43 protein-coding genes (1 of these 43 running past the window's edge) are annotated in these 57,671 nt (G+C 57.5%); 25 read left to right on the plus strand and 18 right to left on the minus strand.

Going from position 1 to position 57,671, the window contains the following annotated elements:
- Positions 1–140: 140 nt before the first annotated feature.
- The 3 genes from AD669_RS13360 to AD669_RS13370 all read left to right on the plus strand — a co-directional run bounded on the left by AD669_RS13360 (position 141) and on the right by AD669_RS13370 (position 4,416).
- Positions 141–1,532, plus strand: a complete 1,392-nt coding sequence (locus AD669_RS13360; RefSeq protein WP_053120493.1) for a GntP family permease — start codon at positions 141–143, stop codon at positions 1,530–1,532.
- A gap of 7 nt (positions 1,533–1,539) precedes the next feature.
- On the plus strand, positions 1,540–2,313 hold the full coding sequence (hbdH, locus tag AD669_RS13365) for a 3-hydroxybutyrate dehydrogenase (protein ID WP_053120495.1): 774 nt from the start codon (positions 1,540–1,542) through the stop codon (positions 2,311–2,313).
- Positions 2,314–2,460: 147 nt separating this feature from the next.
- Positions 2,461–4,416 (plus strand): acetoacetate--CoA ligase, encoded by a 1,956-nt coding sequence (locus tag AD669_RS13370; RefSeq protein ID WP_053120497.1) that lies wholly within the window; start codon positions 2,461–2,463, stop codon positions 4,414–4,416.
- Positions 4,417–4,436: 20 nt separating this feature from the next.
- On the opposite strand, the gene AD669_RS13375 is transcribed toward AD669_RS13370, so the two are convergent.
- Entirely contained in the window at positions 4,437–8,153 is a 3,717-nt protein-coding gene (locus AD669_RS13375; protein ID WP_156316158.1) for a hypothetical protein, read from the minus strand.
- A gap of 123 nt (positions 8,154–8,276) precedes the next feature.
- Entirely contained in the window at positions 8,277–9,383 is a 1,107-nt protein-coding gene (locus AD669_RS13380) for a PilT/PilU family type 4a pilus ATPase (protein WP_053120501.1), read from the minus strand.
- A gap of 128 nt (positions 9,384–9,511) precedes the next feature.
- Between AD669_RS13380 and AD669_RS13385 the strand changes: the two genes are divergently transcribed.
- Together AD669_RS13385 and AD669_RS13390 are read left to right on the plus strand one after the other, a co-directional pair.
- On the plus strand, positions 9,512–12,049 hold the full coding sequence (locus AD669_RS13385) for a PAS domain S-box protein (protein ID WP_053120503.1): 2,538 nt from the start codon (positions 9,512–9,514) through the stop codon (positions 12,047–12,049).
- A 51-nt stretch (positions 12,050–12,100) separates the two neighbouring features.
- Positions 12,101–12,376, plus strand: a complete 276-nt coding sequence (locus AD669_RS13390; protein WP_007912322.1) for a peptidylprolyl isomerase — start codon at positions 12,101–12,103, stop codon at positions 12,374–12,376.
- A gap of 102 nt (positions 12,377–12,478) precedes the next feature.
- On the opposite strand, the gene AD669_RS13395 is transcribed toward AD669_RS13390, so the two are convergent.
- From AD669_RS13395 to AD669_RS13440, 10 genes are all read right to left on the minus strand, one after another.
- Positions 12,479–13,414 (minus strand): sugar kinase, encoded by a 936-nt coding sequence (locus tag AD669_RS13395; RefSeq protein WP_053120505.1) that lies wholly within the window; start codon positions 13,412–13,414, stop codon positions 12,479–12,481.
- A gap of 134 nt (positions 13,415–13,548) precedes the next feature.
- On the minus strand, positions 13,549–14,763 hold the full coding sequence (locus AD669_RS13400; RefSeq protein ID WP_053120507.1) for an amino acid deaminase: 1,215 nt from the start codon (positions 14,761–14,763) through the stop codon (positions 13,549–13,551).
- A gap of 39 nt (positions 14,764–14,802) precedes the next feature.
- Positions 14,803–15,567 (minus strand): IclR family transcriptional regulator, encoded by a 765-nt coding sequence (locus tag AD669_RS13405; protein ID WP_053120509.1) that lies wholly within the window; start codon positions 15,565–15,567, stop codon positions 14,803–14,805.
- A 167-nt stretch (positions 15,568–15,734) separates the two neighbouring features.
- Entirely contained in the window at positions 15,735–16,124 is a 390-nt protein-coding gene (locus tag AD669_RS13410; RefSeq protein ID WP_007912330.1) for a RidA family protein, read from the minus strand.
- 31 nt (positions 16,125–16,155) lie between these two features.
- Positions 16,156–16,953: an amino acid ABC transporter ATP-binding protein gene (locus AD669_RS13415; protein ID WP_053120511.1), complete on the minus strand. Its 798-nt coding sequence runs from the start codon at positions 16,951–16,953 to the stop codon at positions 16,156–16,158.
- Positions 16,950–17,612 (minus strand): amino acid ABC transporter permease, encoded by a 663-nt coding sequence (locus tag AD669_RS13420; protein WP_053120512.1) that lies wholly within the window; start codon positions 17,610–17,612, stop codon positions 16,950–16,952. Before AD669_RS13420 ends, AD669_RS13415 begins: the two co-directional genes overlap by 4 nt.
- Before the next feature lie 9 nt (positions 17,613–17,621).
- Complete coding sequence (locus AD669_RS13425; RefSeq protein WP_003225455.1) at positions 17,622–18,284, minus strand: amino acid ABC transporter permease; 663 nt, start codon at positions 18,282–18,284, stop codon at positions 17,622–17,624.
- Between the two features lie 175 nt (positions 18,285–18,459).
- A complete protein-coding gene (locus tag AD669_RS13430; RefSeq protein ID WP_053120514.1) occupies positions 18,460–19,308 on the minus strand; it encodes a transporter substrate-binding domain-containing protein in 849 nt (282 codons plus the stop codon).
- Positions 19,309–19,584: 276 nt separating this feature from the next.
- Positions 19,585–19,866, minus strand: a complete 282-nt coding sequence (locus AD669_RS13435) for a type II toxin-antitoxin system RelE/ParE family toxin (protein ID WP_053120516.1) — start codon at positions 19,864–19,866, stop codon at positions 19,585–19,587.
- Complete coding sequence (locus tag AD669_RS13440; RefSeq protein WP_053120518.1) at positions 19,856–20,104, minus strand: type II toxin-antitoxin system Phd/YefM family antitoxin; 249 nt, start codon at positions 20,102–20,104, stop codon at positions 19,856–19,858. The genes AD669_RS13435 and AD669_RS13440 overlap by 11 nt, the downstream gene beginning before the upstream one ends.
- A 471-nt stretch (positions 20,105–20,575) precedes the next feature.
- On the opposite strand from AD669_RS13440, the gene wecB reads away from it, so the two are divergent.
- From wecB to AD669_RS13465, 5 genes are read left to right on the plus strand one after another with little or no spacing between them, the layout of a single operon-like run.
- Positions 20,576–21,730 (plus strand): non-hydrolyzing UDP-N-acetylglucosamine 2-epimerase, encoded by a 1,155-nt coding sequence (gene wecB / locus AD669_RS13445; RefSeq protein ID WP_053120520.1) that lies wholly within the window; start codon positions 20,576–20,578, stop codon positions 21,728–21,730.
- Complete coding sequence (gene nrfB / locus AD669_RS13450; RefSeq protein ID WP_053120522.1) at positions 21,727–23,898, plus strand: cyclic di-3',5'-guanylate-activated glycosyltransferase NrfB; 2,172 nt, start codon at positions 21,727–21,729, stop codon at positions 23,896–23,898. Before wecB ends, nrfB begins: the two co-directional genes overlap by 4 nt.
- Positions 23,895–27,056: a hypothetical protein gene (locus AD669_RS13455; protein WP_053120524.1), complete on the plus strand. Its 3,162-nt coding sequence runs from the start codon at positions 23,895–23,897 to the stop codon at positions 27,054–27,056. Before nrfB ends, AD669_RS13455 begins: the two co-directional genes overlap by 4 nt.
- Positions 27,056–27,934 carry a DUF4434 family protein gene (locus AD669_RS13460; protein ID WP_053120526.1) on the plus strand — a complete coding sequence of 293 codons (879 nt, stop codon included), beginning with the start codon at positions 27,056–27,058 and terminating at the stop codon, positions 27,932–27,934. The genes AD669_RS13455 and AD669_RS13460 overlap by 1 nt, the downstream gene beginning before the upstream one ends.
- Positions 27,918–28,994, plus strand: coding sequence for a GGDEF domain-containing protein (locus AD669_RS13465; RefSeq protein WP_053120527.1), 1,077 nt, complete (start codon positions 27,918–27,920; stop codon positions 28,992–28,994). Before AD669_RS13460 ends, AD669_RS13465 begins: the two co-directional genes overlap by 17 nt.
- Before the next feature lie 106 nt (positions 28,995–29,100).
- Here the strand turns inward: AD669_RS13465 and AD669_RS13470 are convergent, their stop codons facing one another.
- Together AD669_RS13470 and AD669_RS13475 are read right to left on the minus strand one after the other, a co-directional pair.
- A complete protein-coding gene (locus AD669_RS13470) occupies positions 29,101–30,657 on the minus strand; it encodes a TerC family protein (protein WP_053120530.1) in 1,557 nt (518 codons plus the stop codon).
- Positions 30,658–30,985: 328 nt separating this feature from the next.
- The gene (locus AD669_RS13475; protein ID WP_053120531.1) at positions 30,986–32,026 is read right to left on the minus strand and encodes an Ldh family oxidoreductase; all 1,041 of its coding nucleotides are present in this window, start codon (positions 32,024–32,026) and stop codon (positions 30,986–30,988) included.
- Positions 32,027–32,257: 231 nt separating this feature from the next.
- On the opposite strand from AD669_RS13475, the gene AD669_RS13480 reads away from it, so the two are divergent.
- A complete protein-coding gene (locus tag AD669_RS13480; RefSeq protein WP_053120532.1) occupies positions 32,258–37,012 on the plus strand; it encodes a dermonecrotic toxin domain-containing protein in 4,755 nt (1,584 codons plus the stop codon).
- Between the two features lie 58 nt (positions 37,013–37,070).
- On the opposite strand, the gene AD669_RS13485 is transcribed toward AD669_RS13480, so the two are convergent.
- Positions 37,071–37,340 carry a PepSY domain-containing protein gene (locus AD669_RS13485; RefSeq protein ID WP_053120534.1) on the minus strand — a complete coding sequence of 90 codons (270 nt, stop codon included), beginning with the start codon at positions 37,338–37,340 and terminating at the stop codon, positions 37,071–37,073.
- 153 nt (positions 37,341–37,493) lie between these two features.
- Between AD669_RS13485 and AD669_RS13490 the strand changes: the two genes are divergently transcribed.
- Positions 37,494–38,498: a FecR family protein gene (locus tag AD669_RS13490; protein ID WP_053120536.1), complete on the plus strand. Its 1,005-nt coding sequence runs from the start codon at positions 37,494–37,496 to the stop codon at positions 38,496–38,498.
- 57 nt (positions 38,499–38,555) lie between these two features.
- Here AD669_RS13490 and AD669_RS13495 read toward each other — a convergent pair whose 3' ends face one another.
- Positions 38,556–40,901, minus strand: coding sequence for an acylase (locus AD669_RS13495; RefSeq protein WP_053120538.1), 2,346 nt, complete (start codon positions 40,899–40,901; stop codon positions 38,556–38,558).
- 295 nt (positions 40,902–41,196) lie between these two features.
- Between AD669_RS13495 and AD669_RS13500 the strand changes: the two genes are divergently transcribed.
- Positions 41,197–41,571, plus strand: coding sequence for a fe2+ zn2+ uptake regulation protein (locus tag AD669_RS13500; protein ID WP_053120540.1), 375 nt, complete (start codon positions 41,197–41,199; stop codon positions 41,569–41,571).
- A gap of 18 nt (positions 41,572–41,589) precedes the next feature.
- On the opposite strand, the gene AD669_RS13505 is transcribed toward AD669_RS13500, so the two are convergent.
- Positions 41,590–41,778: a hypothetical protein gene (locus tag AD669_RS13505; protein ID WP_053120542.1), complete on the minus strand. Its 189-nt coding sequence runs from the start codon at positions 41,776–41,778 to the stop codon at positions 41,590–41,592.
- Positions 41,779–41,935: 157 nt separating this feature from the next.
- Between AD669_RS13505 and AD669_RS28595 the strand changes: the two genes are divergently transcribed.
- The 6 genes from AD669_RS28595 to AD669_RS13530 all read left to right on the plus strand — a co-directional run bounded on the left by AD669_RS28595 (position 41,936) and on the right by AD669_RS13530 (position 49,351).
- Positions 41,936–42,076 carry a hypothetical protein gene (locus AD669_RS28595; protein WP_007918111.1) on the plus strand — a complete coding sequence of 47 codons (141 nt, stop codon included), beginning with the start codon at positions 41,936–41,938 and terminating at the stop codon, positions 42,074–42,076.
- A 241-nt stretch (positions 42,077–42,317) separates the two neighbouring features.
- On the plus strand, positions 42,318–43,565 hold the full coding sequence (locus tag AD669_RS13510; protein WP_053120544.1) for an MdfA family multidrug efflux MFS transporter: 1,248 nt from the start codon (positions 42,318–42,320) through the stop codon (positions 43,563–43,565).
- 10 nt (positions 43,566–43,575) lie between these two features.
- Positions 43,576–44,706 (plus strand): acyl-protein synthase, encoded by a 1,131-nt coding sequence (locus tag AD669_RS13515; RefSeq protein ID WP_053120546.1) that lies wholly within the window; start codon positions 43,576–43,578, stop codon positions 44,704–44,706.
- 1 nt (position 44,707) lies between these two features.
- On the plus strand, positions 44,708–47,107 hold the full coding sequence (locus AD669_RS13520) for an aldehyde dehydrogenase family protein (protein ID WP_053120548.1): 2,400 nt from the start codon (positions 44,708–44,710) through the stop codon (positions 47,105–47,107).
- A 28-nt stretch (positions 47,108–47,135) separates the two neighbouring features.
- The gene (locus AD669_RS13525) at positions 47,136–48,425 is read left to right on the plus strand and encodes a phenylacetate--CoA ligase family protein (protein WP_053120550.1); all 1,290 of its coding nucleotides are present in this window, start codon (positions 47,136–47,138) and stop codon (positions 48,423–48,425) included.
- Positions 48,425–49,351 carry a GNAT family N-acetyltransferase gene (locus tag AD669_RS13530; protein ID WP_053120552.1) on the plus strand — a complete coding sequence of 309 codons (927 nt, stop codon included), beginning with the start codon at positions 48,425–48,427 and terminating at the stop codon, positions 49,349–49,351. Before AD669_RS13525 ends, AD669_RS13530 begins: the two co-directional genes overlap by 1 nt.
- Positions 49,352–49,407: 56 nt before the next feature.
- On the opposite strand, the gene AD669_RS13535 is transcribed toward AD669_RS13530, so the two are convergent.
- Complete coding sequence (locus AD669_RS13535; RefSeq protein ID WP_053120554.1) at positions 49,408–49,938, minus strand: hypothetical protein; 531 nt, start codon at positions 49,936–49,938, stop codon at positions 49,408–49,410.
- A gap of 380 nt (positions 49,939–50,318) precedes the next feature.
- Between AD669_RS13535 and AD669_RS13540 the strand changes: the two genes are divergently transcribed.
- The 6 genes from AD669_RS13540 to glgA all read left to right on the plus strand — a co-directional run.
- Positions 50,319–52,310 (plus strand): methyl-accepting chemotaxis protein, encoded by a 1,992-nt coding sequence (locus AD669_RS13540; RefSeq protein ID WP_053120556.1) that lies wholly within the window; start codon positions 50,319–50,321, stop codon positions 52,308–52,310.
- A 217-nt stretch (positions 52,311–52,527) separates the two neighbouring features.
- Complete coding sequence (locus AD669_RS13545) at positions 52,528–52,974, plus strand: DUF411 domain-containing protein (protein WP_053120558.1); 447 nt, start codon at positions 52,528–52,530, stop codon at positions 52,972–52,974.
- Positions 52,974–53,408 (plus strand): YqaA family protein, encoded by a 435-nt coding sequence (locus tag AD669_RS13550; protein WP_053120560.1) that lies wholly within the window; start codon positions 52,974–52,976, stop codon positions 53,406–53,408. Before AD669_RS13545 ends, AD669_RS13550 begins: the two co-directional genes overlap by 1 nt.
- Positions 53,409–53,496: 88 nt before the next feature.
- On the plus strand, positions 53,497–54,543 hold the full coding sequence (locus tag AD669_RS13555) for an alpha/beta fold hydrolase (protein ID WP_053120562.1): 1,047 nt from the start codon (positions 53,497–53,499) through the stop codon (positions 54,541–54,543).
- Between the two features lie 13 nt (positions 54,544–54,556).
- Positions 54,557–55,510 (plus strand): D-2-hydroxyacid dehydrogenase family protein, encoded by a 954-nt coding sequence (locus AD669_RS13560; RefSeq protein ID WP_053120564.1) that lies wholly within the window; start codon positions 54,557–54,559, stop codon positions 55,508–55,510.
- Between the two features lie 646 nt (positions 55,511–56,156).
- Positions 56,157–57,671 carry the 5' portion of a glycogen synthase GlgA gene (gene glgA, locus AD669_RS13565; protein WP_053120566.1) on the plus strand. 72 nt of this gene lie beyond the right edge of the window, so only the first 1,515 of its 1,587 coding nucleotides appear in the window; it begins with the start codon at positions 56,157–56,159; its stop codon lies off the right edge, out of view.

Here is a 57,671-nt window from a genome sequence, read left to right on the forward strand (position 1 = left end):
GAGACTGATCATCCGCAAAACTCAGAACATTTTATATTTAATACATATATTTCAAAGACTTAGATATCTGGCACGCATCTAGCTATACCCTCTCCCACACCGCACCACCCACAAAAATAACAACTCCGGAGAGACACACCATGAGTGTGATCATTGCCTTGGCAGCCCTCGCGCTGCTGATGCTCGCCGCTTACCGTGGCTACAGCGTTATCCTTTTTGCCCCGATCGCCGCCCTCGGCGCCGTCCTGCTCACCGACCCTTCCGCTGTCGCCCCTGCGTTCACCGGGGTGTTCATGGAGAAAATGGTCGGGTTCATCAAACTCTATTTCCCTGTATTTCTGCTCGGCGCCGTGTTCGGCAAGCTGATCGAACTGTCCGGTTTCTCACGTTCGATCGTCGCCGCCGCGATCAAACTCCTCGGCACCAAACAGGCGATGCTGGTCATCGTACTGGTCTGCGCCCTGCTCACTTACGGCGGCGTTTCGCTGTTCGTGGTGGTGTTTGCCGTTTACCCGTTTGCGGCGGAGATGTTCCGCCAGAGCAATATTCCCAAACGGCTGATTCCGGCGACCATCGCCCTCGGCGCGTTTTCCTTCACCATGGACGCCCTGCCCGGCACCCCGCAAATCCAGAACATCATCCCCAGCACCTTCTTCAACACCACCGCGTGGGCCGCGCCTTGGCTGGGTCTGATCGGTACGATTTTCGTGTTCTGCGCCGGCATGCTGTTTCTGCAGCGTCAGCGCAACAAGGCGCAACGGGCTGGCGAAGGTTACGGCACCGAACTGCGTAACGAACCGGAGACTGCTGAAGATCTGAAGCTGCCTAATCCGTGGATCGCGCTGTCGCCGCTGCTCGCGGTGGGCATCATGAACCTGCTGTTCACCCAGTGGATTCCGCAGTGGTACGGCAAGACTCACAGCCTCGCGTTGCCGGGCATGGCCACGCCGGTCACCACCGAAATCGCCAAATTGACGGCGATCTGGGCGGTTCAGGCCGCATTGCTGGTTGGCATTCTGATGGTGCTCGCCTTCGGCTTTAAAGCGATTCGCAGCAAACTTGCCGAAGGCAGCAAAAGTGCGGTCAGCGGTGCGTTACTGGCGGCGATGAACACTGCTTCGGAATACGGCTTTGGTGCGGTGATCGCGTCCCTGCCTGGTTTTCTGGTGCTGGCGGACTGGCTCAAAGGCATTCCCAATCCGCTGGTCAATGAAGCGATTACCGTGACCCTGCTGGCCGGTATCACCGGCTCTGCTTCCGGCGGCATGAGCATTGCGTTGGCGGCGATGTCCGAGCAATTTATCGCAGCGGCGCATGCGGCGAATATTCCGCTGGAAGTGCTGCACCGCGTGGCCGCGATGGCCAGTGGCGGCATGGACACGCTGCCGCACAACGGCGCGGTGATCACACTTTTGGCGGTCACCGGCCTGACCCACCGTGAAGCCTATAAAGACATTTTCTGTATTACGCTGATCAAGACCCTCGCGGTTTTCGTAGTGATCGGCACTTTCTACGCCACTGGCATTGTGTGAGGTATTCATGACCACTCTTACGGGCAAGACCGCACTGGTTACAGGTTCCACCAGCGGCATCGGTCTGGGCATCGCGCTGAGCCTGGCCAAGGCCGGCGCCAATCTGATTCTCAACGGCTTCGGTGATGCTTCCGCCGTGATTGCCGAAGTCGGCCAGTTCGGCGGCAAGGTCGGCCATCACCCCGCCGATGTCAGCGACCCGGTGCAGATCGCCGACATGATCGCCTACGCCGAGCGCGAGTTCGGTGGCGTGGACATTCTGGTCAACAATGCCGGCATCCAGCATGTCGCGGCGGTAGAAGAGTTTCCGGTGGAGCGCTGGGATTCGATTATTGCGATCAATCTGTCGTCGGTATTTCACAGCACTCGCCTGAGTTTGCCGGGTATGCGCGCCAAAGGTTGGGGCCGGATCATCAACATTGCGTCCGTGCACGGCCAGGTCGGCTCGACGGGCAAAGCGGCGTATGTTGCGGCCAAGCATGGCGTGATTGGTTTGACCAAAGTGGTCGGCCTGGAAACCGCGACCAGTAACGTCACCTGCAACGCGATCTGCCCGGGCTGGGTGTTGACGCCGCTGGTGCAGAAGCAGATCGATGATCGCGCGGCCAAGGGTGTTGATCCACAGCAGGCGCAGCACGATTTGCTGGCCGAAAAGCAACCGTCGCTGGAGTTTGTGACGCCGCAGCATCTGGGTGAGCTGGTGCTGTTTTTGTGCAGTGAGGCAGGCAGCCAAGTACGTGGGGCGGCATGGAATATTGATGGTGGCTGGCTAGCGCAGTGACCCTGTAGGAGTGAGCCTGCTCGCGATGGCAGTGTCTCAGTCGACAAATGTGTGACTGCGATTGAGCCATCGCGAGCAGGCTCACTCCTACAGTTAGCGGTCTATTACCTGAACATCGTTTGCGAACACCAAAACAAGAGGCAATCCATGTCCGACATCCTCTGGCAACCCGACGCTACCCGTATCGCCCAATCGCGGATGGACACCTTCCGCCGCTCGATCAATCAGCGTCATGGCTTGCACCTCGACAGCTACGCCGACCTGCACCAATGGAGCGTCGAGCAGCGCCCTGAATTCTGGCAAGCCATCGTTGATTTCTTCGATATCCGCTTCCATACGCAACCTGATGCGGTGCTGCGTGAAGGCGCAAAAATGCCCGGCGCGGAATGGTTTCCGGGCGCCACATTGAATTTCGCCGAGCACCTGCTGCGCCGTCGCGACGATGCCGTCGCCGTTGTTGCGGTGGCTGAAAATGGCCAGCGTGAACAACTGACCTGGGCCGAACTGGCGCAACAGGTCGCCGGATTTCAAGCCAGCCTGCAAGCCGCCGGGGTCGTCAGCGGCGATCGTGTTGCCGCATGTATGCCCAACACCTGGCAGACGCTGGTGGCGATGCTGGCCACCACCAGTCTCGGTGCCATCTGGTCGTGCTCATCGCCCGATTTCGGTACCCATGGCGTGATTGATCGTTTCGGGCAGATTGAACCGAAAGTATTGATCACCTGCGCGGGCTACCGATATGCCGGTAACGAAATCGACCAGACCTCCAAGCTCAATGAAATCCTCGAACAGTTGCCGACGTTGCAACAGTTGATTGTCGTACCGTACGCGCGACCACATACCCGCGCCGAGGATTACCACACCCAGGCAAACGTCACGCTATGGGATGACTTTTACGTGACTGGCGGCGAGCCGTTTTTTATACCGGTGCCTTTCGCCCATCCGCTCTACGTGTTGTATTCCAGCGGCACCACCGGTGTGCCGAAATGCATCATCCACGGTACCGGCGGCGTTTTGCTGCAACACGTTAAAGAACATGGCCTGCACGTCGATCTAGGTTCCGGCGACCGTTTGTTCTACTACACGACCTGCGGCTGGATGATGTGGAACTGGCTGGTGTCCGCGCTGGCGGTCGGCAGCGCGGTGGTCTTGTACGACGGCTCACCGTTTCAGCCCGACAACGAACGCTTGCTGGATTTGATTGACGATGAACGCATCAGCGTGTTCGGCACCAGCCCGAAATTTCTTGCCGCGCTCGAAAGCAACGGTGTAAAACCCCGCGAGAGCCACGATTTGAGCAGCCTGAAAACGTTGCTTTGCACTGGCTCGGCACTGGCGCCACGCAGTTACGACTTCGTCTACCGCGACGTCAAACCCGACGTGTGCCTGAGCTCCATGTCCGGGGGTACCGACATTGTTTCGTGCTTCGTCAACGGCAATCCAATGTCGCCCGTACGCCGTGGCGAAATGATGGGCAAGAGTCTGGGAATGGCAGTCGAAGTGTGGAACGACGATGGCCAAGCGGTGATCGGCGAAAAAGGTGAGTTGGTGTGTACCCGCCATTTCCCGGCGATGCCCATTGGCCTTTGGAATGATCCGGATGGCGAAAAACTGCGGCAGTCCTATTTCAATCTGTTTCACGGTGTTTGGGCGCAGGGTGATTACGCTGAAGAGTTGCCCCACGGAGCGATGTTGATTCACGGTCGATCGGACGCGGTGCTTAATCCCGGCGGCATGCGGATAGGCACTGCAGAAATCTATCGCCAAGTCGAAAAAGTCTCTGAAGTACTGGATAGCGTGGTCATCGGCCAACAATGGCAGGACGATGTGCGAGTCGTACTGTTTGTCCGTTTAAAAGACGAAGCCACACTAGATGAAGCGCTGCAACGGCAGATCCGTGAAGTGATTCGCGCCAATACAACGCCTCGCCATGTACCGACAAAAATTATCGCCGTCACCGACATACCGCGCACCATTAGCGGCAAGATCGTCGAGTTGGCCGTTAGAAACGTGGTGCACGGCCAACCGGTGAAAAACACGGATGCTCTGGCCAATCCTGAAGCGCTTGCGCTGTTTCGCGATTGTCCAGAGCTACGTGACTAGCTAGATGACGTGATGCGCAGTCAGGCGCTGATAATCGGCGTTTCGAAAACATTGGGGTTCAGGTCTACCAGAACCTCAATGTCTATCGGTGTTTGTGCGAAATTATCGAGCGCCGAGATAATGGTGTACAAATTGTCCTTCGCCAACGCCTCATGCGTAACCAGTTGGCTGAGCAGTGCAACCGCCATGGCATAGGAATCCGCATTAAGCGTCGCCCGGCGACTATCAAAGTAGCGACTGTCGTCTTTAAGCAGGCGACCTCTGGCCAAGTCCAACAAGGGTGCAACGTTCACGCCGGAATGGCCTGAAATACCTGTGAGCGCCGTCGCAGCATCGATTTTATTCACTCTGGCTTGAAATAATTCGTGTATCAGATCATCGGCAATTTCGCCGTAATTGGAGTTTGCCGAGGTGAATCGTTCAACCAGATGCTGACTGGCAACGTCTATGAATGGTTGATCGTTTATTCCACCTAACTGCTTCCATGAGTTGTAGTTGTCCGGACTCAAATTGAGGAGATCAGCACTCAGGGGAACAGAGCTCAGAACGAAATTCCTGACTGCGATGTTACCCACATCCAGTTTGACCACCTGTAAAAAGGACTCGAATTTTTCACGGGTCTTTCCCGAACCTAAAAACAGGTTAAGGATCATTTCCGTTTCCCGATTGAACTGAGTCGCTGCCAACACCGACAGTGCATGATCGACTTTATTGACCACGGCAGGCAGGCTCCGTTGAATGATCTGGCGAGCAAAACTTACCGGAAGTGCTCTGCTCAGCCTGCCTGGAAGTGTCCGAGCCCGTACAAAGGTGAAGTTTGCCAAGCGTTTACCCCACGCCCTACCTTGACGATTAACGGCAAAAACGTTTTTGTTTTGACGTATTACACACACCTCCAGGGCCTCGACACTATTGCTGCGCGGGCGCCACGAGCCTAGCTCCAGTGGTGTTCTGCGAGTGCATTGAAGCAGGTCGTAGGATTTGGCTTTGCCACTTAGCCGGCGCAGTTTATAGCTGGCCTTTTCGACCAGTTTCAGCCCTTCACCACTGAGTTGCAGACCGCTTTTGAAAATGAACTTCGAGCCTCGATACGCCGCGCTTGGCAATCCGTCCAATGGATTGAGATTGGCCACCGCGAATGTCAATCCGTACCTGGCCAGCTTGGCGGCTTTGGTCACCAGAGAAGTAGACTTCGAAGCAATACTCAGTAATTTCGCCGGAACACCCAATACCGCGGCAATCAGGCCGAGCGCATCGAGTGCACACCCCCAAGCCCCCTCCTCGATTTTGTCCCGTTCTCCGGTAGAAATGTCTTCAATACATTTTTTAAAGGGAATAGCCAGGTCGATGATATATCCAAGCACTTTTTCCCTGTTTTCTTCTGACGCCTCGCTCGCAGTCAATTCAGTGGCCGCCATCGTCAGTTCTTCTATTGTCGCGACCGAGTGATGATCGACAATAAATTGAGCAATTTTTTTGGCATGTGAATCGATAAAATATTGATACCCGCTGATTTTAGTATTGGCTGGTAACTCTGGCGCAGCAAGGCTGCCTAATTTATCGACTATAGAATCCACCAGCGTTCCAGTGCTCGATTCTGCATTTTTTGTATAGGCGTTGAAATCAAGTGGATAATCGTACCAGCGCGTAGCGGGTAAATAATCATCCAGTTTCCCGCCAAATTCCAACCTGGCGGGCGCCTGATCCGCTTTCGCTCGCCAAATAATGCTCCCCAGTTTTTGGTTAAGCTGAAATCTTCCCGACAAATAAAATATCTCATAGCAAAGATACTCATCCTCACCGATGGCAACATACAAAATAATGCCATAGCGCCCGGTGGCTTGGTCCCTCTTACGCTGCGTTTCCATCCATACGGGGGGACTTGCGTTACCGCCGGTAAAACCAGGGTCGCCGAAAAATTTCTCCTCACCCACAAACGAGCGAACAGTGAAAAAACTCAATTCATTTGTTTCAAATATTCTGCGATGAGCGTACGGCATCGCCGACAACCCAAGTTTTATACTATTGAAGACAGCCTGATTGATATCGCTATGATACTCCCGCACCTTGGCGGTAAAGATATTTTGATTTAAAGGCAGCGCTTTAAATTGTGGATACCGATCAAAAATACGAAGATCATCTGGAAAACTCCAGTCATTGGTCAAACGGCCTTCAATGTATAAATCAAGTGGCGACGTCAGAAATAACAACGATCGGTCCTGATAAGGACGAAGCACTCTCTTTTCCAGAAAATCGCAACCGGGTGCCACTTTCAATAGCGCGGCCAGTGCAATTTTCTTCCGGCTTGGCAACGGTGTGGAAAATGCCCTTCCCGCAACTTCCAGTTCAACCATGTAGTTTTCGTATGCGGACAAAGCTTGATCCTGTGCTTTTTGGGAAGGATCCGCCAATGCCTCATGATTGATTACTTCATTGATCAATGCCCAGTCAATCACTGGATCAATAGCGGCGATGCCCTGCAGTTGCCCGAAGGTCGGGCAAATCGACTGCATATCCGTAAACTTCATGACTTGCTCGTAAGTCATGAAGCGTGAAGCGCCTTTGACATTCATCTCGATCAGTGCGACTGCCTGTGTCAGCGTCAACCAATGTATTGACCCCACCAACAGACTCTGCGGCAGATCTTTGACCAATAGCGCGGGCGCCATGAAGGCCAACAACAAATGCGAAGCCAGACAGGATGTTTCAATGGACACTCGCCCACCGTCGACGAGGCATTGTTCCAAACCGAAACGAACGGTCTCAATGGTTTGATCAGCAGCCATGACGGGGGCATAGATATCATAATTGCCTACGTGATTGCGCTCCCCTTGGCTGCCCAACGATGGGTCAATATCCAGTATGAGTGCAGTGGCAAGCAGTTGTGCGAGGTCGTCCTCATGAACAGTTTCAGTCTCACCCGCACCGCACCAGTCCAACTTATTAATGTAATGTGTGGCGAGTGTTTGAGAATAGTCTCCAGCCATCAATCCTGCTAACACCTCATTAACGTTTGCACCGTCTTTGTCTACGACAAGGTCAGCTTCACGATTTTGGTAAAGGGTGTCCAACAGGCTTTGCCCATCTGGCAATAGTTGCGCGGTAACTGCTCGAATTTCCTCGTATTGAGGAACGGTCAAAGCCGGCGTACTTTCATCACCACCCGCTATCTGTTCCCAATAGTTTCCCAAGTCGTCAGAAGCAGGCCACGACCACTCAAGGAAAAACAGCAGATTTTTCAGTTGAGCAATAGTTTGCGGCATAACAAGACCGTGAAAATTCAACCAATGCTGGTACCTGACGACCGGAGCGAGGCAGATCTCCGGCCCTACCTCCCTTATCAACTCAGCCAGACTGCTTAGGCGCTCGCACAAGTCCGGGTTATTGGCCAAAGCCGCCGTTATGTCGACCCTGTCGATCGGCCCGATAGCTTCAAGATGACCATTCGCGGCGATCTCCACACGATAAAACTCGTGGGGTGAAGAAAATTGATTATTAAGTATTTCTGTATTCGCAAGCTCAAGCAGCATCTTTCTGACAGGTGTATGCACATACTCCAACGATGAGCCAACTACCAAAGGCAGTGTTGAACCAACCATGGAAAATGCCTCATCATCTTCGCGACCTTCCGTATACTTTTTCAACATTGAGGCAATTAAATTGCGCTCTTTGCCATCCGCCTCTGCACATAAAAGAAAATCCATTGCATAGCGGTTAGCACTGTACCTAACTTTCATTTGAGCCCCTTGACTACGAGTATTTATATCATCGAAGCCAATCCTACTCAGAACAAAACAAGCCTCAACCATTATTCAATTAAATGAAATTTCAGATGAGGTCGAACGTGCGGAAAAACCAATTCAAAGAAGATCCCACGCCTCGGGAGGTTGTTTATTTGCACCGACCGATTCGGTATGGAGTTTGAGCTTCAATCTCAGATTATTATTTGAGTCGGCATATTCCAACGCCGTCATATCACTAATAGCGCCCGCCACCACTAATCGATACAACGCAATATCAAACGTTTGCATGCCTGACTCGGTGGATTTCTCCATAACACTTTTGAGTTCCCCCAGTTCATCACGGCGAATCAAATCGGCAATGGTCGGAGTACCGAGCATGACTTCAACCACTGCGCGCCTTTGCCCATCCAGCGTCTTGACCAGTCGCTGTGAAACAGATGCCTTGAGGTAATTGGCCAACGCATGCAACAACTGCGGCCGGTGTTCCTCGGGAAACATATTGATTATCCGCTCCAGCGCCTGACTGGCGTTATGCGCATGCAAAGTCGACAACACCAGATGCCCGGTCTCGGCGAACGCCAACGCGTGTTCCATTATTTCCCGGTCGCGGATTTCGCCGATCATGACCACGTCTGGCGCTTGGCGCAGGGTGTTTTTCAGTGCTGCGTGGAAACTGCGAGTATCGACCCCGACTTCCCGCTGGTTGATGATCGAGCGCTGGTGGCGGTGGATGTACTCGATCGGGTCTTCAATGGTGACGATATGCCCGGTGCTGTGACGGTTTCGGTGATCGATCAGCGCCGCAAGCGTGGTGGATTTTCCAGAGTCGGTCGCCCCGACAATCAATATCAGGCCTTGCTTGAGCATCACCGTCTCGAGTAACACCGCCGGTAACTTCAGATCTTCAAAGCGTGGAATGTCCAGTTTCACGTTTCGGATCACCAGCGATACGTCGTTACGCTGTTTAAAGATGTTCACCCGGAAGCGTCCGACGCCGGTACGCGAGATTGCCAGGTTCATTTCCAGATCCCGTTCGAACTCGCGGCGCTGCTCGGCGTCCATCAAAGAGGTGGCGATGGCAGCCACTTCACCGGGTTTGAACGGCTGATCGCTCAGCGCGGTCAGTACGCCGTCGAAACGTGCGCTGGGTGGCGCGCCCGTCGACAGAAACAGATCCGAGCCGTGTTTGCTGGCCAGTTGAGTTAACAGTGCATCGATTTCCATGGCAAAAACACCCGCGAAGCATTGAATGATCGAAATGAGCCGCCGCGTGACGCGCCCGGCCCCATAGCGTCTACCGTTCTGCAAGCATAGTAGACGCCGCCTCACCGACCGAACCTCAGGATCCAACGATGAACGCTGTACCGAACACTGATGACGCCCAGGCTCTGATTGCCCGCACCGACTGGAGTCGCAGCCCGTTGGGCGCCGCTGGCACTTGGCCGCAGAGCCTGCGTACTGCGGTGGACATCGTGATTCACTCGCCCATGCCGATGTTGCTGCTGTGGGGCTCGCAACTGACGCAGATCTACAACAACGGCTTCGCGTTGCTCGCCGGCCACAAGCATCCGCACGCTTTCGGACAGCCTGCACACCAGATATGGCCAGAACTTAGAGAATTCACTGACCCGATTTACAGCGCCGTCCTACAAGGCCAGGTGCGCACCTACAGTGAAAGGCGTTTTACCTTGCAGCGCGACGGTCAGGAATCCGACTTCTGGCTCGATCTGACGTACAGCCCTATCCGCGATGAAAATGCGCAGGTCGCCGGGATTCTGGTCACGGCCATCGAAACCAATGAACGTCGACGCATTGCCCTGGAACTGCAGCAACGCTCCGAACAAAGTTTGAAGGCCCAGCAGGAAACCGAAGAACGCCTGCAATTGGCCCTCGCTGCAACCGATGCGGTTGGCACGTGGGATTGGGACATTGGCGAGGATCGCTTTATTGCCGACGCGCATTTCGCGCAGTTGCATGGCGTCGACCCGGTACGTGCCAGTCAGTTGCCGATCAGCGAATACCTGCAAGGCGTGCACCCCGAAGACCGCGCGATGGTTGCCCGCAGCATCAAACATTGCATCACCCACGGCACCGAATACGCCGAGGAATACCGCCTGTTGCAACCCAACGGCGAGTTGCGCTGGGTGTTTGCCCGAGGCCGTTGCTACAAGGATCACCATGGCCGGCCCATGCGTTTTCTCGGGGCCGCGCTGGATCTGACCGAACGCAAACACACCGAACAGGCGCTGCGGCAAAGTCAGACCGAGCTGCAACTGATCATGAACGCGATGCCGATCCTGATCAGCTATGTCGATCAGGAAGAACGTTTTCGCCTGAACAACGCCGCTTATCTGGACTGGTACGGGTTAACCCCGCAGGAGCTGTTCGGGCGCACCATTCGTGATGTCATCGGTGAAGAAGCCTATTTCCTGCGGGCGCCGTACATTGCTGAAGCACTGGCTGGTCGATCGTGCTCGTTCAGCCTGTACACCTCCCATCGCGACGGCAGCACGCGCCACGCGCTGATGAATTACGTGCCGCGCCACGGGCCGGATGGCGCGGTCAACGGTTTCTATATTTTTGTGATTGATGAAACCGAGCGGAAAAAGACCGAAGAAGCGCTGCGCAATCTCAACGAGACACTCGAGGAACGGGTCAGCGCCCGCACCGAGCAATTGGCGCAGGCCAACCAGCGTTTGCAAAACGAGATGTTCGAGCGTGAGCGTGCCGAAGATGCGTTGCGTCACGCGCAGAAAATGGAAGCGGTCGGCCAGCTCACCGGCGGTATCGCCCACGACTTCAATAACATGTTGACCGGCATCATCGGCAGTCTCGACCTGATGCAGCGCTACATCGCCAACGGTCGTGCCGACGAGATTGGTCGTTTTACCGAAGCGGCCGTGTCCTCGGCGAATCGAGCGGCAGCGTTGACTCATCGGTTGCTGGCGTTCTCCCGGCGTCAGTCGCTGGATCGCAAGAAACTGGATGTCAACGAACTGGTGCATTCGCTTGAAGACCTGATTCGCCGCACCAAAGGCGATCCGATCGAGCTCGAATTGCGTCTGACCGACAATGCCTGGCCGGTCAGCACCGATGTCAGCCAATTGGAAAACGCCCTGCTCAATCTGGTGATCAACGCCCGCGATGCGATGCCCGAGGGCGGCAAACTGCTGATCGAGACGGCCAACGTTTACCTCGATGGCAGCGACATCACCACGCTGGAACCGGTCAAGGCTGGCGATTATTTGATGCTCGCGGTCAGCGACAACGGCACCGGCATGACGCCATCCGTGCGCTCGAAAGCGTTCGATCCGTTTTTCACCACCAAACCGATTGGTCAGGGCACGGGGTTGGGGCTGTCGATGATTTACGGGTTTGCCCAGCAATCGGGTGGCCATGTCAGCCTCGACAGCGTGCCCGGTCAAGGCACGTGTGTGCGTTTGTATCTGCCGCGACTGAAAACGCCTGAACTGCAAGCCGCCGAGGTTGAACCGGTGAGCGTTACGCCCCCCACGGCCAGCGGCGAGACCGTGATGGTGGTCGAGGATGACCCGGCGGTGCGCATGCTGGTGCTCGATCTGTTGAAAGAGTTGGGTTATCGCGGGTATGAAGCGCAAGACGCGACGTCCGCCCTGCCCTTGCTGGAATCCGGCTCGCGCATTGACCTGCTGGTGACCGATGTCGGCCTGCCGGGCATGAACGGTCGACAACTGGCGGAGATTGCCCGTCAGCATCGCCCAGGGCTGAAGGTGTTGTTCATGACCGGCTACGCGCAAAAAGCCGCCGAGCGTCAGGGCTTTCTTGAGGACGGTATGGACATGGTCGCCAAACCGTTTGCGTTGGAACTGCTGGCCAGCAAGATCCGCACGATGCTCAGCCAAACTCCGTGACTTGAGGCATAATCCGCGCCCCGCCGTCACCCCGTTATCAGGTACCGCACGATGAAAGCCCAAGCCCGCCACATTCTGGTGAAAACCGCCGAAGAGGCCGAACAGCTCAAACAACGCATCGCCAAGGGTGAAGCGTTTGATGTGCTGGCGAAAAAATTCTCGACCTGTCCGTCCGGTAAGCGCGGCGGGGATCTGGGGGAAGTACGGCCGGGGCAGATGGTAGGCGCGATTGATGCAGTGATCTTCAAGAAGCCGTTGCGTACGGTGCATGGGCCGATCAAGAGCAAGTTCGGGTATCACCTGGTGCAGGTTTTTTACCGCGATTGATCAACTCCCGTAGGAGCTGCCGAAGGCTGCGATCTGTTGATCTTGCTTGCCAGTCAAAATCAAAAGATCGCAGCCTTCGGCAGCTCCTACGGGGGATGTGTTTCAGTCTTTGGGGATCAGGGCACCGGGGACTTGAATGACTCGGCAGGCCAATTGATGCCCGGCCCGCGCGGCCTCTTCAGGACTGTCGCCCATCAACCGCGCCGCCAGATACGCCGCACTAAATGAATCCCCCGCCGCGGTGGTGTCCACCACCTTCTCGACTTTCTGCGCCGGCACTTCAAACGCTTCACCGTCACAACGAATCAGGCACGCCTCAGCGCCCCGTTTGAGTACCACTTCCGGCGTACCGATTTGCGCGTACGTGGCGAACACCTCATCGCAATCCGCAAAACCAAACAGCGCCTGCTCGTCATCCACCGTCAGCAAGGCCAGATCAACATACGGCAGGACACTGCGATACGCAGCGCGTGCAGCGTCCACCGACGCCCACAAACGGGGCCGGTAGTTGTTGTCGAAAACGATCCGCGCATCACGTTGGCGGGCTTCGATCAGGGTCTGGATGAGTTTCTCGCGCCCTTGCGCACCGAGCACGGCCAGGGTGATGCCGCTGAAATACAACCCGTCGTAATCCGGCAGCGCGGCCAGAATCGGCTCCGCGGCCGGCGTGGTGAAGCAATCGCGGACGGCCGCTTCGTTGCGCCAGTAGAGGAAACGACGTTCGCCATTGGCGTCGGTCTGGATGCAATACAGGCCCGGCAAACGACCGGGCAGACGTTGCACCATGCCCAGGCCAATGCCTTCGTCTTTCCAGATCTGGCACATGGCGTCGCTGAAGCTGTCATCGCCTAGCGCGGTGACGTAGTCGACTTGCGCCTTGTCGCCCAGGGCTCGGGACAGGTAGACGGCGGTGTTCAAGGTGTCGCCGCCGAAGCTTTGCTGGAGGCTGCCGTCGGCGCGTTGCTGGAGCTCGATCATGCATTCGCCGATCAGGGCGATGCGTGGGGTGTTGGGGCCCAGGGGGCTTAGGGTGTTCATGTTGGCGGTGTCTCTGGTCGTTCGATGGTGTTTGGGCGGGCCTCTTCGCGAGCAGGCTCGCTCCCACAGTTAGAATGCATTCCAAAAAGTGGGAGCGAGCCTGCTCGCGAATGGCCGCGACGCGGTCTTGAGCCTTAGAAACAGGTCTCCATGCTCTCGATCACCGTCAACTGCTCATCCACCAGCAACCCGGTGCGCCACTTGTCGAACGTCAGGCACGGGTGCGAGGTGCCGAAAGAAATGATGTCGCCGACGCGCAGTTCAACGCCCGGCGCTACGGTCATGAAGGCGTGCTGATCCATCACCGCCGTCACCTTGCACGCACCGACATCATCGCCCACTGCCGGCACAACTCCAGCCTTGTAACGCAGCAACGGCACCGGTAGACCGGCGTCATAAGCCACATCACGCTTGCCCAGCGCGATCACCGCAAAACCCGGCTCCGGCAGCGATTGTACGTGCGCCCAGACTTCCAGCGCCGGGCGCAAGCCTTCGTGCAAATCACTGCGACGATCCAGCACGCAGCACTGCGCTTCTTTATAGATACCGTGGTCATGCGCGACGTAACTGCCCGGGCGCAACACGCTGAGGAAACGTCCGGCAGCGTTCTGCGCTTCGAACGACTCAGCGATCAAGTCGTACCACGCCGAACCCGAGGCAGTGATGATCGGCTGCGGAATCGCGAACGCGCCGCTGTCCTGCAACTGCACCGCCAGACGCACCAGCGACGCGGCGAACTCACGAATGCCGCTGACCGCGTGATCACCGTGAATCACCCCTTCGTAACCTTCGATGCCAGTCAGGGCCAGTGCCGGTTGCGCATTGATCGCTTTGGCCAGCTCGATCACTTCCTGCTCGCTGCGGCAGCCGCAACGGCCACCGACCACGCCGTACTCAATCATCACGTTGAGCTTCACGCCGCGCGAGGCGAAGTAGGCGCCGAGATCGGCGACGTTGTCCGGGTGATCGACCATGCAGTAGAAATCGAACGACGGATCGGCCAGCAGATCAGCAATCAGCGCCATGTTCGGTGTGCCGACCAACTGGTTGGCCATCAGCACCCGGCGCACGCCGTGGGTGTAAGCGGCGCGGGTCTGGGTCGCGCTGGCGAGGGTAATGCCCCATGCGCCGGCGTCGAGCTGACGCTTGAACAGCGCCGGGGTCATGCTGGTTTTGCCGTGGGGCGCAAGTTCGGCGCCGCTGTCGCTAACGAATTTCTGCATCCAGCGAATGTTGTGTTCCAGCGCTTCGCGGTGCAGCACCAGCGCGGGCAGGCTGACGTCACGCGCCAGATGGGCACCGATGGCCGCATCACCTTTATCTACAGCAGAATTGATGACAGTCGTCATGGTCGAACTCCTCACATTCGCGGCCGCAGGCGGCCGCGTTTATTCGTTGATTCGTCGGGCGAGGCTGTTAGCGCTCTCGATCAGCACCCGGCGATAGTCGTTGTAATTGTTTTTCGCATCGGCCCGTGGGGCGACGATGCACAGCGTACAAATCGCCACGCCTTGCGGGTCTTTGACGGGCGCGGCGAAGCAATGGGTGAAGGTGTCGGCAACGCTGTCGAACGAAAAGAATCCGTCGATGCCGGCCTGACGGATCTGCGCCAGAAACAGCTCGATCGGCAAACGCTCGCCGTCGGGCAGGATGTAATCGTCTTCGTCGATCAGGTCGAGGATTTGCTGATCGCTTAAATGCGCGAGCAGCAGACGCCCCGAAGCCGTCCATGGGATGGGTGCGTTTTCGCCGATGTCGGAAGAAATGCGGAAATGTCGCTCGCCCTCCTTCATCAATGCCACGGTGTATTTGCGCCCGTTGAGCAGGCACATCTGCGCGGTTTCATGGGTTTGGCTGACGATCTCCTGCAAGGCGTGATCGGCCTCGCGACTGAGGTCGAAATGACGCAAATGTGCTTGGCCGAGGAAGTACAGCTGCCGGCCGAGATAAACGTGACCGTCCTTGCCCACCGGTTCCAGAATCCGCCGCTCGAGTAACGAGGCAACCAGTTCGTAGACCGTGGATTTCGGGCTGCCGATGCCGTTGGCGATGTCATTCGGGCGCAGCGGCTGGCCGATTTCCTTGAGGAAATCGAGGATATCGAACGCCCGATCCAGACCGCGGGCCCGGCGTTTGATGGTGTCTTCGGTCATTTCAATACTCACTCAATATTCCCTGTAGGAGCTGCCGCAGGCTGCGATCTGTTGATCTTGCCCTTGCTTGGCACCTCCAAAAAATGCCAAAAGATCGCAGCCTTCGGCAGCTCCTACAAGGGTCATCGTCAGTCCGGTAAGCGTTTACGCGCAGAATGCGCGAATGATCAGGCCTTCTTCTTGTACGCAATGCAGTCGATCTCGACCTTGCAATCAACCATCATGCTCGCCTGCACACAGGCCCGCGCCGGTGCGTGCTCAGGCTTGAAGTACTCACCAAAGACCTTGTTGAAACTGCTGAAATCCCGTGGATCGTCCAGCCACACGCCGGCGCGCACGACATCTTCCAGGCCATAACCGGCCTCTTCGAGAATCGCGATCAGGTTCTTCATGGTCTGGTGAGTCTGCTCGACGATGCCGCCAACAATAATCTCGCCATCCACCGCCGGCACCTGGCCGGACACGTGAAGCCAGCCATCGGCTTCAACGGCGCGGGCGAATGGGCGTGGCTGGCCACCAGCGGCGGTGCTGCCGGTGCCGTATCGAGTAATGCTCATGGGTGTTTCTCCTGGTTACAAAAGTGAATATTTAAAACCGCGTGCTTTTCAGAAACTCAGCCAGTCGCGGCGATTGCGGGCGTTCGAACAGCTCCTTGGGAGGCCCCTGCTCTTCGATTCGCCCCTGATTCATGAATACGATTTTGTCCGAGACCTCGAAGGCAAAACGCATTTCGTGGGTCACCAGCAACATGGTCATGCCGTCCTCGGCCAGGCCCTTGATCACGTTGAGCACTTCGCCGACCAGTTCAGGGTCGAGGGCTGAGGTGACTTCGTCAAACAGCATCAGGCTCGGGTTCATCGCAATGGCCCGGGCGATCGCCACACGTTGTTGCTGACCGCCGGACAACTGGCCGGGAAAGTGATTGCGCCGCTCCAGCAAGCCAACGCGCTCAAGCCATTTCTCGGCGAGTACCACTGCTTCGTCCTTGTGCATCTTCTTGACCTTGAGCAAGCCAAGGGTGACGTTCTGCAGTGCAGTCAAATGCGGAAACAGGTTGAATTGCTGGAACGCCATGCCGGTCATCGCACGATGACGAGCGATGACTTTTTCCGCATGACGCACGCGTTTGCCGTTGCTTTCGTCGTAGCCGATCGATTCGCCGTCGAGCAGGATCTGCCCGCCCTGAAACTCTTCGAGCATGTTCACGCAACGCAGCAGCGTGGTCTTGCCCGAACCGCTGGAGCCGATCAACGTCACCACGTTGCCGCGTTGCATGCTCAAGTCGACCCCCTTGAGCACTTCGACCGCGCCGTATTGTTTGTGCAGGCCACGAATATCCAGCAGCGGCTGGCCGTTCTGAAGGTTGGAAACTGGAGCTTCAATCATGGCAAGGCCACCCGCTTTTCAATGTGCCGGCCGAGTAACTCGATGCCGTAGTTGATGACGAAGAACAGAAAACCGGCGAACAGGTAAAACTCCAGGGTCATGAATGTCCGGGCGATGACCTGTTGCGTGCTGAGCAGCAACTCAGCGACGCCGATCACCGAGAGCAAGGTCGACGCCTTGACGATTTCCGTGGACGAGTTGACCCAGGTCGGCAGGATCTGCCGCAACGCCTGAGGCAACAGTACGTAGCCGAGGGACTGATAAAACGTCAGACCAATCGCCTGACTCGCTTCCATCTGCCCACGGGGCAACGCTTGCAGCGCACCGCGAACGATTTCGGCAACGTGCGAGCCGCAAAACAGCGTCAGGCCCAACGCACCGGCCTGAAATGCACTGATCTGCCAACCCAGCGCCGGCGCCATATAGAAGCAGGCCAACACCAGCACAAACACCGGCGTGCCGCGAATCAGGTCGACGTAGAAACGGAACGGTGCGCGCATCCAGAACTTGCCGTAGGTCAGCACCAGACCGGTGACAACGCCGAGCATCGTGCCGAACAAAATCGCCAGCGCCGACACCTGCACGCTGGTCAGAAAGCCCTGCAGCAACGTCTCGCGGGCAATCCACAACTCGTGTAACCAACTGGGAGATTCGTACATCGCAGCCTCCTATCGGCGGATCGCCAGACGCTGCTCGAGGTAACGCAGCAGCATGGCAATGAGGTAACAGGCCGCGACATACAACGCCGTGGTCACCAGCCAGGTTTCGATCACCCGGTAGCTTTCGACGTTGATCTTGCGCGCGTAATAGGTCAGCTCCGGCACCGCAATCGCAGCGGCCAGCGAGGTGTCCTTGAACAGTGAAATGAAGTTGTTCGACAGCGCCGGCAAGACATTGCGCAGCATGACCGGCACGGTGACGTAGGCCTTGACCTGCCACTCACCGAGACCAATCGCCAACCCCGCTTCGCGCTGCCCCTTGGGAATGCTCAGCAAGCCACCACGGAACACCTCGGTCAGATAGGCCCCGGCATACAACGAGAGCGTGATGATGAACGACGGGATCTTGTCCAGACGGATCCCGAGGCTCGGCAGTGCGAAGTAGATCAACAGAATCAACACCAGAATCGGCGTGTTACGCACCACCGTGACGTACACCGAAGCCAGCACCCGCAAGGCGCGATGCTTTGACAGCAGCGCGAACGCCATCAGCAGGCCGATCACGCAACCGATGGCGATCGACACCAGCGCCAGTTCGAGGCCCAGACCGAGCCCCGCGAGCAAGGTGTCGAAATCGCGCCACACGGCGGCAAAGTTCAACTGATAGTTCATGGTCAGCAGTACCTTGAGCGGGGCGACATGCATCGCCCCACTCTTCCTTCAGCAATTTGGAAACGTCGCGAGCGAAGAAAAGACAAGGCGAAAACAGGCGAAAAAGCGGAGTTGACGTCAGTCAATGAGCATTTTGAGGCTGTTTTCAACGCAGTATTTTCGAGCGCAGCAGTTTTCATTTGAATTCGACGGGGAAACCGATCGCTGGGGACGGCAGATCGACACCGAACCACTGCTTGAACGACGCGGCGTAAGTCGGGAATTCAACGCCGGTCATGGCCTCATGCAACGTGGTGTTGACGAAGTTCAGCCAGTCCTGATCGCCACGTTTGACGGCGCAGGCGTAGGTTTGCGGGCTCCACGCATAGGTCGGGCTGCGGTAGCGGCCAGGGTTCTGCACCATCAGGTATTTGACCGAAGACTGGTCGGTGGCGGCGGCATCGGCACGGCCGGAGTTCACCGCCTGATACATCAGATCGACGCTGTCGTACTGATCGACCTTGGCTTTGGGCAGTGCCTGGTGCACCAATTCTTCGGCGTAGACGTTTTGCAGCACGGCCACGGTCACGCTGTCGCCAGCGCCTTGCAGGTCTTCAATTTCCTTGTACTTGCTGTTGTTCGGCAACAACAGGCCGACGCCTTCGCGGTAGTACGGCAGCGTGAACGCCACTTGCTGCGCGCGGCTGGCAGTCACGGTGATGAACTGGCAGCTCATGTCGACCTTGTCGGTGAGCAGATTGGGAATCCGCGCATCGGACGACTGCACCACGAACTCGACTTTGCTCGGGTCGTTGAACAAACCTTTGGCCACCATCCTGGCGATGTCGATATCAAATCCCTGCAACTTGCCGTCCGCGCCCTGAAAGTGCCACGGCGCATTGGTGCTGCCGGTGCCCACGATCAACTTGCCCCGGGCGAGAACACTGTCGAGCTTGCTGTCGGCCGCCTGGGCCAGCCCCATGACGGTGGATGAAGCTGCAAGAACAAAAACACACGCTTTAAACAAGGAAGGACGGCGATGCATGGCAAGCACTCCAGATTTGTGTTTATTCCGTTATACCGGAATACGGTTTGTTACTACGGAATAGACAGCAGAAAGTGTGCCACAGGAATCACGAGGAATCTGCAATGGATTGAAATGTTTTTTGAATCAAAGGGATGGGTGAAGTGTGGCGAGTGAAGTTATCAAAGCGATTTGATTGTCGGCGCTACCGTTGGCTACGAGGCGCGGGTAGCAGGTTCCCAATTCAGATAAGAATGCGCTGATTCAGTGCAGCGAAAAATCCGCTTTAACGTTGATTCAACGCTTTGCCGCGTTATCGTAAACCTCTCCATGTGCTCTTTTACCGACCGCTATCACTGTCACGATTAATACTTCGTCTCTTACGCGGTAGACCAATCGATAACCCGCGCTGCGAAGCTTGATTTTATAAGCATTGCCTAAACCCTTGAGTCGATCAGCTGAAACATGGGGGTGACGGAGCCGTTCCGTGAGCTTTTTTTTAAACTGCTCCCTAAGGCTAGCATCCAGCCGATTCCATTCCTTCAACGCCTGTATGGAAAATTCCAGCTCATAGGTCATCAATTGAAACCTTGATGGTGGGGTCGTTTTCCCTTTCCTTGCAGAGCGCAATCAGTTCCAGATCTTCGAGACGCGTCATCATTGCCTCGTACTCTTTTGCCGGCACGCAATAAAACGCCGGCTCGTTTCGGTTGAGAATTGCTACGGACTGCCCTCCCCCAGCAGCCACGGTACCCATCGGATTTTTTTTCAATTCAGAGATGCTCGCTACCACGTTAGAAAGAACGATATGTGCCATGAGGGTGCTCCTTAGAGTGCTTTGATTGGTACTAAAAATAGCACTCCCAAGAGCTCATGACTCCTACCTATTTGAAGGTACCACGCGGATTACTCGGACGTTTCTGGGTGCTTTGTAAGGACGCTCTACCGCATTAGTAAGACAAATCCCCAATGTGGTGATCTCCGCCGGCGTTTCTCACATGAGACATATTCAAACCTTTGAAATATCGATTGCGCCTCATGGCTTCACCTCTTACGCGATTCGCAGTCACTCGACGCACCAATTCTGTGCACGCCTTGGGAACTTTTCCTGAAAGTGCCACCTAAGAGCCATCAACCGATGGCACTTTCGTTCTACATGATCGGTATCAATCAAGCGTCGAACCGGATTGGACAAGCTCCCATCCGGCTGCTTTCCTTTATTTCTCAGTAAGAGAACACACGCTGCAGACCATCTGGTCACAGCGTTGCCACGTCCCAGGAGGGGTCAATGTCTTTCAACGTCATGATGGTTTTCGGTACTCGCCCGGAGGCCATAAAAATGGCCCCGCTTGCTCGGGTTCTGCGTCAGTGGCCGGACATCCAACTGAACATCTGCTCCACCGGCCAGCATCGCGAGATGCTCACGCAGGTGCTCGACGCCTTTGAACTGACAGTCGATGAAGACCTGCAAGTGATGACCCAGGGCCAAACCCTTAATGGTCTGTCGCAACATCTGCTTGCAGAACTCGACCAAGCCTACGAGCGGGTCAAACCCGACATTGTGCTGGTACACGGCGATACCACCACCAGTTTTATCGCCGCCCTCGCCGCGTTCAATCGACAACTGCCGATCGGCCACGTCGAAGCGGGTCTGCGTACCGGCAATCTGCGCGCACCTTGGCCGGAAGAAGCCAATCGGCGCTTGACCGGTGTCATCGCCGACCTGCACTTCCCCTCCACCTCTAAAGCCGCCGCCAATCTACTGCGTGAGGGCATCCCGCAAGACAACATCGAAATCACCGGCAACACCGTGATCGATGCATTGCTGTGGACGCGCGAACAGCAGATAAACAGGCAATGGCAACCGGCCGCCGACTCCCCGCTGGCCGAGCTCGATGATCAGCGTCGAATGATCCTGGTCACCAGCCATCGTCGGGAAAACCTGGGCGATGGCTTCACTCACATCTGCGAGGCGCTGGCGGAACTGGCCGCGCGTTACCCGGACGTGCAATTCGTTTACCCGGTGCACCTCAATCCACTGGTGCAGCAAGTCGTCTACGGCATGCTCGCCAACACGCCCAACATCTACCTGATCGCACCGCAGGACTATCCGCATTTCGTCTGGCTGATGGGCCGTGCGCATTTCATCCTCACGGATTCCGGCGGCGTACAGGAAGAAGCCCCGGCGATTGGCAAGCCATTGCTGGTGTTGCGCGACGTCACCGAACGCCCCTCCGTACTGGAAAGCGGCACGATGCTGCTGGTCGGCACCGACAAGGCACGCATCATCAACGAAGCTTCGCGGTTGCTTGATGACGAAGAGACCTACACCCGCATGAGCCGGGTGCACTTTCCTTACGGCGATGGTCACGCCAGCGAATTGATCGCCACCCGCCTCCACGCCTGGTTGAGCGCTCGCTCGACGGCGGGTGACGGGGTATGAGTCTGGGTTGGGTCGATTTTTTTGCGTATGTGCTGTTTGGTCTCAAATATGTGGCGATTGCCCTCGCCCTGCTGATGTTCTTCCTCGGTCTCGATGACCTGTTCATCGACCTTGTGTACTGGGGTCGCAAGCTGATCCGGCGCTGGCGGATCTACGATAAATTCGAACGCGCCGACGAGCAGCGGCTGTACGCGATTGCCGAAAAACCGCTGGCGATCATGGTGCCGGCGTGGAATGAAGTCGGTGTGGTCGGCGAAATGGCCCGCCTGGCGGCCTCGACCATCGATTACGAGAACTACCAGATTTTTGTCGGCACCTACCCCAACGACGCCGAGACCCAAGCGGATGTCGATGCGGTCTGCCAGCACTATCCCAACGTGCACAAAGTGGTTTGCGCCCGCCCCGGACCGACCAGCAAGGCCGACTGTCTGAACAACATCATCGACGCCATTCTGCGTTTCGAGAGCGAGGCGAAAATCCAGTTCGCCGGCTTCATCCTGCATGACGCCGAAGACGTGATTTCACCGATGGAATTGCGCCTCTACAACTATCTGCTGCCCAACAAGGATCTGATCCAGATCCCGGTTTATCCGTACGCACCGGAATGGAAAGGCTTCACCGCCGGCCACTATGTCGACGAGTTCGCCGAAAACCACGGCAAGGACGTTATCGTTCGCGAAGCCCTGACCGGTCAGGTGCCGAGCGCGGGTGTCGGTACGTGCTTCAGCCGCAAAGCGATCAGCGCCCTGCTCGAAGACGGCGACGGCATTGCCTTCGATGTTCAGAGTCTCACCGAGGACTACGACATCGGCTTCCGCCTCAAACAAAAAGGCATGAAGTGCATTTTCGCCCGTTACTCGGTGAGCGATCCGAAACTGGCGCTGGAGCAGCCGTGGGCGTTCGGCATGAACCGCGAATTTTCCCAAGTGATCTGCGTCCGTGAGCATTTCCCGCGCGACTTGCAGCACGCGATCCGGCAGAAATCGCGCTGGATTGTCGGCATCGTGTTTCAGGGCACCAAAAACCTCGGCTGGAGCACCGGCCTGCTCAACTATTTCCTGTGGCGCGATCGCCGCGGCCTGATCGCCTACATGCTGAGCTTTCTGGTCAATCTGTTGTTCGCAGTGCTGCTGGTCATGTGGTTGGTCACGGTGATTTCTCCGGACTCCTGGCGCTACCCGTCGATTCTTTCCGACAGTTCATTACTGCCGGTGCTGCTCTGGCTTAACGGTTTCATGCTGCTTAATCGTCTGTTCCAGCGCGGCTGGTTCGTGACCCGCTATTACGGTCTGGTTGAAGGCCTGCTGTCGGCGCCACGGATGATGTGGAGCAACTTCGTCAACTTCTTCGCCAACCTCCGCGCGCTACGCCAGGTCATGGAAATGGGCGATTCGCGGCGCGTGGCCTGGGACAAGACCACCCACGAATTCCCTGCGCTGACCAAGGCACAACGCGTACCGCTGGGCCATCGTCTGGTCGAGAAAGGCTTGATCACCGAAGAGCAACTGGAAGCCGCCATCACCAGTCCGGTTCGTCGCCGACTCGGTCGAGAATTGTTACTGCGTGGGTACATCGACAGCACGCAACTGGTGCAGGCACTGGCCGAGCAGCTTGATCTGGAATGGGCGCCACTCAACCCGTTCAAACTCGATAAGCGCCTGATTGATGCCTTGCCGCGCCGCATCGCCTCGCACTACGGCGTTCTGCCCGTGGCCGAGGAAGGCGAAACACTGGTGCTCGCCTCCGAAGGCCCGGTCAGTCAGGTCTCTCTCGGCGCTATCAGCCGACAATTAAAGCGTCCGGTGCGTAGCCGTCTGGCACCGCAAGGCCGTGTGACTCTGGGGATTCGTTACTGGTACGCCAGCCCCCGTCAGAATGAGGAAGTGCGTCATATGCTCCAAGTGCTTGAACGTCATCAGGACGATGAAGCCTTGCTGGAACGCGTCAGCCGCCATCAGGTGTTGCTGGGCAACCTGTTGCAGGTTCGCGGCATGGTGCCGCCCACTCTGTTCAATCAAGCGCTGATTGATTTCGATGCGGAAAACATGTCGCTTGGCGAGCACCTGATCGACCGCGGCATGATCACCCGCGAAGTACTCGAACAGGCGCTGGCGGATCAGACGAGTGAACAGCAAGCGGCTTACCGCATTGTCCGGGAGGTCGCATGAAGCCTGTTTACCGTCATTCCCTGATGATGGGGAGCCTGTTGCTTGGTTTGAGTACCGCGTACCCACTGCAAGCCGCACCATTGAGCGAGTTCGAACAGTTCCGCAGCTATCCCTATATGGATCGCAGTTACCGCGAGGCGAAAAAAGGTAACTGGAAAGAAGTCGAACGGCTGATGCGGCACTTGCTGGAAAAGGTGCCGAAAAACGATGAGGCGCGTGCAATGTTGGTCGAGTCGCTGGCCAAACAGCGGCGCTATCAGGACGCCGTTCAAGCGTTGCCGAACGATAACAGCGAGGCAGTTCTCGATTTGCGCCTGACCTGGATCGAACAGGATCCACCGACCAGCACTCAAGTCGAACAATGGATGGCCACCAGCAGCCTCAACGACCGTGTGCGGTTGTGGCAGGCCTACAGCTTGAGTCTGGCCAAATTCGGCGGTGCCGCCAAAGCCCACGACTGGCTGGCACATTTGGCGCCCAAGGGTGACGACAATATTCTGCGTCTGGCGCGCTCGAACTGGTCCGAGCAATTGCGTGACTGGAGCGGCACCATCGAAGAACTCGCGCCGCTGGCGGCGCGTCAACAACTCGATACCGAAGGCTGGCAACGGCTGGCCAATGCCTACGTGCAACGCCTTGATGAGCAACCGCTGCAACAACTGCTGCAACAGGCGCCAAGCCCTGAAGCGGCGCGCAAAGTTCGACTGGCGATGGTCGATCGCGCCATCGCCATGGGCCACGATCAGCAGGCTCAGCGCTGGCTGCAATCATTGCCGGCGTCGGATCTGGCCGATCCGGTACAACGTCAGCGGCTGTGGGAGCTGGCGCGGCAGACTGATGATGTGCCGACTGTCCAGCGTCTCAGCAACGACTTGCAGCGCCCTTGCCTGGAAACCGTCGACTGGCTGTCGCGGCACGATCCGGAAGCTGCACGGGTGCAACTGCGTGGTTGTCAGCCAACAGATGATCCCCAGGCCTGGCTGGTTCTGGCGCAACGTCTGCAAGCCACCGACCTGTTGCAAAGTACCCAACTGCCGCAGCCCTGGGACAGCCAGCGGCAAGCGCAACTGCTCTATGTCTGGCAGGAACAGGGTGAGAGCAGCAAGGTCATGGTCTGGCTCGCCGGTCAGACGCAAACCCCTGCGGTGGTCAAACGCCGCGCGGAGCTGGCGCAGCGCATGGGGCGCCGCACTGAAGAACAGACCTTGTGGGAATACCATTACCGCCAGACCGGCGATCTGGCCTCGCTGAATCAGGCCAGTTTTCTCGCGTTCAATAGCGGCGATCGCGCGCACGCACAGCAATTGCTGGAAAACGCTTACGACCGTCATGGCGGACGTCTGCCGGCCACCGCGCTGCAGCGTCTCGCCGGGATCTACGCCTCTTTGACAGAGATCACGCCGGCCCAGCAGCAACGCATGGCTTCGTTGATCGGTCGTGTCGACGGCGCCACTCGCGGGCAATTGCTCGCACAACTGGCAGAAAAAGGTCAGTGCGATGTCGTGCAGCAGGCCATCGGCAGTCACCCCCAAGCAATTGGCGACTTCCGCGCCCTCGGCCGTTGTGCGATGCCCGATCGACCCGGCGAAGCCGTCGTTTATTACCAGCAAGCCGAGAAACTTGGAGACCGCAGCAGTCGTTTGCCTTTGGCCTATGCGCTCGAAGCTGCCGGCGATTCCGCCGGTGCCTTGGCGATATGGCGCAGCATCCCCGCTGCGGAGCTCACAGACAACGCACGTCTGACCGCCAGCCGCAGTGCGCTGAATGCCGGCGACGCCCAAACCGCCGAGCGTTTCTGGCAACAGAGCAACACTCGCGGGGCTAACGAATGGGCGCTGGGCGCGGCGATTGCCGATGCTCGCGGCGCGCATGTACAGGCGCTGGAACGCCAACGCCAGGCCTTATTGAAAGCACCGGATGCCGGGCACTTTTATGCCGCCTCGGTCACCGCACAAAAGGCCGGTGATTTGTCACAAAGCACCGCATGGCTGGCCGAAGCCGTGCGCCGCGATCCGAAAAACCCACGCTACCGCGCCGATTACGGCATGCGTTTGTCGGGCGCACAAACCCGCGAAGAGCGCGCCAGGGCAATCCCCTATCTGCAACAGGCGACCCGCGACTTCCCAGAGGATTATCGTCTGGGCGAAACCCTGGCCTGGCGCTACGACGAAGTCGAGGACAGCGCCTCCGCGCGTAAAGAACTGCGTCGCGTGATAGACCTCGAACAGAACCCGGTTGCGGCGGACGATGAAGACGGCAGTATGGAGGCTCGTCGCTATCGTCAACGCCGTGCTCATGAGGCCTTGTCCCGGCGGGATAACTTCACGATTGCCAGTACTTGGTCGCCGGCTGGGGTTTCAACCAACGACTTTCTGCGTGACGACGACAGCAAAGGCTCACGCCGCAGCCCCAACTCGCAGAACGTACAAGTGGCCATGTGGGATCACGCCCTCGGTGAAGAACCGAGCCGAGCCGGCAGTTCGCTGTCGGTCTATGGCCGCGTGCTGATGGGCGGACAAAGTCGCTCCAGCTACGCTGAGTCCGTCGCCGCCGGTGTTGGCTTGCGCTACAAACCGTGGGGCACGCAGAACATCAACTTCTACGGCGAAATCTATAAACAGAGCCAGTTCGACGACAAGGATAATCACGGCCTGAGCCTCGGCCAGTTGATCAATCCAGACAAGCTCTCGGATCAGCTCGACGACCATCGCAAAGATGGCCACACCAGCACCGACTACCTGCTACGCGCCACCGCCTCGTTCCTTGATCAGGGCAAGTACCGCAACGATTGGCGCGTCGACGAAAGTGAATGGGATGAACGCTTCCTCTACCTCGACGCCGCCTGGTGGACCAAGGCCGGGGATCACCAATGGTTATCGCGTTTCCAGCAAGGTCATACGTGGAAACTGCCGTTCAATGGCGCACAAACGATCATGCCGTACGGATTTCTTGAATTCGCCAGCCAGGATCCGAGCAACGACTGGCGTCAGGATTTGCGCACCGGTGTCGGTTTGCGCTGGCAATGGTGGTACGACGATGACCGCTACAACGCCTACCGCTCGAAACTGACGGTGCGTACCGAATATCAACAGTCGCTGGGCGGCAATTTGTATGAAGGCGGCAACGGTGTGCTGCTGGGCGTGGAGTGGAATTTCTGATGGCTCGCTGGATAATGTTTTTCTGCTTGTTGCTTAGCGCCGTCGCTGTGCGTGCTGATGAGCGTGTGTTCTATCAACCGCTTAATGTCGATGCCAGTCTCAGCCAGACGCAATGGCAAAAAATCTGGCAAGACAGCGCAAAGCAAGGCACGCGGACGCTGATCGTGCAATGGACTGCGTATGGTGACTCAGACTTCGGTGGTGCCAATGGCTGGCTCGCCAACAGTTTGAAACTGGCGCAGCGGCAAGGCTTGCAGCTGGTACTCGGGTTGAAAATGGATCCGGCCTACTACCAGCGCATCGATGAACTCGACAGCGCCGGCCTCGCCACTTACTGGCAGGCGCAATTGGGCCAGACACTGGCGCAGCAGCAAAAGCTGCGCAAGGACTGGAAGTTGCCGGTAACGGGTTGGTACCTGCCACTGGAGCTCGACGACTTGCACTTTCTCGCCGCAGAACGCCGGGCGACGTTGCAACGCCAACTGACGGATCTGGCGGGCAAACTGGATGCTCCGCTGCACATCAGCGCATTCAGTGCCGGCAAACTCGCGCCTTCGGTCAATGGAAAGTGGTTGGGCGATCTGGCGGCTGCCGGAATTCAGGTCTGGTGGCAGGACGGTGCGGGTACCGGGCGCCTGGCCCCGTTGGTACGCACCGGTTATGCCGGCGAACTACCCTGCTCGGTAGGTATCGTGCGTGAGGCGTTCAGGCAGGTCAGCCGCGATGGCCAGCCATTTCGTGCCGAGCCCAGCGCACCTGACGTGACATCTACCGGTTGTCATCCAAACGCCGTATTTTCCCTGCGTTACCGCCCATGGGGCCAGGTGATCCTCGACAACCAGCGCAAACATCAGGGTATCGATGTACAAAATCATTGAAGACGAAGTGCTGAAAAAAACCGCGCCGGCGGCAGTGCGCGCCGAGTTCGTCCAGCACGAATTCGAGCGCCTCCACCGGTTCAGCGTGTTGATCTTCCTCACTAGCACGTTCATGTGGCTGGTGTTTGATCTGATCGTCAGCTTCCTCGGCGGCCAGGGCTTCACCTGGCGTTCAATGGTTTTCCTATTGCTGTTTTCGATTCTGACCGTCGTGCTTGGGTTTACCCGCAAGGCGCGTCATTTTGATGTGCTGACCGTGCTCTTCGTGCTCGGTCTCACTGTTGGCGTCCGGCTCATTGTCTACGGTGTACCGGACATTGTGCAGAGTTCCTGGCTGGTGCTTGCCGCCGCCAGCATGCTCTACAGCATCTCGGTACTGCCCTTAAGTCGCGTGGCGTTTTTCGTCGTGCAACTGATCATCTGGTCGTTGCTCAACCCGTTTATCAATACCAGCATCAGCCTCTTCGAATTGCGAGGGGTCATGACGGCTTGCTACAGCGTGTTTCTGTGTGCACTGACCATCTACACCTTTCTCAAACTGCGCGAGGCCAAGCTCTACAACTACATCATGTCGCGGTTGCTACTGGATCAGGCCTACAACGATACCCTCACTGAAATCCCCAACCGCCGTTCCTTCATGACCCTCGCGGAAAAACACCTGCAAACGGTTCCGCGCGAACACGATCATTACTTATTGATGATCGACATCGACAACTTCAAGAAAGTGAATGACACCTATGGGCACGACATCGGCGATGAAGTGCTCAAGCGCGTTGCCGCTGACATCAAATTGGTGATGAACGCGCATGACTTTGCTCGATTGGGTGGCGAGGAGTTTGCGATTTATCTGACCGATGTTAGCCGGGAGGATGCCGAAGCACTGGCCGGGGAATTGTGCAGACTCGTGCGCGAACAACCGACGACGTATCCGGTGACCATCAGCATCGGCGTAACCCGGGTCGAAGAACACGACACCCTGACTCAGGCGTTGATCAAGGCGGATGATGCGTTGTACGAATCAAAGCATTCGGGGAAGGATCGCTACACTTTTCATCGCTGATAAGTGCGTTATCTCTAAGACCGACTTCGCGAGCAAGCCCGCTCCCACACTTGAAATGCATTTCAAATGTGGGAGCACGAAGGGGCCAGTACCGTCAGCGAATCAATCAGTCATTTTTTATCAGCAACACCCGCGTCACCCGCCGCTCTTCAACCGCCACCACCGTCATCTGCCAGCCTTCGTATTCCAGACGATCGCCCACCATCGGCAAGCGATCCAGCAAACTCATTACCAGACCGGCCAGCGTTTGATAATCCTCGGTGGGCTCAGCGCCAAACCCGGTGCGCTGCCGCACCCGTGTCAGGTTCAGCGCACCGCTGACCATAAACCCGCCCTGCTCTTCAAACACGTCAGGGCCTTCAACTTCACTGGCGTCGGGTAATTCACCGGCAATCGATTCAAGGATGTCGGTCATGGTCAAGATACCGACAAAATCACCGAATTCATTGACCACAAACGCGATGTGGGTCGACGCGGCACGCATTTGCTCCAATGCGTTGAGAATCGAATAGCTCTCGAGCAGATTGATCGACTTGCGCGCCAGGTGCTCCAGATTCGGCTCCTCACCGGCCAGATACTCTTTGAGCAATTCTTTCTTGTGCACGAAGCCCAGCGGCTCATCCACCGCGCCATCGCGAATCAACGGCAATCGCGAGTAGGACGAATGCATCAATCGTGTACGAATCGCTTCGGCGTCGTCGGCCAGGTCGATGTAGTCGACATCGGCGCGCACAGTCATCAGGGCACGAATCGGACGTTCAGCCAATTGCAGAACGCCGCTGATCATCACGCGCTCGCGGCGGTCGAACAGTTCCGTACTCGGCGCTTCGCCGTTGTCGAGCAGGTCGGAAATCTCCTCGCCCACTTCCTCCACTGCCAGTTTGCGTCCGCCCAGCAGACGCATGACCGCGTGGGCCGTGCGCTCACGCATCGGACGCAAACCCTGCATCGAGCGTTTGCGACGGGCACGGGCAATCTGGTTGAACACTTCAATCAGAATCGAGAAGCCGATGGCTGCGTACAGATAGCCTTTCGGGATGTGGAAACCCAGGCCTTCGGCGGTCAGGGCGAAACCGATCATCATCAAGAAGCCCAGACACAACATGATCACCGTCGGGTGCGCATTGACGAAACGTGTCAGCGGCTTGCTCGCAACAATCATCAGGCCGATGGAGATGATCACCGCGATCATCATCACCGCCAGTTCATCGACCATGCCGACAGCGGTAATCACCGCGTCCAGCGAGAACACGGCGTCGAGCACCACGATCTGCGCGACGATCGGCCAGAACAGCGCATACGCGGTGTTAGAGATGCGCTCGCCGACATGACCTTCCAGCCGTTCGTGCAACTCCATGGTTGCCTTGAACAACAGGAACACACCACCAAACAACATGATCAGGTCGCGACCGGAGAAACTCTTGTCGAATACCTCGAACAGCGGCTGCGTCAGGGTCACCAGCCAGGAAATACTCGCCAACAGGCCCAGGCGCATGATCAACGCCAGCGACAGGCCGATGATTCGCGCGCGGTCACGCTGATGCGGCGGCAGTTTATCCGCCAGAATCGCGATGAACACCAGGTTGTCGATGCCGAGCACCAGTTCCAGCACGATCAAAGTCAACAAGCCTAACCAGGCCGTGGGATCCGCTAACCATTCCATAAAATATCTCGATCTCTCTTCAGTAAATTCAGGCTGCCGGACACGGCGAAGTGCAACGCGATAGCTCTGAAGCTGCGTTGTCTACGATAGTCGGGTGTCGGAAAACCGGATGCTGCGAGTGCGTCAAGACCGCGCCGTGGCGCATGGGAAACGGATAACTGGGAGGCTCCGAGAGGGTGTTCATGCAAATCCTGAAAGGAAAAAGGCCTTGAAGCGTACAGGCAGAAGCGGGCCTTTCCCCAGTCGCAAATTATTTCAAAATCTGTAAAGCACAGCTTTGATGGGCTGCCGAAGCCTCTCCGGCAGCCGATGGAGTCCAATGATAAACCTAGTGTCCGGCCAGCCGCTGCAGCTGTTCCAAAGTGTGTGTCTCCAGGGCAATGCCGTACTTGAGCGACTTCTCACGTTGCAAATGCCGACGATCACCCGGCAGACGCTTGAGCCCGACGCCGTGCATTTGCCGCACCAGTTCATGGCTGCGCTCGGCAAAACTCTGGCCCGACGCCTTGGAGGGATCAATCACGATCAGCAACTGACCGGTCCATGGCGTTTTCGCGCCGGGATGATTCTTCCAGTCGAACTCGAACGAGAAGTTTCCACCGGTGAGTGCCGCCGCGAGCAACTCGACCATCATCGACAGCGCCGAGCCCTTGTGCCCGCCAAACGGCAACAGCGCGCCACCTTCCAGAATGGCTTTGGGATCTTGCGTCGGCTGACCAAGGCTATCGACGCCCATTCCCGGCGGCAGGCGCTCACCGTTGCGCGCGGCAATCTGCACGTCGCCGTGCGCAATGGCACTGGTGGCCAGATCGAAGACGATCGGCGCGGCCCCGGCCTGCGGCGCAGCGAACGCAATCGGATTGGTACCGAACAATGGTCGATCGGCGCCGTGCGGCACCACGCACGTCATGCTGTTAACCACGCTCAGGGCGACCAGGCCCTCCTCGGCGAACGGCTCAACGTCCGGCCACAGTGCCGCGAAGTGATGGGAATTGCGGATCGCCAGCGCCGCGATCCCGGCGCTGCGTGCTTTCTCAATCAGTAGCGGACGGGCCGCCGCCAACGCTGGCTGGGCAAACCCGTTACCGGCATCAACCCGCACAAATCCGGCAGCGACATCCTCCACCAGCGGCACAGCCTGCCCGTTGACCCAGCCACTTTGCAGGGTCGACACATAACCGGGGATACGGAACACGCCGTGACTGTGCGCCCCGTCACGCTCGGCGCCGGCACAGTTAGCGGCCAGTGATCGAGCGACCTGCGCAGAGGTGCCGTGGCGCAAAAAAATCGTTTCAAGCAGTTGCGTCAGTTCTTCGAGCGACAGCGTGGATAAAACAGCAGCAGACACATGATCGGATGGCGCAGACATCTGAAGCTCCAGATTAATTATTGGAGGGAACAACAGCGTACGAATTCGCGAATCGATTAATCACGCCTGCAAGGCAGCGTGTCAACCCTTGCCGAGGGCAACGGCGTCACAGACTGGCACATTATCAAGCTGTGTGTGCGGTAACTATGTACCGCACGCATCCCTCTTTCGCCCCATAACCTAGCGACTCTATCTTCCGGCGCTACCGATGCGCCCTGTCGAGACTCGCGCATGTCCGCACCTTTTTCCCCGTTGTTGTTTCCAGAAACCTTGAAGTCTCCCGGCCTCTGGGCTGAGTTGGGCCGAACCCACGGTTTGTCGAGCAAGGATTTCGACTGGCTGGCCCATATTGAACTGGCTACTCAGGCGTTGCGCAGTGAACAAGTGCCGCCGATGCTGGCCCAGCGCATCTTACTCAACACTGACGAATCCCCCGCCGAACCCTTGGTGGGCAGTTTTATTCTTGGCGCCACACCGAACGACCGCGGCGAGATTCTCTACACCCCTTACGAAGGCATCAAAAAACACTACAGTCGCGTCGATCTCGTCGAGCAATTGGAAAAACGCCTGAATTCCTCCGGCGACGCCGAACGGTTGTTGGCTTTTTTACCGATATCCCGGCGCAAACGCCTACTGGATTCAGCGGCCATCCGGGTCACCTTCGAAACCATTTCTGGCGATGTATTCGATGATCAGCAGGCCTTGATTCGACAGGCGCAACGCGTGAACGCTGAAGCCATGCTTGTCGAGTTGCAACAGTTACCCTCACTCAACGCATTGCTTGAACAGGTCATGGATGGATTGCTTGGAAACGCTTTTCCCGGCCTGCAACATCGCCTTACACGTGTGAGTTTTTATCTCAATCCCGACAACGATCAAACCCGACACTGGCTGGACTCCATGAGCCTGAACGACGCCGTGTTGATGTATTACCGCAATCAATGCTGGCCGGCCGGCCAGTTGCACGAATTTTCCAACCCGGCCATGACGCCGCGATCCGGGGATGAAGCGCTCTGGGAGAACGCCGTACTCAGCGCTTCAAGAAAATTGGCCGCGTTGTTGTTTGCGCAACTCGAAGCTTACTGGCAGGCCCCTTGCGCCGACGGCTCTACCCGTCGCGACTTTTTCGCTCAAGCGCTGGATGATCAGGCACGGGCCGAACTGCTGCTCAAACGCGAAACCAATATTATCGGTGCCGCGCAATTCGTCACGCTGCACCAAATGATCGAGCCGCTGCCTTCCGCCTCTCGGCTGCCGACCATCGAAACGGTGCGGATGTGGGAATACCAGGCCAATTACGTGGAGCTGGCGGGCTCGTTGATGATCAGCCACGACCACGCTTATCTCTACACCCCTACACAGGGCTTGCAGGTGCTCAAGGACTACCTCGATCTCAAGGAGACCTTGCTGAGGAAATTCAGGAGCGTCGGACACGAAGATGAACTGTACGGCCTGTTGAATCTGGAGGAACGCAACCGTTTCATCGGCTACGACCGCCCGCAAGTGACAGGGGAAATCGTTTCCGGCGAGATCTTCAAAGTGCTGTTCGAGTTGATCATCACCAAACAACGGCAGAACATTGATTACGCCTTGCAGGTGTTTCGCCACAGCGATGGTGCCGTTGACATACATGCGCTGGCCGACAAGGCGCTGGACATTCGCACGATGCTCCACGAGCAGTTACTGAACTTCGACGCCGACGAGCGCTGGAGTACCCGCCCGGCATTGTTCGGGCGCGAACAGCCTTCGTGGGTATTAGCCGACAAAACCAGACTGGCAATCAAGTCATTCGCCGACGTCAAAGCGCCCATCGTTGTCGAGTTCGCGGCGCAACCCCTCACGCCAGCAACGTCGCAGCGCAATTACCTTGAGCAAATGAAACCGAGGCTGGCCCATGCCCTGTTCGTAGGTATTTGTGGCGAAGCGCGCATGCGGGTGATTTACGGCACGCTCCAGAAAGCACAGAGGGCGATAGTCGATACCGTTTTTGATGCCGACCAGCCGACACGCAGCAACCGTCGTCCACTGAATGGCTTTCGCCCCGATGCATGGTCGCTGACAGTGAATTGCTCCGGAGAGACAAAACCACTGCCCCTCGATCAATGTGTGTTGCTGACGGAACGCGGCGGTCTCGATACAGAACACTCCGGACGCGTGATCTTGTGGACACCTGCCTGGGGACTGGAAGCGTTTGACGACATCCTCCGCGCCCGACAAGCGCTGAACTTCCGGCTTCTCGACAGCGTTCAACGGCTTCCTCTGTTGGAAAACCTTCGTCCGTCACAACAACTGCTCCACCGCCGGTATTCGTTAGGCTCGTTGCAACTGATCGAGGGCAATGTGCTGGAGACCTGCATGCAATCGGCCATTGATCACTATCTGGCTCGTTGCGAACAATTACGTGTACGCCTGAAGGATTCCGCTCGACTGACAAAGGCTCTGTCTTTGCTCAGCAAAGCACCGCTGGAAACCAACTTGCAACGCGCCGCGGATGTTGCCCAAGCCATCAGGCAGCAGCAATTGCTGCCGGCCTGGCTAGGCATGGCGCCGCTTGCCGAGCAACAGCTGCACTTCGAGTTATTGGAGCAGTGGCGCAATAGCGTGACGGACGACAAGGATTATCTGCACGGCATTCCTTCTCTGTCGAACTACGTAGAGGCAACGCTGAAAACTTTGCTCGACGCGCAATTCTCCGGCAGCCACCTTGAGCCGCAACGAATAGAAATCAAGCCCAGTCTGGCGCTCGCCGGACCTGCGCAAAGCCTGCCCGAGTTCGCGCTCAATCACATCAATATCGCCCAGGGCACCGGCTTCAGCGTGGCCTCGAAAACCAGTCGAGCCCTACCGCCAGGACTCGATCAATCCGTCGTCAAAAAAATGCTGGCGTCGCTGAAGATTCCGAGCGCCTACGCAAAAACCGTTACTGATGCCCTCGCGCAAGACGTTCGCAAACAGCGTTTTCTCCGCCAGCTACCTTGGCAATTGTTGCAACACGCGCATGCTCTGAAGCTGCAGCAACGCTTGTCTGACAAAGCTTTCAACCTGGTAACGCAAGTTCTGGACATGCCGGACGGCAAGGCCCGCGCAACCGTAGAAGGCGCACACGCAACTATTTCCCCGTTGTCGCTGATCAAGACGCCACGAGCTATACCCGTTGAAATACCAGGCATGTATGTCATCGGCGCAAACGATAGTCTGCGAGTGCTCTATGCACCCTATGACGAGGAGGTGTTTCGAGAGTTTGCAACAGACAGCGACCTGATCGCCGCGCTGAATACACCGGGTAGCCTGCAAAATCAGCTTATTCGACGCGCACCCGAAAACCAGCAAGCGTCCCTGCACGGACTGCTGCACTCGAGCATTGGCGAAGTCAGTGAAATGACATTGGCGATGAGTCCGCTCACCGGCAATATTCTGCACCATCTCTACGACGACAACACTTCGCTGCTGCCCCACCTGCTCGCGAGCCAATTGAAAAGTACCGCGCAGTCTGATTGGGAAGCTGCAAAAAAACTCTTCAGTGGGGGTATCAAACTGATTTCCACCATCCTCCCGGGCAAGCTCGCCTACCTCTCCTTTCTGTGGCGAAGCTACAAGGACTTCAAGGAATCGGCAGAGGATTTACAGGATCACCATTGGAATCGCGCGCTACACGCATTTATTGCAGGCGCACTGCAAATGGTCAGCATGGGACGCTTGTCGATCGAGGCGTCTGCAGAATCGACGGGCGTGCCCGAGGAATCAGTGCCGGCGGCACCGCACCTTGATCGGATTAAACCCACCGCACCATCGCGCACCGAACTGCACCCTTTTGAAAGCAACGCAGTTGCCCTGAAAGACCTCAGCCACCAACTCGACACCGGTACTTACTTCAACACCACGGACAAGCGCACCTACGCGGCTGTCGCGGGTAAGGTTTATCGCGTCGAAAAACCCGGCCCGGTTTGGCAGTTGCTGAATGAGCAGACCCACGGGCCATCGCTCATAAAAATCGGCACTCAGCTGATTCTCGACCCTGACCGGCACACCGTCCATTACGGCAAGGCGATGTCCAAGATGTACAACCGCTTCGCCGCCGACCGCGAACGCCGGCTGGTACTGAACATCGAGGCACTCGGCATGGAGGCCATCCGCAGCAAACACCCGGACAAAGCGCGGATGCTGGTGCAGGCCATCGATATGGCCCGCTATTACGCATTCAACAGTTTGCATAATCTGGCACAACTGCGCAGTGCACCGGTCGGCACCCGACTCGATCGCTTCCTCAAGCAGTTCTTTGATGTGAGTCAGATCGACGACACGCTGATCAACAAAATAAAACAGGCGATCGTCCCGGTGTGCACGGCGCTGGTAGATCCGAGTGAGGACTTGATGAACACCGACCGATTCGTCATTGGTTCGAACAAATACCCCGGCGCCAACCTGATTGCCTTCGTCCTGGATGAGGATGAGCAACGCAAGGTGCACTTCACCGAAAAATTCTTCTCCCAGCAACTGGACTGGTACAAATCTTCTCTGACCGAACCCTTTAATGTCGACGGGCATGCCCAGGCGTCCGTGCTGATTCATGAATTCGCCCATCAAATCTGCAACGCCGTAGACATTGCCTCGCTGGAAGCCCGCCGGCCCTTCAGCGATTTGATCGAGACCCTTACCGGCCAAGGCATCGCGATGAAAAACACTCAGCAGACGTTCCAGCGTGAAGCGCTGTCGTTGGCCACTCCGCGACAAGAGCTGTTTTCGCGCTGGAGCAATAAGCAACAAGCCTGGATTGGCTTCGATCAACTGCCTGACATGACCCACGTCAGCCGACAGATACTCGACGCCACGCTGAGCCCCACGCTGAACGACGCACGCAATGCCTTCCTCGATCAACAAACGCCACATCCGCGCATTGAGACTATTTTGCGCAATGCCGACTCGATTGCTTTTTTGATCGGCGAGATGGGCCGGCAACTGGATCCGGTGCCAGCAACTTCGCCGTAATCAGGCAAAAAAATGCGCAGGCCAGGCCTGCGCATGATTGAGACAAAGAACTGTGACGTCAGTCTTTCTGATCCCGCAAGACATTGCCCGAAGCACCGTCGATGCGGAACTCGTACACAACGCCGTCGGCTTTACGCCCTTCGCCTTTCCAGTAACCGTTGTTGTCGGCTTCGATTTCGTAAACCTCTACGTAACCGGCTTTGGTTTTGACGATTTCGATGGCTTTCTCAATGGTGATCCAGCCTGCACCGGGCTTGTCTGCCAGCGCGGCGCCAGCGCTGAGCAAGCTGGCGGTGGCAATCAGGGCGGCAAAAGTTCTTTTGATCATTTTTTCACTCCATTTGTGGATAGTGCGCGAGGGTGTCCTGTTTTTTTGGGCGCCCAAGGGAAAAATAAGTTCCACTTTGATGGGTAATTGCCATGACGGATGTTCTCGGCAACTGATCGTCAAGGTTAGAATGTGCGAAATCAGGACGAGTCAATGACCCAAGACACTCTCTCGGAAGCCGAATACGATGCGATCACCGATGCCGCCGCGCATTGGTGCATGCGTGTGCACGCGGCTGATTGCACGGACGAAGAGCGACGCGCGTTCGAACAATGGCTCGATGCTCACCCGCTGCATGCGTTCGAATATGAAGCGATGCTGGAAATCTGGGACGTTGCCGAACATCTGCCGCGCCCCGAAGTTGACGTTGTCGTGCCGATCAGCCGCGCGCCGTCACGCTCGTGGCGACACTACGCGGTAGCCGCTGGTGTTTGCGCCGTCGCATTACCGCTGGCTGCAGTCGCTGGCTGGAACCTTGGCTGGTTGCCCAACAGCTATCAGCATTTCGCCGCCACCGACAACGTACGTCAGGTCACGCTGGGTGATGGCAGCCAGCTCGAACTGAATCTGAACACCGAGCTGACCTTCAGTAATTACAAGGACGAGCGCCGCGTCACCCTGGAAAAAGGTGAAGCGTTCTTCACCGTCAGCCATGACCTGAGCCACCCGTTTGTCGTGCGTGCAGGGGAAGGCAGGATTCGTGTAACGGGCACACGATTCAACGTCTGGATGTATGAAGACCAGGTGCGGGTCAACCTGATTGAAGGTTCAGTGCTGGTGACCAGCAACACCGCACTGTCGGGTGATGGTTTGCGTCTCGGGCCGTCGATGCAGGCTCGCTACAAGCATGGTGATTACATGCCGCAGATCAGCCAGACCTACCCCAACGACAGCGCTTTGGCCTGGCGTAGCGGCAAACTGGTGCTCGACAATCTGTCGCTCAACGACGCACTGCCGCTGATCAATCGCTATCTGGACAAACCTTTGATGCTCAACGATAACGCGACCGGTGCGATTCGCGTGGGGGGCATTTACAACATCAAAGAGATGCACAATCTGCCAAGCACCCTGCCTAAAGTGCTGCCGGTCTATCTGTCGCGCAACAAGGATGGCGACCCGGTGATCAACGCGCTGCCACAACAACCGCCAAAAAGCTGAAGGCCGCGCCCCTTGCGGGATGCGGCCTCCATTTTTAACGTGGGCAAATAGCCGTTTTTACTGCGCTGCCACTTTTCCAGTCTTATCCAGTGCTTCGCGGATTGTCTGTACCTGATACTGCGGATCCGCCTGAATCTGCTGTTCGGTAAACGGCAGGACGCTCCACTGTTTCTTCGAGAACGCTTCAGTCTGATCCCGCGAATACTTCGATGCCGGATCACTGGACAACGAGAACGCCAACAGTCCTTGCGCGTGCGGGCCCTTTTCATCGAACGTGACCACTTGCAGGTAGCTGGTGCCGCTGACCACTTCCAGTTTGCCGTCCTCACGCGGTACGCTCTGAATCGCGTTATAGATCCCCAAAGTACCCGGCCCGCCATGAATCGGCGTCTGTTGCCCGCCACTGCTGACCACCTGAATATCACCCCAGCGAGCGTCAGACTTGAGGCCCATTTTTGCGCTCAAGGCGACCGACGCCAACATGGCCTCGCGAAGCGCTTTGGCCACCGCTGGCTGCTCAATAGCCAGACCACGTGGCGTGTTTTGCGCATCCTTTGGATCGAACGCCACCCGCCAGATATCCGGAGATTCTTGCAAGGCTTGGATGATATTCTGGAAGTGCACCAGGCCCAGACCCGAATCCAGATTGGCCCGGCCGTCCCACGCTTTCAGGCTGGCACACAGCGGTTTCAGCGCAGCAGCGTCAGTACCTGTTTCATTGGCGCAGAATTTCAGCAGATCCGGCACAACCTGACCCGCCAGATACACCTGGTCGTCCATAACCATGTGCTGGAGATCCTTCACCGCCAGGGTAGCGTTTTTGTTCAGGCTGGCGAGACGATTCAGGGCGAAGCGCGAGCGCAGCCCCAACGGTTGACCCTCCTGACTGATCAGCGGCGAGAACCCGGTCAAGGGTTGCGCCGGATTCGCCAGCCAGGCGGAATCATTGGAATGCTGTACGAAATCCTTGCGCAGTAATTGCGGCAACTGGCTGGAGGCAAAAATACCTTTCTGCGCGGCTGCCGGATCGATGTCCCAAGCGCAAGCGCTGTTCGAGCCGTCCAGAATGATCATCTGCAAACCGATGCGCGGATCGCTGCATTTGGCCAGTTTGTCGGCACTGACGTTGGGCACCACCGACAGGTTCATGTATAGCGTCTGTCCCTTGTCATCCACGGCCAGGGTGTTGACCCAGGGAATGCCTTGAATTTTGTGCACCGAATCCTGCAAATCCTTGAGGCTGGCAGCCTGATTCATTGCGTACCACTGTTTGAGTACGCGATCGTTCTCAAGGTTGGCGTCGCGCAAACTGTACGCGTATTGATTATCCCAATCGAGCTTGCCCGGCCACTGCACCACCGGGCCGAACTGCGAGCTGTAAATGTCTCGCGATACCGCCACGACCTGGCCGTCCGCCTGCTTGACCTGCACCGTTACGGTCTGCTTGCTCATTGGCAGTGATTTGCCATCAAGCATGTAGTGCGTCGGATCTTTTGGATCGAGTTGCAGGCGGTAGAGCGTGAAGTGTTTCGAAGAGTCAACCGTGTGCGTCCACGCCAAGTGCTGGTTGAAACCGATGTTGATCATTGGCAGGCCCGGCAGCGCAGCTCCCATAACGTCGAGCTTGCCGGGAATGGTCAGGTGCATCTGATAAAAGCGCATGCCGCCGACCCAAGGAAAATGGGGGTTGGCCAGCAACATGCCGCGACCATTAAATGAACGTTCGCTGCCAACGGCCACCGCGTTACTGCCGCGATCCAAGGCGAAACGTTGCTGGCGCACGTCGGCCATTTGATAAGCGTGATGATCGTGCTCGATCCGGGCAGCGGCCTGTGGCGGTGTCGCACCCGCCAGTGCTTCGGCGAATTGACCAACGCCACCTTCAACCAGCAGACGCCGCGTCAACTTGACCAAATCTTCAGCGGCAATGTCGCGCACCCATTCGCCTTGGCATTGCTGCGGCAGGCCTTGCTGGCGACGTTCGGCAAGATATTTGTTGTAGCCGGCGGCATAACCTTCGACCAGATCCTGCACTTGGGAAGTCTGTGCCTGCCAAAAACCATTGACCGCTTCAGGCGTGTTCAGCCAATTGAAAAACACATCGCTGACGCGATTCTCGCGCTCTTCCACGGTGAACTGATCCGGGCCGAAATAGCGTGAGCGCTGACCGTTGACCGTGACGATCTCGTTGGCCAGCAGACAGAGGTTGTCTTGCGCGTAGGCGTAGCCGATGCCAAAACCCAAACCGCGTTCGTTGTCAGCGCGAATGTGCGGCACGCCAAAAGCGGTACGCCGAATATCGGCGCTGGCCTCAGTGGCGGGACTGAGTGCATGGGCGGAAAAACTTAGCCCGAAAGCCATACCGGCAAGGGTCAGTCCAATTAACTGCCTGGAAATAATCACGCTCGCTCCTGATCGAAATGCCGAAGAGCGCAGGCGTGCCTGGCCTGAAAGGACGGGCATCGGCTCCGCTCTGAAAACACCCACGCGTCCACGCGCAATGAGCCTTTGCAAGTAACGAAGCCGAGAAAAAAAATTTAGGCCGCCGAACAGCGATCTGAAGCCGTAATTACGGAGAAAAGACGAATTTCCGACAAAATTTCTACATTTTTTCTTTCATGATTTCTCGTGCTGATTCGTCTTGTTTAGAGAGAGCACAAAAACCTTTCCCGATCTGGCCCTGCAAAGGAGTAATCGCATGTACAACTCGCAACTACCATCGGACGGTAGCCAGGCGCCACAAGGGGCTTCCATGAGCTCCCTGGCGAGCGATTTCGGGCAGCGTGCCGACCGTCACGGCAACGAACGGATCCGCCTGCTACTGAAAAGTTTTGGTCTGCGCACCAGTCTGATCCGCCTGAAAGTCATCGACGCCCTGCTGGTCGCGGCACAAAGCGAACGTCGTCTGGGCGTTCGCGGTGTCCACAGCCAATTGCTGGATCTGGACATTCCGCTGTCATTTCTCAGTGTCCGCGAAGTCCTCAAACGACTGTGCGCCGAAGGTGTCATCACCTTCAACGCCGACAAGAGTTACAGCCTGCATCCACAAGCTGCGGCCGTCCTCAACGAGTAACCCGTACAGCGATCGCCGTCAGGATTTGACCTTGCGGCGCATCACGGCGTTGATAATCACCACGATCACCGCCACGGCGATGGCAATGTACTGAAACATCTTTTCAGTGATCATCCCGGCGTTTTGCGCCCAGGACAGGCCGAGCATGATCGCCAGTACCGACACGGCAATCAGAATCGAATAAATCAAACGTTGCTTATGGGTCATTGCGGTTTCCTGAAACTTTGAAATGTATCCGGTTTGTATCTGTTTGCATGCCATGCGCTTACCGTTTCACGGGGATGCGCCGCTGCAATCGGGGTCTCATGTTACAGCCGATGAAGAGTTTTGGCTTCATGACGGCGTAACCATGAGGATTTTTGAAATGCTGCGTCGAATCACCTGGCTGATTCCCGTTCTTGCCCTGCTGACCTTGAGTGGCTGCATCATCTTCCCCCACGGCGGCTGGCACGACGATCACCATCGTTACTACCAGGGTGGCCCTGGTTATTATCAACATCGCTAGAACAGGATTGTTCGCCCTGCCCGCGCTTCTCTGAATGAACGCGACAGGGAAATCACCCAGCCGATCCACTGCACACAATGCCCGCATTCAAGCGGGCATTTTTGTGTGCGCCGATCCGCCAGTCCAGCGCTTAAACAAGCCGCAAGCATTTGAAATCTAATGTCGCAGCAAACCGTTAGGCCACCGGATGGCGCGCGCCTAGGATTTGAGAATCTTTTTCGACTCGCAAACAAGGATGTTTATGCAGAGGACACTTATCAGGATCCACCGTCGACAGGCCATCGGATTTTGTCTGGCCATAATGGCGTTTGAATTGCTGACCTACATGGCCAGCGACATGATCATGCCGGCCATGCTGACGGTAGTGACGGAGCTGGATGCCGATGTGCGTCACGTGCCAAACGCCTTCAATCTGTACCTGATTGGCGGTGTCTGCCTGCAATGGCTGATCGGGCCATTGTCGGATCAATGCGGGCGGCGACCGATGCTGCTGCTGGGTTGCGCACTGTTTGGTATTTCCTGCGCGGTTGCCTTCATAACCGACAGCATCGAAATGTTCAATCTGCTGCGCGTGCTGCAGGGCATGGGTTTGGGGTTTGTGGTGGCCGTCAGTTATCCGGCCCTTCAGGAAGTTTTCTGCGAGGCGGACGCCGTGCGTCTGATGGCATTACTCGGCAATGTGGCGCTGTTGTCGCCCTTGCTCGGGCCGCTGCTGGGCAGCCTGCTGCTGGAATGGGTGAACTGGCGCGAGCTTTTTCTGGGGCTCGCAGTGGCGGCTGGCGTGGTCTGGGTCGGGCTACTTATCTGCATGCCCGAAACCGTGGGCATTGTGCGCCGTGACGGACAGGCGCTACGCCCGGTGGCCTTCTCTTGGCGACAGACCCGTCAGCGCTATCTGGCCCTGCTGGCCAATCGCAGGTTCCTCGCTGCAAGTCTGGCGCTAGGCCTGATGAGCCTGCCGTTGATTGCCTGGATTGGCCTTGCCCCCTTGTTACTGATCCAGCTGCTGGGCCTGACGTCGGTTGAATATGGCCTTTGGCAAATCCCGATTTTCTCAGCAGTTATCGTCGGCAACCTGATGCTTGATCGTTTATTACTGACGCACTCGATACCCGAATTGATAGGCCTGGCACTCTGGCCTTTCAGTCTTGGATTGCTGGCTCTGGGCGTGTGCGCAGTGATCGGCACAACCCTCACCCCGGTGATTGCCAGCCTGGCGCTGTACGCCATCGGATTGGGCATGAGCAATGCCGCTTTGTATCGAATGGCACTCTTTGCCAGTGATGACAGCAAAGGGCTGGTGTCCGCCATGATCGGCATGATTTCGATCACCGTGATGGGCATCGGCGGCTCGCTGATTGCTGCTGGCGGCGGTGGCTCACACATTGAATTCTTCGCACTCTGGTCAGCCTTCGGCGGCCTGCTGTGTTTGCCTTTTCTCTACGGTTTTTTACAAGGCGCGAAAACCGCGCCACCTCCACCTCAATAAAGGATTATTGATGACTCATCTGCCCTATAGCGACGCGCTGTGCGCGTTGCCGCAGCCCTATTGTCGGGACTCGGCCCCCGCAGGACTGTTCGATCAAGCCATGGCCGAGACCAGTCGTTTTCATTGCCGGCACACCCCCGGTTACGAGCACTGGCTGAACAGTCATGGAATAAATGTGCATGACCTCGACAGCCTGGACGACTGGTCAACATTGCCGCCGATCTTCGCCAGTTTTTTCAAGCGTCACCTGCTGCTCAGCAGCACCGGTGAGCACGCACTGGAACTGACGTCCTCGGGCACCAGCGGCGAACAAAGCCGTATGCGCTATGACACACGCAGCATGGCTGGCGCCCAGTTCATGGTCGAACGAATATTCGATCATTACGGCTGGAACACTCCCGAAACCCCATGCAACTACCTGCTTCTGAGCTACGAGCCAAAAGATCGCATTACCTTGGGGACCGCTTACACCGATCAGTTTCTCTGCCGTTTTGCGCCAAAAAATCGCGTGATCTACGCCCTTCGCAATACGGGCGACGGTCATCAGTTCGATGTATTTGGTGTGATCGCTGCTCTGCAATCCTTCGCTGAAGAAGGCGTGCCGGTGAGGATATTCGGCTTTCCCGCATTTCTCTGGCAGGCCCTGCAGCGAATGCAGGCGACCGGTGTGGCGGATTTACAGTTACCGCCGAATTCGCTGGTGTTTTTCGGGGGTGGCTGGAAAACCCAGGCCGCGCAGGAAATCCCAAAAGCGCAGTTATATGCGCAAATCCACCGGCAACTGGGGATTGAGCCGTCGAATTGTCGCGATGGTTATGGAGCCGTCGAGCACGCAGTGCCTTACGTAGAATGCGCTGAGCATCACTTTCATGTGCCGGTGTATTCACGCGTCTACATACGCGATCCCGGTGACTTTCGCGTGTTGCCCTATGGCCGGCCAGGCCTGTTGGGATTCGTCTCGCCCTACATCTCGTCGAGTCCTGCGCATGCGGTAGTGATGAGTGACCTGGCCACGTTACACCCCGGCGAAAGCTGCAACTGCGGCCTGGAAAGTGACTGGTTTGAACTGCATGGCCGCGCCGGCACCAGTGCCGGACGCAGTTGCGCCATGGCCGCCGCCGAACTGCTGGGGGATCACTGACATGTTTTTGATTAATGGACAGCTGAATCCCCAACGTAGCCTCGATGACGCACTGCACACTCTTTATGCGGATCTGCCACAGCGCTTGAGCATGCCCTTGCGCGCAGAAACGGTGATCAGCGCAGCAATCCGGTTCGCCGAACAATTGCGCGACGGCAGCACACTCGCGCTCGACGCCGAGCAATGCCAAGCGTTGATCAACTTCTGCCAGGCCGATGCTTTACGCCACAAACTTGCGCGCGAACTCGGCGATCAATCAACCTCACTGCGGCGTATTGATTACCGTCAGCCACGTTTCGAAAGCTGGCGCGCATTGGGTCTGGTCGTGCACATCACGCCGGGCAACGCGCCGTTGCTGGCATTCTGCGCGGTGCTTGAAGGTTTGCTGGCCGGCAACGTCAATTGGCTGCGCCCCAGCAGCAGCGACCAAGGATTGACCGCGCGTCTGCTTCAAGCGCTGGTGCAATGCGATGCCAGCGGACAACTCGCCGGCTACATCGCCGTATTACCGGTGACCACTGCGCACATCGGTCAGCTGTGCAAAAAGGCCAACGGCGTCGCCGCTTGGGGTGGAGAGTCCGCGTTGCGGGCCATCCGCCAACAGCTGCCGCCCGGTTGCCGCTGGATCGATTGGGGACATCGCATCAGCTTCGTTTACATGACACCGGAGGCGGCATCAGCGCAGGCGCTGGATGCCGTGGTCGATGAGGTCTGTCGTCTGGATCAGCAGGCGTGCTCCAGCCCGCAATGGCTGCTGGTGGACAGCGATGACCCTGCGGCACTGCGCGACATCGGTGAAAAAGTGGCCGAGGCCTTTGAACGTCGCGCCGGGCAATGGCCAGCGTTGCAGCCCACGCTGCAAGAAGCCTCGCAAATCACCACCCAAACGCAGATGACCCGCTTGGCGCAGAGTTTTGCCGGGCAGATGGGGCACGTCTGGAGCGGATCGGGCTGGCGTGTGATTTGGGCGCATACCCGCCAATTGAGCCCCTCACCGTTGTTTCGCAGTTTGCTGCTCTTCCCGGTGCCTCGCGCGCGAATCAGTGAAACCTTGCTGAATTGGCGAAACGTCCTGCAAAGCTGCGCGCTGGTGTGCGAGGACAGCCAAATCAGTGAGCTGACGCAAACGCTGATCAGCGCCGGCGTCACCCGTCTGGCGCCGGTCAATGCCATTCACGACGGCTATGACGGCGAACCCCACGACGGCGTCTATGCGCTGCAACGGCTTAGCCGTCGAGTGTCGGTCAGCCTGTCCGCAACCACACTGCCGACCCACGCAACCCTTGACCCACTGCCACTGGCGCCCGTCCACAACGGTCAGCCGATAATGACTAAAGACGCCTTCGTCTCGCAGCCCATCAATCCGGCAGCGCAACTGTATTTTCGCTCCGGCGGCAGCAGCGGCCTGCCGGCGTTGGCGGGTTTCAGCTACCGCGACTTCGAGCGGCAGATGCGTGCAACGGCCGATGGACTATTTGCGGCTGGTCTGGATCCGCGCCGTGACCGGGTCATGAATCTGTTCTTCAGTGGCGGGTTGTACGGGGGGTTCTTCAGCTTCGCCAAAGTGCTTGAGCTGCTCGACGTTAGCCACCTGCCGATGGGTGCCCCCGCCGATGATGAATACGCTGAAATCGCGCAACTGATCGTCGATCAACGCGTCAACGTGCTGATTGGCATGCCGAGCACCCTGCACCGCTTGTTCCTTAAAGAGAAAGAGCGACTGCAAGCGTACGGCAACATCGAAAAAGTCTTTCTCGGAGGTGAGCACGTCAGTGAGCAAAGTCGCGATCTGCTGCAAAGTTGCGGCGTTTCCCTCATCCGTTCGGCCATTTACGGCAGCGTTGACGCAGGCCCGCTGGGCCACGCATGCCAGGCGACCGGCGATGGCGTGTTCCATCTGCTAAGCGATATCCAGCACCTGGAAATTATCGGGTTCGATGACGACGTCGCGGTGAGCGGTGATGGCGTCGGCCGACTGATCTTTACCTCAACCGCCCGGGAGGGCCAGTTCGTCGAGCGTTATGACATCGGCGACAGTGGTCGCTGGGTGCCCGGGCATTGTGCTTGCGGGCTGCTCTCGCCGCGTTTCGAACTGATGCAACGCCACGGAAAACTGATTCGTATCGGCACCGATTTCATTTCCCTGAGCGAATTGGCCGAGCGCCTGCAAAGCCCTTTCCAACTGTTGCTTGACCACGCACCCGACGGCGTCGAACGCATGCACCTGCGCTCGGAACTCTCATCAGAGGAGGCCCTGACCCGCCTGGCCAGCTATTTGACGCTCGCGACCGTCGTGCAGAGCGGATTGTTGGTGCTCGAAGTTGAAGCTTGTTCCGTCGAACACTTCACTCGCCACAAACACAGCGGCAAGACGCCGATATTCATCGACTCACGGCGTTAACAGCCGACTTATTACAAGAGAAAACACCGTGAAAACTATTCATCAACTCAACGAGCTGATCACCTACGCTCGTCAACACTCGGGTTTTTACACAGAAACGCTGGGCCCTGTTAATCAACCGATCACGGCTTTGGCCCAACTGCCACTGACCGATCCAGTCGACTACTGGGATCAAAGTCATGACCTTGATCGTTGGCCTGTGCTGACAGGTTCACCGAGTCAGGCGCTGGTGTTCAAAACAGGCGGCTCGACCAGCGCGGGCAAGTTGTCCATTTACAGCCGCAGTGAATGGCACACGCTCGTCAGAGACTTCGGTCATAGCCTGACAATGCAGTTCAAGCCCGACGATCGCGTGGCCAATCTGTTTTTCGCCGGCGACTTGTACGCCAGCTTTCTGTTTATTCATGACGCGCTCGCGCATGTCGATACGTCGATTACCGAATTCCCTTTCACCGGCGACGTCGATTCCAGTGTATTGGCCGAAGCGATCGTTCAGCATCGGATCAATGTTCTGGCAGGAGTGCCTGCGCACTTGTTGGCATTTGCCGCCTGGCTGAGCCGTCATGGGCAGATTCTGCAGGGCGTCGAGACAATCCTTTACGGCGGCGAAAGCTTGTTTGCTTCGCAGCGGCAGGTACTCGGCCAAGTTTTCCCCAACGCCCGCATCACCTCCATTGGCTACGCCAGCGTCGATGCCGGTTTTATCGGCGCCAGTACACTGGACTGTGATGACGGCGAGCATCGAATGCAGGACGAGCACGCCATTATCGAGATCATTGACGAGGTGTCCGGAGCGGTGATTGATGACTGTGATCAGCCGGGACTGTTAGTGCTCACAAACCTGAATCGAACCTTGATGCCGCTGGTTCGCTACCCGGTCGGCGATCGCGCCTGCTGGCGTGAGCCCGCCGGCACCGCCCGGCGTAAATTTGCCCTAAAAGGACGCAGCGCCAGCAGCCAACGGGTGCGCGTGGGCCTGCTTTCGCTGATTCCGAGCGAAATCGGCGCCATCGTCCAGCACACCGTTGGCAGTGACGACTGGCAACTGATGATCGAACAGACAGCGCACAAGGATGTATTGAGCCTGAAGTGGCAACCGACCACCCCGCCGCCGTCCGACGAGAACGCTTGCCGGCAACTTGAATTGCGCTTGGTCGAGTGCTATCCGCTGATCAAAAAACTGCAGGCTGACCAATTGCTGGAATTGCGCATTCAACGTTGCACATCCGAAGATCTGCAGCGTCATCCGCGCTCCGGAAAATGCTTGCGCGTACTCGATCGGCGCGTGTACTCGCCCCCTGCTGCGGGGCTTACGTGATGGAAACACTGATTTTACGCAACTACCGCAATTCCGACGCAACGGCGGTCAGCCAACTGTTCAGGCAGGTCTACGGTGATCACTATGTGCAACCGCATGTGTACCTGCCGCACATGATTAGCCAGAACCACGCGGATCATCGATGGCATTCGCTGGTTGCCGAAGTCGATGAACAGATCCTCGGCCACGCCACACTGTTTCGCGAAACCGCCTCGCACAGTGCCGAACTGGCGCTGAGCGTCGTCCACCCGCAAACCCGTGGCCAACAAATCGCCACGCGTCTGGGCGAGCAGTTACTGACTCATGCGCAGGCGTTGGGGTGTCGCAATGTCACAATCAAGCAAGTCACCCATCACCCCTACACGCAGCGGATGGCCGCCAGCCTCGGCTTTCATAACACCGGGCTGCTGCCGGACTACGTACCCTCGCCGTTCGGCGCCAGCACGCCGGAATCGATTGTCATTGGTTGCCGGGTCATTCCAGGCTATCAACAACCGTTGCCGAGCCAACGCTGGCCGACCCGTTGCGCGGCATTCATGCTCCACCTCAGCAACGTGTTCGGTGTCGATGATCAAACGCCTCGCTGGAGCGGCGTACCGGTTCAACTGGAAAAGCAGGCGAACCGATACGACATGCTTGTGAAAAAGATCGGTCCGGGCTTGATCAGGCAGTTGCGAGAGTTGCCAGCGCATTGGCTGGTGTCGATAAAGCTCAGACTGTCCAGGCACTTTGCCGTGGATCTGAGCCGGCTCGCCGATATCGGTTTTGTCTTTACGGGACTGGCGCCGGGGCACGGCAAATACGAGGGATGGTTGGCGTTGTTTCATCGGGGAATGTGCCAGCGGACGCTGCATCTCCACTGTCCGCACATGCAACGCTTGCACGAACTGACGCAAACGCAGGCAGCCACACAGATTGATCGTTAGCGGGAGCGATGGCCTGTGGTCTGATGAAAACTCAGCAGACCACAGGATTGCGGCGTTTAGGCCTTGGCTTTAACGCCCTTGTCCGAAGGCGGCGCAGGCGCGTTGCCTTCACCGTAGGTCTTCAGATTCTGCAGCACATAAATGGCTTTCTTGAATTCCGGGATCAGGCTCTTGCCGTAGAAATTGCCGTTGAGGCTATTGCTCTGGATGGTGTCCAGTTGGGTGGCGAAATACTCCAGCGCGTTAAAGCGTGCTTCAGGGTCTTTCTGTACGCCGAAACGGTCGAATTTGTCGCCGGCATTGAGCAGAGTGATGGAGGTGATCTCTGAAATCAGCCCTCTACCGCGCAGAAATTCGCTCAGATTACCCAGTTGTTTCACCGACACGTTGGTCGGGTCAAACCCTTTGATCTGCTTGCGCAGTCCTTGCTTGTCCATCTCGGCAACGTTCAAGGCATTAGGGTTGGTGCCGACCTTGGTGAGCATTTGCTGCACCTTGACGCTCTGAGCCACCTGTTTCTTCGCACCCGTGTCGCGAACCAGAACGCCGGCCTTGCTCTGCCAGGTACCGGTAATGCCGATAGTCATGCGAAAACTCCTTGAAAAACGGCCATGAAATGTCCTTGTTGAGCGACTTGTATGCCCGAGAGTATCCGCCGGCGCACCAGTGACTCCAACTTATTTATGGTCTTTTTACACATTTCGTACATTTCAGATACAAATCTGCAAAGCGTTCTAAATAAAGGCTTACAGCGATATTGTTAGAGCGCCGAGAATAGATTTATAGCACTAATGAACAGGCTGGTTAGTTTGCATGTATCAAGTCCGATACGTGCCATTGATCGACAATTAGAGATCCAGTACGAAAGTACCTAAAGCTTCCCTTTGCCGCGACGATACGTAGGGATACCCGCACTGTTTCGTATCCCCGCGCCATAACTACAATCGCAGCTCAAGGACCGGTTTCCATGCCCGCATTCCGCACCATTCAGGCTCGCTACACGCTGTTTCTGGTTCTGTTCATTCTGCTGTTGTCAGTGCTGACCGTGGTCGGCATCAGCCAATTGGTCGCGCCCAAGTTGCGGCACACCGAAGAGCAAGTCGTGCTCAATCGCATTGCCGAAGTTGCTGAACAGATTCAGGGCGAATTGAACAAGGTTCAGGCACAGCAACGCAGCATCACCCAGACCATTCCCCTGCTCGACAGCGCGGCAATCGACACCGTGTTGCCGGGGCTGGTTGACCAGTACGGCGAATTGAAAGTCTTCGGCGGCGGTATCTGGCCGCTGCCCGGCCAACGTGAAGCCGGACGCAACAAGTTCAGCACTTTCTGGCACCGCGACGCCTCGGGAAAACTGGCGGTAAACACCTTCTGGAACAGCGACGCCGCGCCCAATTACTACGACCAGAGCTGGTACAAGGGCGGCATGCAAACCCCGCGCGGCCAATGTGCCTGGGCCGCCGCCTATAAAGACGACGCCAGTGCCGAGCCGCGCACCAACTGCGCCATGGCCATCCAGAAAAACGGCGTAGCGTGGGGCGTGTCGACCATCGACGTGACCCTCGGCTTTTTCAATGATCTGGTGGCGCGCAAGGAAAAAGACCTCAACGCCGAAATGCTCATCGTCGAAGCCGACGGCAAGATCATCAGCAACAGCTCGCGAATCAGCGGCCCGATCGTGCTGAAGAACATCAGCGAACTGGCGGGCAACCTGCCGTTCGCCAAGCAGATCAACGCTGGCCTGCAAAACCGCGAGCAATCGCAACGCGTCGAGTTCGACAACAACGGTCAGGACAGCACCTTCTTTATGCGTCCGATCGAAGGCACGCCGTGGTTCCTCGCCACCGCCCTGCCGACCAAAATGCTTACCGCCCAGCGTGATGACGTGCTCAGCACCTTGAGCCTGTTGCAGATTCCGTTGGTGATTCTGTTGGTGCTGCTGCAGGTCTACGCGATTCGTCAGTTGATCGCGCGCATGAAGGCGTTGAAGGCCAACATTGATTTGCTTTCCAGCGGCGATGCCGACCTGACCAAGCGCATCACCATTCGCGCCGAAGATGAACTGGGCGCGATCGGCCATTCGATCAACGCGTTTATCGCGTATCTGCAAAACATGATCGGCGAAGTGACTCACGCCACTGGTGCCATGGCCTCGAGCCTCGACAACCTGCAACGCACCTCGGCGCACACCAGTCAGATTCTGTTGCGCCATGCCTCGGAAACCGATCAGACGGTTACCGCGATCACCGAAATGAGCTCGACCGCCGAAAGCGTCGCGCAAAATGCCGCTGAAACCGCCGCGTTCACCCAAAAAGCCAACGAAAACGCCGACCGCTCGCGGGTGGTGGTGGGTGAAGCGACCAACAGCGTTGTAGCGCTGATCGACGAAGTGGCCAGCGCTACCCACAAAGTTGAAAACATGCAGCAGGACGCTCAACGCATCACCGAGATTCTCGGGGTGATTGGCGCGATCGCCGGCCAGACCAACCTGTTGGCGCTTAACGCTGCGATCGAGGCCGCTCGCGCCGGAGAACAGGGTCGTGGTTTTGCCGTGGTGGCTGACGAAGTCCGCGCCCTCGCTGCTCGCACTCAGGCCAGCACGTCGGAAATCAACGAAATGTTGACTCGCCTTACACAAGGCGTGAGCTCATCGGTTGCGGCGATGGAAAACACCCAGGCCAGTTGCCAGTCGGCGGCCGACGCCACGGCGCGGGTCAACACCGGTCTGGATGAAATGGCCGGTTCGGTCAGCCACATCAACAGCCTCAGCACGCAAATCGCCACCGCCGCCGAACAGCAAAGCGCCGTGACCGAAGAGATCAACCGCAGCATGGTGCAAATCCGCCATATGGTTGAAGAACTGGTACACAGCGGCCAGGCCAGCGAGTTGAATACGCAGCAATTGCTGGAGGCTAATAGCCGGGTGAGTGCGATTATGGGGCGCTTTAAAGTCAGCTGAACCACCAAAGTGACACCCCTGTAGGAGCTGCCGCAGGCTGCGATCTTTTGATCTTGCCCCTTAAAAGCCAAATCAAAAGATCGCAGCCTTCGGCAGCTCCTACAGGGACTACGGCGTTCCGGTCTTGTAGCAACTGGAAACACTCCGTTGAAGCCGGCCAGGAAAAACCGGTCAAAATACGTTCTTTTTCGACCGCCACTCGACTCGAGAACCTGTCATGCGAACCTCTCTGCGTCTGCTCACCCTGAGCGCTCTGTTCATTTCTTCCCTGGCGCAAGCCGCCGATCTGATCCCGATCGAAGTTCACCGCGACGCCAATTGCGGCTGCTGCAAGAAGTGGATCAGCCACCTCGAAGCCAACGGCTTTAAAGTTGAAGACCATGTCGAGAGCGACATGAGCAGCTTCAAACAACAACACGGCGTGCCACCGCGTCTGGCGTCGTGCCACACCGCGATCATCAATGGCAAATTCGTCGAAGGCCATGTGCCGGCCGATCAAGTGCTGGCCCTGACCAAGCGCGATGATCTGCTCGGTGTCGCCGCGCCGGGCATGCCGATGGGCTCGCCGGGCATGGAAATGGATGGCATGAGCGATGCTTATCAAGTGATCGGCTTGAAGAAGAACGGCGCTGACGTCGTGGTGGCGGACTACCCGGCTCATTGATGGGTGCAGCATACGTCGGGCTGTTCTTTGCCGCGTTCGGGGCGGCAACGTTATTGCCGTTGCAGTCCGAGGCGTTACTGGTCGGGTTGATCGTCAGCGAGCGCTACTGGCTGTGGGGGTTGTTGGCGGTAGCGACGCTGGGCAATGTGCTCGGCTCGCTGGTCAATTGGTGGCTGGGGCGCGGGATCGAGCGATTTCAGGAGCGCCGCTGGTTTCCGGTCAGCGCCAAACACATGGCCACGGCGCACAAGCACTATGATCGTTACGGCCATTGGTCGTTGCTGCTCAGTTGGTTGCCGATTATCGGTGACCCACTGACGCTGATCGCCGGCGTCATGCGCGAACCCCTCGGGCGTTTTCTGCTGATCGTCACACTCGCCAAAGGCGCGCGCTATGGCGTGCTGGCCCTGTTAACCCTCGGCTGGCTCGGTTGAACCATCAGCCGCCGACATTGCCTGTGTGTTTAACGTCGCCGTAATGCGGCCATTCCAGCATCGGCCGATTTCCATGGAGTTTGTCCCTATGTCCAACTCGTTAAACCGCTGGTTGCCCGGCCTGTTTCTCAGCGCCGCCCTGCCCCTGTTTGCGCATGCCGCCACTGAAACCGCGCCCGCCGAAGGCCCGGCGTATGGCCCGGAACTGCAGGGGTTCGAATACCCTTACACGCTTAAACACTTCGCTTTTCAGTCCCAAGGCAAATCACTGCAAATGGGTTACATGGACGTCGCCGCTCACGGCAAGGCCAATGGCCGCACCGTGGTGTTGATGCACGGCAAGAATTTTTGCGGCGCGACCTGGGACAGTTCGATCAAAGCTCTGAGCGAGGCCGGTTATCGGGTGATCGCGCCGGATCAGATTGGTTTCTGCTCCTCCAGCAAACCCGACAACTATCAGTACAGCTTCCAGCAACTGGCGACCAACACCCAGCAACTGCTGAAAGCGCTGGGCATCCAGAAAGCTACGCTGCTCGGCCACTCCACCGGCGGCATGCTGGCCACGCGTTATGCGCTGCTGTTCCCGGAGCAGGTCGATCAACTGGCGCTTGTCAACCCGATCGGTCTGGAAGACTGGAAAGCCCTTGGCGTGCCCTATCGCAGCGTCGATCAGTGGTATGAGCGCGAACTGAAAGTCACCGCCCAAGGCATTCGCGATTACGAACGCACGACTTATTACGATGGCCGCTGGAAGCCTGAATTCGATCGCTGGGTCGACATGCTCGCCGGCCTCAGCAAAGGCCCGGGCAAGACCCAAGTCGCCTGGAACTCGGCGCTGATCTACGACATGATTTTCACCCAGCCGGTGTACTACGAGTTCAAGAACCTGAAAATGCCGACGCTGTTGTTGATCGGTACCTCCGACACCACGGCCATCGGCAAGGACATTGCGCCACCGGAAGTGAAGGCGAAGATCGGTCACTACGACGTGCTCGGCAAACAAGTGGCGAAACTGATCCCGCAGTCGACGCTGGTGGAATTCCCCGGCATGGGCCACGCACCACAAATGGAAGAACCCGAGCAGTTCCACAAAGCGCTGCTGGGCTGGCTGAGCAAAACCAATCCCGTTCGTTGATGAGGTAAGGCTGATGGCGGTGCAGATTGCGGTAATCGATGACTGGCAAGACGTGGCCCGCGACGTGGTTGACTGGTCTGTGCTGGACGGCATCGGCGCAGTCACGTTTGAACATGATTACCCGGCGGAGAACGCCATTTTGGCGCAACGTCTGGGCCGCTATCAGGTGATTTGCGTGATGCGCGAGCGCACGCGTTTCGATGAGGATTTGCTCAAGCGTCTGCCCAATCTGAAGCTGCTGGTCACCGGCGGCATGCGCAATGCGGCGCTGGACATGCCAGCGGCAGCCAAACTCGGGATCAAGGTCTGCGGCACTGATAGCTACAAACATGCAGCGCCGGAATTGACCTGGGCGCTGATCATGGCGGCCACACGCAATCTGGTGAACGAAGCCAATTCGCTGCGCGCCGGGCAGTGGCAGCAGGGTCTGGGTGGCGACCTGCATGGCAAGACGCTGGGCATTCTCGGCCTCGGCAGCATTGGCCAGCGTGTCGCGCAGTTTGGTCAGGTGTTTGGCATGCGCGTGATTGCCTGGAGCGAGAATCTCACGGCTGAGCGGGCGGAACAGATCGGCGTGACGTACGTCAGCAAGCAGGCGCTGTTCGAGCAGGCGGATGTGTTGTCAGTGCATCTGGTGCTCAGCGAGCGCAGTCGCGGCTTGGTCGATGCGCAGGCGCTGGGCTGGATGAAACCGACGGCGCTGCTGGTGAACACCGCGCGCGGGCCGATTGTTGATGAAGCGGCGCTGATCAAGGCGTTGCAGAAACAGCAGATTGCCGGGGCGGCGCTGGATGTGTACGAGCAGGAGCCGTTGCCGGACATGCACCCGTTTCGCACGTTGGACAATGTGCTGGCGACGCCGCATGTCGGGTACGTGAGTCGGCAGAATTATGAGCAGTTCTTTTCGCAGATGATCGAGGATATTCAGGGCTGGGCTGCGGGGGAGCCGATTCGGTTGTTGAATTGAGTCATTTCCTGATTGCGATGGTGCAGGTGCCATCGCCTTCGCGAGCAAGCTCTGCTCCTACAAGGGGACGCATTCCAAATGTAGGTGCAAGGCTTGCCCGCGAAGGGGCACTAACTGTCACCCCATCAACAAACTGCCCGCACCACAACAGTGCAACCCCCTCCTTCCCCAGCACAAAATTGTGACTATTCAGTCACCGTTTTAGCCCCGCGCCTCAAAAAAACCTGCACTTCGTCGGTGCATTTACCTCTGAAAACTCCGATTACCGATTAAAGCAAACCGATTGTCGAACAATTTACCCATTTGCCCTCGCCCGCTCTAGGATCTGGCCTAGACTGGTTTTCGGGGCACGAAACCGGTTGGTCACATTCCGGAAAAAAAGTCGAAACTTTTGCACGACGCGGCGGGTCATCACAAAGGTAGGGCCGAAGCGACTGGTGCAATCCTTGCAATAGCCCAAACACCCATTCTGCTTGCGCGTGTTGGGTAGCGTTTGCTCACCGATCCGTGGCGCGTTTGCGCTTGCCGTACGTAGGAGCTGCCGAAGGCTGCGATCTTTTGATCCTTTAAGAAGCCAGAGATCGCAGCCTTCGGCAGCCCCTACAGAGAGAACACAAGAATCAGATCAACAACACGGGAGATTCATATGATCAGTGCGGCATTGGATATTCAGGGAGAGCGTGCTCACCAATCGATGGGTGAATCGAGCACCATCAGCGTTCCCGGCAGCCGACAGATCAACGTCCCCGGCACCAAAACGCTGACGCCAGTAGCAAGTCAGAATCCCAACAAGAAGAAAGTGTTATTCGTGACCTCGGAAATCGCCGACCTGGTGAAAACCGGCGGTCTGGGTGACGTGTCTGCCGCCCTGCCCCGTGCCATGGCCCATTTGCACGATGTGCGCGTGTTGATCCCCGGTTACCCGCAAGTGATGCACAGCGAGAACCCGATCCACATCATCGGCGAACTCGGCGGTCATGCTGCGCTGCCTCCGTGCAAGATCGGGCGCATGGACATGCCTGACGGTCTGGTGATCTACGTGTTGATCTGCCCGGAACTGTACGAGCGCGAAGGCTCGCCGTATGGCGCCAACAACGGTCGCGACTGGCCGGACAACCATATCCGCTTCGCCCGTCTCGGTCTGGCCGCTGCCGACATCGCCGCCAACCTCGCACAAATTCACTGGTGCCCGGATCTGGTGCACGCCCACGACTGGCCGGCTGGTCTGGCCCCTGCTTATATGCACTGGCGCGGGCAGCGCACGCCGACCCTGTTCACCATTCACAACCTCGCGTATCAAGGCGTGACCAGCCTCGGCTCGTGCCCTGAACTGGGCATTCCCAACCATGCACTGCAACAGGAAGGCATGGAATTCTACGGCAAGATGTCGTTTCTCAAGGCCGGCATGGCCTACTCGAGCCACATCACCACGGTCAGTGCCACCTACGCGCAGGAAATCACCACCCCGGATTTCGGCTGCGGCCTCGACGGTTTTCTCGCCGCCAAGACCCAGCAAGGTTTGCTCAGCGGTATCCCTAACGGTATCGATGAGAGCTGGGACGCCGCCACGGATCCGCACCTGTTCGCGCCGTTCGCCATTGGTGACTGGGAAGGCAAAGCCGTCAATGCCGCCCACGTTCGCGAGCTGTTTGAACTGAATGACTCCGACGGCCCGCTGTTCGCTGTGGTGTCGCGGCTGGTGTATCAAAAAGGTCTGGATCTGACTGAAGCGGTGTCCGAGTACATCGTGCAGAACGGCGGCCAGATCGCAATCATCGGTCGTGGCGAGCCGGAAGAAGAGCAAGCCATGCGCGAACTGGCCTTGCGCTTCCCGGGCCAGATCGGTGTGCGCATCGGCTTCAACGAAACCGACGCCCGCCGCATGTTCGCCGGCAGCGACTTCCTGTTGATGCCTTCGCGTTATGAACCCTGCGGTCTGAGCCAGATGTACGCCCAGCGCTTCGGCTCATTGCCGGTTGCGCGCAACACCGGTGGGCTGGCCGACACCATTGAAAATGGCATTACCGGTTTCCTCTTCGACGAATCCACTGTTGAAAGCTATCAAGAAGCCTTGAGCCGTGCGTTCAAAGTCTTCGCCTATCCTGATTTGCTCAATGCCATGCGTTGCCGGGCAATGGCGGCACCGTTCAACTGGTGCAAA

Source organism: Pseudomonas sp. P1.31, assembly GCF_001269815.1.
GTDB lineage: Bacteria > Pseudomonadota > Gammaproteobacteria > Pseudomonadales > Pseudomonadaceae > Aquipseudomonas > Aquipseudomonas rustica.

Excerpts from the sequence above, each read along its gene's own strand:
- AD669_RS13360 (WP_053120493.1), top strand. The coding sequence starts at position 141 with ATGAGTGTGATCATTGCCTTGGCAGCCCTCGCGCTGCTGATGCTCGCC.
- hbdH (WP_053120495.1), top strand. The coding sequence starts at position 1,540 with ATGACCACTCTTACGGGCAAGACCGCACTGGTTACAGGTTCCACCAGC.
- AD669_RS13370 (WP_053120497.1), top strand. The coding sequence starts at position 2,461 with ATGTCCGACATCCTCTGGCAACCCGACGCTACCCGTATCGCCCAATCG.
- AD669_RS13375 (WP_156316158.1), bottom strand. The coding sequence starts at position 8,153 with ATGAAAGTTAGGTACAGTGCTAACCGCTATGCAATGGATTTTCTTTTA.
- AD669_RS13380 (WP_053120501.1), bottom strand. The coding sequence starts at position 9,383 with ATGGAAATCGATGCACTGTTAACTCAACTGGCCAGCAAACACGGCTCG.
- AD669_RS13385 (WP_053120503.1), top strand. The coding sequence starts at position 9,512 with ATGAACGCTGTACCGAACACTGATGACGCCCAGGCTCTGATTGCCCGC.
- AD669_RS13390 (WP_007912322.1), top strand. The coding sequence starts at position 12,101 with ATGAAAGCCCAAGCCCGCCACATTCTGGTGAAAACCGCCGAAGAGGCC.
- AD669_RS13395 (WP_053120505.1), bottom strand. The coding sequence starts at position 13,414 with ATGAACACCCTAAGCCCCCTGGGCCCCAACACCCCACGCATCGCCCTG.
- AD669_RS13400 (WP_053120507.1), bottom strand. The coding sequence starts at position 14,763 with ATGACGACTGTCATCAATTCTGCTGTAGATAAAGGTGATGCGGCCATC.
- AD669_RS13405 (WP_053120509.1), bottom strand. The coding sequence starts at position 15,567 with ATGACCGAAGACACCATCAAACGCCGGGCCCGCGGTCTGGATCGGGCG.
- AD669_RS13410 (WP_007912330.1), bottom strand. The coding sequence starts at position 16,124 with ATGAGCATTACTCGATACGGCACCGGCAGCACCGCCGCTGGTGGCCAG.
- AD669_RS13415 (WP_053120511.1), bottom strand. The coding sequence starts at position 16,953 with ATGATTGAAGCTCCAGTTTCCAACCTTCAGAACGGCCAGCCGCTGCTG.
- AD669_RS13420 (WP_053120512.1), bottom strand. The coding sequence starts at position 17,612 with ATGTACGAATCTCCCAGTTGGTTACACGAGTTGTGGATTGCCCGCGAG.
- AD669_RS13425 (WP_003225455.1), bottom strand. The coding sequence starts at position 18,284 with ATGAACTATCAGTTGAACTTTGCCGCCGTGTGGCGCGATTTCGACACC.
- AD669_RS13430 (WP_053120514.1), bottom strand. The coding sequence starts at position 19,308 with ATGCATCGCCGTCCTTCCTTGTTTAAAGCGTGTGTTTTTGTTCTTGCA.
- AD669_RS13435 (WP_053120516.1), bottom strand. The coding sequence starts at position 19,866 with ATGACCTATGAGCTGGAATTTTCCATACAGGCGTTGAAGGAATGGAAT.
- AD669_RS13440 (WP_053120518.1), bottom strand. The coding sequence starts at position 20,104 with ATGGCACATATCGTTCTTTCTAACGTGGTAGCGAGCATCTCTGAATTG.
- wecB (WP_053120520.1), top strand. The coding sequence starts at position 20,576 with ATGTCTTTCAACGTCATGATGGTTTTCGGTACTCGCCCGGAGGCCATA.
- nrfB (WP_053120522.1), top strand. The coding sequence starts at position 21,727 with ATGAGTCTGGGTTGGGTCGATTTTTTTGCGTATGTGCTGTTTGGTCTC.
- AD669_RS13455 (WP_053120524.1), top strand. The coding sequence starts at position 23,895 with ATGAAGCCTGTTTACCGTCATTCCCTGATGATGGGGAGCCTGTTGCTT.
- AD669_RS13460 (WP_053120526.1), top strand. The coding sequence starts at position 27,056 with ATGGCTCGCTGGATAATGTTTTTCTGCTTGTTGCTTAGCGCCGTCGCT.
- AD669_RS13465 (WP_053120527.1), top strand. The coding sequence starts at position 27,918 with ATGTACAAAATCATTGAAGACGAAGTGCTGAAAAAAACCGCGCCGGCG.
- AD669_RS13470 (WP_053120530.1), bottom strand. The coding sequence starts at position 30,657 with ATGGAATGGTTAGCGGATCCCACGGCCTGGTTAGGCTTGTTGACTTTG.
- AD669_RS13475 (WP_053120531.1), bottom strand. The coding sequence starts at position 32,026 with ATGTCTGCGCCATCCGATCATGTGTCTGCTGCTGTTTTATCCACGCTG.
- AD669_RS13480 (WP_053120532.1), top strand. The coding sequence starts at position 32,258 with ATGTCCGCACCTTTTTCCCCGTTGTTGTTTCCAGAAACCTTGAAGTCT.
- AD669_RS13485 (WP_053120534.1), bottom strand. The coding sequence starts at position 37,340 with ATGATCAAAAGAACTTTTGCCGCCCTGATTGCCACCGCCAGCTTGCTC.
- AD669_RS13490 (WP_053120536.1), top strand. The coding sequence starts at position 37,494 with ATGACCCAAGACACTCTCTCGGAAGCCGAATACGATGCGATCACCGAT.
- AD669_RS13500 (WP_053120540.1), top strand. The coding sequence starts at position 41,197 with ATGTACAACTCGCAACTACCATCGGACGGTAGCCAGGCGCCACAAGGG.
- AD669_RS13505 (WP_053120542.1), bottom strand. The coding sequence starts at position 41,778 with ATGACCCATAAGCAACGTTTGATTTATTCGATTCTGATTGCCGTGTCG.
- AD669_RS28595 (WP_007918111.1), top strand. The coding sequence starts at position 41,936 with ATGCTGCGTCGAATCACCTGGCTGATTCCCGTTCTTGCCCTGCTGACC.
- AD669_RS13510 (WP_053120544.1), top strand. The coding sequence starts at position 42,318 with ATGCAGAGGACACTTATCAGGATCCACCGTCGACAGGCCATCGGATTT.
- AD669_RS13515 (WP_053120546.1), top strand. The coding sequence starts at position 43,576 with ATGACTCATCTGCCCTATAGCGACGCGCTGTGCGCGTTGCCGCAGCCC.
- AD669_RS13520 (WP_053120548.1), top strand. The coding sequence starts at position 44,708 with ATGTTTTTGATTAATGGACAGCTGAATCCCCAACGTAGCCTCGATGAC.
- AD669_RS13530 (WP_053120552.1), top strand. The coding sequence starts at position 48,425 with ATGGAAACACTGATTTTACGCAACTACCGCAATTCCGACGCAACGGCG.
- AD669_RS13535 (WP_053120554.1), bottom strand. The coding sequence starts at position 49,938 with ATGACTATCGGCATTACCGGTACCTGGCAGAGCAAGGCCGGCGTTCTG.
- AD669_RS13540 (WP_053120556.1), top strand. The coding sequence starts at position 50,319 with ATGCCCGCATTCCGCACCATTCAGGCTCGCTACACGCTGTTTCTGGTT.
- AD669_RS13545 (WP_053120558.1), top strand. The coding sequence starts at position 52,528 with ATGCGAACCTCTCTGCGTCTGCTCACCCTGAGCGCTCTGTTCATTTCT.
- AD669_RS13550 (WP_053120560.1), top strand. The coding sequence starts at position 52,974 with ATGGGTGCAGCATACGTCGGGCTGTTCTTTGCCGCGTTCGGGGCGGCA.
- AD669_RS13555 (WP_053120562.1), top strand. The coding sequence starts at position 53,497 with ATGTCCAACTCGTTAAACCGCTGGTTGCCCGGCCTGTTTCTCAGCGCC.
- AD669_RS13560 (WP_053120564.1), top strand. The coding sequence starts at position 54,557 with ATGGCGGTGCAGATTGCGGTAATCGATGACTGGCAAGACGTGGCCCGC.